The organism is Burkholderia sp. Bp9012 (genome assembly GCF_003853825.1).
Taxonomy (GTDB): Bacteria; Pseudomonadota; Gammaproteobacteria; order Burkholderiales; family Burkholderiaceae; genus Burkholderia; species Burkholderia diffusa.
Genome location: NZ_QTQA01000005.1, coordinates 285,227 through 341,686, shown reverse-complemented (window position 1 = coordinate 341,686; position 56,460 = coordinate 285,227). Strand labels below are relative to the sequence as shown.

The following is a 56,460-nucleotide window of genomic DNA, read 5'->3' as shown; positions in this document are numbered from 1 at the left end:
GACGAGCCAGATCTCGCGCTCGACATCGCATCGGGGCGCGGACGTCAACTCGACGAGCGCGGCGGCAGTCGACAGCGACGGATCGGCCGCAGCCGGCGTGCCCGCGTCCGCATCCGTCGCCGACGTGTCGACGAGAAAGCGCGGCAGCAACGCGACTCCTGCGCCGGCCACGCATGCACGATGCAGCGCGGCCAGATCGTTGGCGATGAACGCGAAACGGCGCCCGGCCGCGAAGCGTTCGAGCCATTGCTGCTGCGGCATTTGTGCGAGTGCGTCGTCGTAGCCGAGGAATGCCCAGGTGTCGGGCGGCGCGGCGGCCCAGTCGGGCGACGCGCACAGCGCGAAGCGCATCGTGCCGAGCCGGCGCGCGGCCAGCCCCGGCTCGCTCGGCCGCGACAGGCGCACCGCGAGGTCGGCTTCGCGCGCGTAGAGGTTGGCCGCGTGCATCTCGCCCATCAGGTCGATCCGCAGCGCGGGCCATGCGCGCTGCGCGCGGGCGAGCCGCGGCGCGAGGAAGTGGCTCGCGAATACCGGCGACGCCGACACGCGCACGACACCGTCGAGCGCCGCCGCCCCCTGCGCGGCGCGCGCGAACGCATGCACGTCGGCTTCGACGCGCGCGGCATGCTCGGCGAGGTGCAGGCCTTCGTCGGTCGGCGGCCAGCCGCGTGGCAGCCGGTCGAACAGCCGGATGCCGAGCGCGGACTCCAGCGCATCGATGCGCCGGGCGACCGTCGAGTGCTGGACCTGCAGCGTTCGCGCGGCGGCCGACAGGCTGCCGCCGCGCATCACCGCCAGGAAATAGCGGAGGTCGTCCCAGCTCATCGGCGGCGCGGACGCCGGCGTCGGATCGGTCGAATTTTGCACGGTAGATGGGCGTGAAACGGGAATTCCGATCGATTATGCACGATGAGATGATCGTGTCACATCATTCGATTGCGAGGAACGTCATGACCCAGACTGCCACTGCCACCAGGATCGGGATCGACCGCTACGGCGACGCCGGCGTGCTGCGACGGGTCGATGCGCCCGTCGCGTCGCCCGGTGCCGGCGAGGTGCGGATTCGCCAGACTGCCGTCGGCGTGAATTTCGTCGACATCTATTTCAGGACCGGCGCGCATCCGTTGCCGGCACTGCCGGACGCGCTGGGTGTCGAGGCGGCCGGCGTGGTCGATGCGGTCGGGCCCGGCGTGACGGGGCTGGTACCGGGCCAGCGCGTCGCGTATGCGGGGCTGCCGACCGGCAGCTACGCGAGCCTGCGCACGCTGCCTGCCGAGCGCGTGGTGCCCGTGCCCGACGGCGTGAGCGACGACGCGGTCGCGGCCGGGCTGCTGAAAGGCATTACCGTCTACATGCTGCTGCACCGCGTGCGCCACGTGGGGGCCGGCGACACCGTCCTCGTGCACGCGGCGGCCGGCGGCGTCGGGTTGCTGGCGACGCAGTGGGCGCGCGCGCTCGGCGCGCGGGTGATCGGCACGGTCGGCTCGGCCGCGAAGGCGGCACTGGTGCGCGCGCGAGGGGCGGAAGTGGTGGTCGACTACCGCGAGGAGGATTTCGTCGCGGCGGCCCGTGCGTTCGGCGGCGGCGCGGGCGTCGACTATGCGATCGACGGGATCGGCGGCGACGTGCTGACGCGCACGCTCGGCGCGGTCCGGCCGTTCGGGATGGTCGCGAGCATCGGGCAGGTTGCCGCGATCGGCGCCCGGCAGACGATCGACCTCGATGAACTGGGCCCGGCCCGCTCGATCGCGCTGGCGCGGCCGAGCGTGCTGGGCTTCATCGCGCGTGACGTGGCGGGGTATCGGGAGGCGGCGCGCGCGACGCTCGAACGGCTCTCGGGCGGGATGCACGTGGAGATCGGCGCGCGACTGCCGCTCGACCAGGCGGCCGACGCGCATCGTTTGCTGGAATCGCGACAGACGACGGGCGGGGTGGTGCTGGTGCCGTGACGGCGGACCGCGCGTCGTGAACGGTCGCCTCGCTGCGCCGCTCTGCGGACAGGCGGCGGAGCCACGGTGCCGCTGCGTGCCCGCCGATCAGTGATGCTTGCGCAGCGGCGCGCTTTCGACGAACCACGCGAGCACGAAAGCGATCGCGATCACGCCCGCGGCCGAGAGATACACCACGTGCAGCGACCCGGCGAACGCATGCAGGTACGCCTCGCGCACCGCATCCGGCAACTGGTGCACGACCGCCGGACCGAGCGCGGGCGGCAGCTCCGTGCCGGCCGGCAGCGCCTGCGTGATTCGCGACTGAAGCCCGTGCGAGAACAGCGCGCCGAACGCGGCGACGCCGAGCGAGCCGCCGATCGAGCGGAACAGCGTCGCGCCCGACGTCGCGACCCCCATGTGCCGGAACTCGACCGTGTTCTGCACGGCGAGTGTGAGCACCGGCATCACCATGCCGAGCCCGATCCCGAGCAGCGCCATGTATGCGTACATCGTGTGCAGCGGCGTGTCGAGCGTCAGCGTCGACAGCAGTGCCATCGCGATGCCGCCGATCAGCGTCCCCGCGATCGGAAACGGCCGATACGTGCCGAGCCGCGAGATCAGCCGGCCGCTCGCGACCGACATCGCGAGCATCCCGCCCATCATCGGCAGCAACTGCATCCCGGCCTGCGACGGCGTCGAGCCCTTCACCACCTGCAGATAGAGCGGAATGAACGTGACCGAACCGAACAGCGCGATGCCGACGACGAAGCCGATCAGGCTCATCAGCACGAAGGTGCGCTGGCGGAACAGTTCGAGCGGCATGATCGGCTCGGCCGCGAGCCGTTCCTCGTAGATGAAGCCGCCGATCGCGACCACGCCGAGCACCAGCGTCATCCACAGCTGCGCCGACGACCACGGCAGCAGCGAACCGCCTTCGCTCGTGAACAGGATCACGCAGGTAAGGGCCGTTGCGAGGAACGCGGCGCCCATATAGTCGATCCGGTGCTTCACGTGCGCGGTGTGCGGCCGGAACGCGACGCCGATCACCGCGAGTGCGACGAAGCCGAGCGGCAGGTTGATCGTGAAGATCCAGCGCCACGACAGATGTTCGACCAGGAAGCCGCCGAGCAGCGGCCCGACGATCGTCGCGAGGCCGTACACGCCGCCGAACATCCCCTGATAGCGCGCCCGGCGGTCGGGCGGCACGAGGTCGCCGATCGCGGCCATCGTGACGACCATCAGCCCGCCACCGCCGAGCCCTTGCAGCGCGCGCAGCACGATCAGCTGCGTCATGTCCTGCGCCATGCCGCACAGCGCGGAACCGGCGAGAAACAGCACGATCGCTGCCTGCAGCACGATCTTGCGGCCGTACAGGTCGCCGAGCTTGCCGTACAGCGGCAGTACGACCGTCGACGACAGCAAATACGCCGTGACCACCCACGACAGCTGATCGAGGCCGCCGAGCTCGCCGACGATGGTCGGCAGCGCGGTCGACACGATCGTCTGGTCGAGCGCGGACAGCAGCATGACGAGCAGCAGCGCGGCGACGATCAGCCCGGTCGGCGCGTCGCGACGGGCCGCTTCGGCGGCCGGTGGGGCAAGGAGGGTATCGGTTCTCATCGAGATATCTGCCATGGCAGGGAATTGGTCGAAATATAGAGTCAATTCATTGCCTGGTCAATTTCTGCCGTACCTGGATTTGTTGCATCGGTAACAGAAGATTGCGAGCCGGAAAATTGATCGCGATCAGCCCGGCAGCGGGCGGGGCTCAAGTTTTTTGCAGGCTAACCGTAATCCAGAGTGCCGCGGACCGATTGCCGCGGCACTCTTTCCCGCTCACGTCCCGTCATGAACCTGAACGCCCTGTTTTCCCGCTTCTCGATCCGTACGCGGATTTTTTCCACGCTCGGCCTCGTCGCCGCGCTGCTCGTTGTTTCAGGCCTGATCGGCCTGACCGGCATGCAGAGCTCGAACCGTGCGCTCGACGAGGCCTATACGCGCCAGCTGGCCGCGAAGACCGCGTTGTCCGCCGCGAGCCTGAACCTGACGATCGTGCGCACCACGCTCGACCGCGCGCTGCTGCATCCCGAAGCGCCGGAAGTGCCCGATCTCGTCAACAAGGCCGAGAACTATCTCGCGAAGGCCGACGCCGCGTGGCGCACCTACGCGACGATGCCGCACGACGGCGACGAAGGCCCGCTCGCGACGCGGCTCGACGCCGCGCGCCAGGCGCTGATCGGACAGGCGTTGAAGCCGTTGATCGACGCGATCCGCGCGGGACATCGCGACGATGCCGACCGGCTGCTGATGACGGTCGCGCCGCCGCTGTCGGTCGCGCTCACGCAGGCGACCGATGCGCTTGACGCGTACCAGGCCGCGCGCGGCAAGGACGTCTACGACACCGCGCAGACCTATTACGGCTGGATGCGCGCGGGCGCGATCGCCGGCATTGCGTTCGGTCTCGCCGCGTGCCTCGGCTGCGCGATCGGCCTGCATTTCGCGATCACGCAACCGGTGAACCGTCTGCTGTCGCATTTCCGCCGCCTGTCGGACGGCGACCTGACGTCGGAAGTGCGCTGGTCGTCGCGCGACGAGATGGCCGAGCTGGTCAAGGGCGTGACGGGCATGCAGCGCAGCCTCGCCGATACGGTGCGCCAGGTCAGCCAGGGCTCCGAAGCGATCTCGACCGCGACGCACCAGATCGCGGCCGGCAACACCGACCTGTCGCAGCGCACGGAGGAGCAGGCGTCCGCGCTGCAGGAGACGGCCGCGAGCATGGAGCAGCTGACGGCGACCGTGAAGCAGAACGCCGATCACGCGGTCGAGGCGCAGGCGTGCGCGGACAACGCGAGCGAGATCGCGACGCGCGGCGCGGCGGTCGTCGGCGAAGTGATCGGCACGATGAACGAGATCGACCAGAGCTCCCAGAAGGTGGCCGACATCATCGGCACGATCGAGGGCATCGCGTTCCAGACCAACATCCTTGCGCTGAATGCGGCGGTCGAAGCTGCGCGCGCGGGCGAGCAGGGCCGCGGCTTCGCCGTGGTCGCGGGCGAAGTGCGCACGCTCGCGCAGCGCTCGGCGTCGGCCGCGAAGGAGATCCGCACGCTGATCGGCGAGTCGGTCGAGCGTGTCGCGACGGGGTCGCGGCTGGTCGGCGTGGCCGGCGCGACGATGCAGGACATCCAGCAGGCGATCGGCCGCGTGACGGGCATCATGACCGAGATCGCGGCCGCGTCGAACGAGCAGCGCGACGGGATCGAGCAGGTGAACCGCGCGGTGTCGCAGATGGACCAGGTGTCGCAGCAGAACGCGGCGCTGGTCGAGCAGGCGGCGGCAGCCGCCGCTTCGCTCGAGGAGCAGGCCGACGGGCTGCGCCGGGCGGTGGGGGCGTTTCGCGTCGCGTGACGTGCGGCGGCGGGCGGGGCGGTCGGTCCCGCGCGCACCCGCCGCCCGCCGTGTCAGCCGCCCGTGAGTTGCGCGGCCGAGCGCGCCGACGCGACGAGCAGCAGCTTCATCGTCGCGCGCGTCGCGCCGACGAACAGCTTGCGGGCCGCGCGCGCATCGAGCGTGTCGAAGTCGATCTCGGTGAGGATCACGCACGGTGCGGATTGCCCCTTGAAGCGATAGATCGAATCGAGCAGTACGTCGCCTTCGCGATATTCAGGGTTGCCGAACAGGTCGTACTTGCCCGTGAAGCGCTTGACCCGATGCGGGCCGAGCTGGTCGAGCCGCGCGAGCACCGAGCTTTCGCGGCCGCGATACGACAGCACCGCGATGTCCTGCTTGCGGAAGCCGAGCGACAGCGCGTGCGTGATCGCGCGCTTGGTCGCGTCGATGCACGCGTCGGCGAGCGCGTCGCCCGCGCCGTCTTCCCCGTATGACGACACCGACGGATCGGAACCGTCGAACGGGCTGCCCGAGCGCAGTTCGGCCGCGAGCGGCTCGACGCGGCCGACGACGTCGCGCACGAATTCGAGCAGGTCGCGCGGGCTGCGGTAGTTCGTCAGCGCCTTCAGCGTGACCCAGCCGGGCAGCGCGACGGGCTCGCGCAGATAAAGGTTCTGCAGCGGATCTTCCAGCCACCACCATGCGCCGTCCGGTGCCAGCAGGCGCTCCAGTGCGGCCGCCCACGGCGCGTGGAAATCCTGACCTTCGTCGACGATCAGCACATCGAAGCGCCAGCGTTCCGGAACCGGCGCTTCCGCGAAGTGCGCCTCGAGCCGCTCGAACGCGCCGGGCGCGTCGAAGTCGGGCGTATAGCCGCCGTCGCGGGCCACCCAGTCGCACAGCTGATGGTAGTTCGCGATCTTCGCGCCGGGCGGCGCGATGCGCGCGATGTAGTCGGCGAGCGGCCGGTTGAAGCATACGTAAAGCACGCGCTTGCCGGCCGCGACCGCATCGCGCATCGCCTGCACCGCGAGCTGCGTCTTGCCCGAGCCGGCGGTGCCCGTCACGCGCAAGCGGAACGGCGTGAACTCGAGCTGGCGCGCCCACGCGGCAAGCCCGCCAGACAGCCGCGTGACGAGCGTGCCGGCCTGCCCGACGAGCGCGCTCGTGTCGGGCGTGAGCGCCAGCTCGTCCGCGAGGAAATGATGCAGCTTCGCTGCGTTCGGCAACGGTTCGTCGTGCTCGGGCAGGATCTGCAGGATCACCTGCGCGAGCTGCGCCTTGCGCGACGCGTCGACGATGCGGTCGGCCGCGACGCCTGCGATCGCCGTCTCGCAGATCGCGTAGTCGGGGCAGTACAGCAGCGCCTCGACGCCGTAGACGCCCGCGCCGAGCGCGGCGGTCAGCCGCCGGTGCAGCGTCTCCTGCGTGCGCGCGAGCTGGATCGGGACGTTGCGCTCCTTCTGCAGGTAGACCTTCACGAGCCCCTTCGGCGTTTCGCGCAGGAAGCCGGCCTTCTGCTCGATCAGCAGCACGCGGCCGGCCGGGCTCACGACGACGAACGCCGCTTCGCCGAACACCGAGAAGCCCTGGTCGGCACGCGTCCAGTGCACGCCGTGGTAGACGGTGTAGCTGTCCGGCAGCGCGTGTTCGAGGGCGGCAAGCGTCTCGCGCTCGCGTTCGGCCGCACCGGTGGCGGCGAGGTTTTTCCAGTCGTCGGGAATGAGGCGGGCCATGAAGTCGGGCGGCGCAGGCCGGTCGTGAACAGGGTCCGGCTATTGTACTGAGGAACCGGTTCACGGCCGCCGCGCCGCGCGGGCGCCGGCCATGCGAAAGAGGGGGCGTGCGTGCGGGAATTACCCGCGTGCGAGCCGCTTCGCGAGATCGGCGCTGAGGATCGCCATGCGTGCGGGCTTTTCGTAGCAGACGACGTCGAATGCGCGGATCACTTCGCTGATGTCCGCTTCGCTCGCGCGGCCCGTGAGCAGGTCGCCCGTCAGCACGAAGATGGGCGCGCCCGGATTGTCGGACGTGCGCACTGCCTTGATCGCGGTGGCGGCCGTGCCGTCGTCGAACAGCCATTCGGTGACGACCGCGTCGAACGCCTGGCCCTGCAGCGCGTCGACGAACGGCGCGAGCCCGTCGAATGCGGCCGTCGCGAAACCCTGCCGCTCGAGATAGCGACACAGCTCGGTCGCGCTGACGCGATCGGGATCGATCACCGCGACGACGAGCTTGTCGCTCTCCGCGCGGCGCGGATAGATCTCGATCTTGTGCACGTCGTACGCGTTCTGGTACAGCACGCCCGTGTGGCGCAGCACGCGCCAGCGGCCGTTCTGTTCGTACGCGACGAACTCGGGGCGCGCGCCGGCTTCGAGCGGCGCGCCGATCCAGGCGGTACACGGAATTTCGGCGACACCGGCGTACAGGACGGCTTCCTGCGAATAGGCGCCGACCATGCCGGGGTCGAGCGTCTGCGCGCCGAACAGTTGAGCGGCGGGCTCGCCGTACGCTTCGGCGACTTTCTTGATCTGCGCGAGCGTCCATGGGCTGCTGCCGCGCAGTTTGCGGTGACCCTGCGAAAAGCTCAGGTCGAGGATGCGGCACAGCTCGGTGGTTTGCTGGCGCTTGCCGATGCCGTTGCGAGTCATTAGCTCGCGCACGCGCTCGGCAACCGCGAGGGAATCCGTGGTGATTGCTTCAGTGGTCATGCTACGGGAACGGATCGTGACGTTCAGAACGACGCCTTGCGGCAGTCTCGGCGGACAGTCTTGACGACGTCCAGGGGCGAGCCGACCGGCCACGCGCGGAAAAGATAACTTTACCGCAAAACGACTGTCATTCAATGTCGCAAAAGGTGCGTTTCTGTGAAAGGTGTGTCACGACGTTACGCACGATCCGGCGGCGTGTGCCGCGCGCCGCTGCCCCGCTCGCAACCTTCAGGCACGGATCGCGAGGGGCCTGGACAGGATTCCTTGCCTGGCCGCGCGTAATTGCGCCGCACTGCCGAAGAAGTGCACCAAAGTAGGGCGAATTCATGGCCGGGAACCGCGGCATCATGTCACTCTGACAGCGACAAATTTTTACAGGACGTCGTGCGCCGGGCTCGACGGAGTCGCGTCTTATACGCGGATTGTTTGACGGTTTACTCTAAAAAACCGATGCTGCCCCGTTTCGGGAGCGGGCGTGAATGCGGCGGGGGCCCGTGCTACGATTTCGCGGTCTCAAAATAGTGTTGAAGCGATGCAGAAGAAATTTGTGATGCGCGGGTACGAGATGAACTGCGAACCGCGCGTGACGGAGGACGGCAAGTACGCCGCCCAGGTCGAGGTCACGAAGCTGGGTTTCAGCCGCGAGGCGGCATTCCGCAAGCTGGGCGAATTCGACACCGAAGCGGATGCCGTCGCCTATGCGAAGAAGTTCTCCGAAGAATGGCTGAGCCGCTACGCGTAGCGCGTCGTTCGCCCGTGCAGGACGGGCACGCTCATTCAACGCGAAAAACACGACGGACGTTCCGAATGCCCGGCGTGGATGGCATTGGCGAAGCACCGCAGGATCGCCGGTTACACGGCGATCCTCCAGTGTCCATCTCTTGAGAAGTGCGAACCGATGGATCGACGTGCCATCGCGGCCATCGATCGACGGCGGCCGAATGCGATCGACCTACGCCGGCATGTACGTGAACGGTTCGCCGTCCTCGCGCTCGACCGACAGCAACCGCTTGAGTTGATCGAGCGCGAACAGCTGCGTGCCTTCCGCCGCCGCTTCGGCTATCGCGGCATCGACGAGTTTCCTCGCGCGCGCGAGGATCACGGATCGCTGGCGCGCGATCTCGAGCACCATGCGTTGCTCGATGTTCTGCCGGCTCGATTGCTTGTCGCTCAGGTGACGCCAGCGATCGCGAAGCTCTGCCCAGGTGACGCGCTGAAATTCCGGAATCGCGTGCGGGAGCGTGCCGGCGTCGGCGGGCTCGGGCCGCGCACGCAATGCAGAGCGCAGCGCTTCGCGGGCGCGCCACTCATCCGAAAACGGCGCATACACGTCGCGCGTGCGGCCGATCGGATTCGCGCGTTCGATCTCCTTGTCGAGCAGGTAGCCGAGCCGCCGCAGCGCGGAGCCATGCGCGAGCATGGCCGGATCGAGCACGCGGATCCGGCGCGACGCATCCGCGACGTGCGCTTTCAGTTCCCACAGCGTCAGGCGGAGGTGCTGCACTTCGAGTATCAGGCGCTGTACGTCTGCGTAGGTGCACTTCGTCCACCATTCGGTGAGGTCGTTCAGCTTCGGGGGATCGAATGGGGGGAGGATCATTTTTACTGCAGCGATACTGTATGGATGTACAGTTTATCGCGCGGTAACATAGCGCCGTCAAGGCGAAAAAATGGGGACGGCCGATGAGCGGAAAACGACCGGCAGCGGGGCTGCGGCCGGTCCGTTCATCGCGCGTCCCGCACGTTCGCCAGCCCCGTCCGGAACCCGACCGCATGATCCGGTGCATGTCATCGCGAACGTCGATGGATGCGCCGGACGTATCAACGCCAACAGAGAACAATGACGACAACCTATCCGCTGCATGACACATTGACGTACGCCGACACGGCGTTTCCGGCCGAAGCCGACATCGTGATCGCCGGCGCCGGCATCATGGGCTGCGCGGCCGCCTATTACCTCGGCCTGCGCGGCCTGAAGGCCGTCGTGCTCGACAAGTCGCGCATCGCCGGCCAGCAATCGACGCGCGCTTGGGGCTTCGTGCGGCAGCAGGGCCGCGAGTCCGCCGAAGTGCCGCTGATGATGGCCGGCATGCGGATCTGGGAAGGGCTCGAGCAGGCGCTCGGCTTCGATCTCGAATGGCGGCAGGGCGGTTGCCTCTATATGGCGGACAACGAAGACGACTGGGCATCGTTCCAGGCGTGGCTCGCGGTTGCACGCGAACACGGGCTCGACACGCGCACGCTGACACGCGCGGAAATCGACGCGCGCGTGACCGGCCTGTCGGCGCAAGCGCGCACGCTCGGCGGGTTGTATACGGCGACCGACGGGCAGGCCGAGCCGCGCCGTGTGGCCGCCGCGTTCGCGGCGCGCGCGACCGAAGCCGGCGCGCGTTTCTTCGAAGGCTGCGGCGTGACGGCGATCGAGACGGCCGGCGGCGCGGTCGTCGGCGTCGTGACCGAGCGCGGCACGATCCGCACGCGACGCGTGATCTGCGCGGCCGGCGCGACCAGCTTCCGGCTGCTCGACGGCGTCGGCATCCGGCTGCCGCAGCAGGCCGTGCGCGGCACCTGCATGCGCACCAACGTGCTGCCCGACGTGTCCGCATCGACGATCTGGGGGCACGGCCTCGGCATTCGGCAACGCAGGAATGGTGCGATCAATCTCGCCGACGACATGCAGGTCGACGTCGACCTGACGCTCGGCCACCTGCGCGGCTTGAGCCTGTTCTGGCCGGAGTTCTGGTCGCAGCGCGAGAAGTTCCGGCTGCATCTGAATGCGGCGGCGTGGCGGGATGTCCGCGCGCGCATCGGCGGTGGCGGCGGCGCGATCGAGCCGCGCGATCCGCAGCCGCAGCCGAATCGCGCGCATGCGCCGCGCGCGCTCGCGAAGCTGAAGGCGATCTTTCCCGCGCTGAAGGACGCGCAGATCGTCGAGGCCTGGGCCGGCCTGATCGACGTGGTGCCCGACGGAATTCCGGTGATCGACGCGCCTGGCACGCCGTCCGGGCTCGCGATCGCGACCGGCTTCTGCGGGCACGGCTTCGCGATGGGGCCGATCGTCGGACGGCTGCTGGCCGAATGGGTCGATACGGGCGAGCCGTCGCTCGACCTGTCGGCGTTCCGTGCACGGCGTTTCGCCGACGGGACGATGGTCCGGCCGCGCAGCATGCTGTAGCGGACGTGCTCGCGTGTTCCCGTCGTAGAATCGAGCCCGCAATCTTCAGGAGATTCCCCGTTGGCAACGCCCTCCGACAAGCGCCGCTCGTTGCGCTCACGCCTGCGTCGTACCCGCGACCCATGGCGGGCGCCGCGTGCGCGCACGCTGTTCACGCGTCCGGCGACGTCGCCGCGGCGCACGCTGCTGTTCCGTCTCGGCGCGGTCGTGGTGCTGTGCGTGCTCGCGTTTCTCGTGCTGTACCTCGATCGCGACGGCCTGCGCGATTCGACCAAGAGCACGCCGATGAACGTCGCGGACCTCGTGTACTTCACGATGGTCACGGTCGCGACGGTCGGCTACGGCGACATCGTGCCGGTCACCGCGCGCGCGCGTCTGATCGATGCGTTCTTCATCGTGCCGATCCGCATCGGCATCTGGTTCATCTTCCTGGGCACGGCATATCAGTTCGTGATCCAGCGCGTCATCGAGGAATTCCGCATGAAACGCCTGCAGAAGCAGCTGTCCGATCACATCGTCGTATGTGGCTACGGCCTGTCGGGGTCGATCGCCGTGCGCGAGCTGCTCGAAAGCGGGGTCGATCCGTCGACGATCATCGTGATCGACGCGCAGCAGCAGGCGCTCGAGGCCGCGACGTCGCTCGGCGTGACCGGGCTGCTTGGCGATCCCGCGCACGAGGATCTGCTGCAGCAGGCGCAGGTGCGCGCGGCGAAGGCCGTGATCATCTCGGTGACCGACGACCCGACCGCGATCCTGCTGACGCTGTCGGTGCGCAGCATCGCGCCGGAGACGAAGATCGTCGTGCGGATCCAGGAGAACCTGTATCAGCGGCAACTGCGGCAGGCAGGCGCGGACGTGATCGTGTCGTCGACGAAGATCGGCGCGCTGCTGCTCGCGGACGCGGTGCATAGCCGCTATATCGTGCCGTTCGTGAACGACATGCTGTCGACGCGCGGGCGGGCGACGCTGCTGGAGCGCGAGGCGTTGCAGCACGAAATCGGCTGCATGACGAACGTCGTGCCAGGCGCGATCGTCGTCGGGCTCGATCGCTGCGGGAAGATCCATTCGTTCTACGAGGATCCGCCGTGCCGGATCGAGGCGGGCGATACGCTGGTCGTGATCCAGTCGGCGAGGATTCCGGACCCGGACATGTGAGGGCCGGTTGGGCAATAACCCGGCATGGCAGCCACTGCCGCGCCGTGACCTGTGCATCCCCGCTTGATAAGCCACCGCGCGTTATTTAGTATGACGTAATCGCGTCGTGCGCCGCGCACGAGCGTGATCATCGAGGAGACACATGCAATTCAGGTCGGCGGCGCCCCAGACGATCGTCGTGATCGGTGTCGTGATTGCCTGCGCGCTCATGGGTCTGTGCGTGCTGCAGTTGTTCCAGAGCCGCAACGACGCCCTCGAGCGGGCGAGCGAAACTTCCCGCAATCTGGGCCTGATCGCCGAGCGCGACATCGAACGCAATTTCGAACTCTACGACCTGTCGCTGCAGGCGGTCATCGCCGGGCTTCAACGTCACGACGTGATGGCTGCACCGGCGACCTTGCGGCGCGCGGTGCTGTTCGATAACGCGATGACGGCACAGTTTCTCGGTTCGATGCTGGTGCTCGACGCCGGCGGCAACATCGTCCTCGATTCCGCCAGCGACGTGCCGCGCCGCGGCAATTTCGCCGATCGCAAGTACTTCACCGTCCACCGCGACAATCCGGATGCAGGACTCTATGTCAGCGACCCGTTCCCGTCCCGCCTGCGCGGCGGCTCGCTCAGCATTGGGCTCACGCGGCGGATCTCGAACCCCGACGGCTCGTTTGCCGGCATCGTGCTCATCGCGGTCAACCTCGAGTATTTCCATCAGCTGTTTGCCGGCCTGTCGCTCGGACAACATGGATCGATCTCGCTGATCGGCAACGACGGCGTGATGGTGATGCGTCAGCCGTACGACGTCCACACCATCGGTCGCGACATCAGCCAGGCCGCGACGTTCAAGCGGTTCCAGGCCACGCGTGAGGGTGTGTTCTCCGAAACCGCGTCGCTCGACGGCGTGCGTCGCCTCTACTACTTCAGGCACCTGCCGAAGCTGCCGCTGATCGTCATGGTCGCGGAAGCGGAGCAGGATATCTATGCGGCATGGCGGCACCGCGCCGTGACGATCGGCGCGCTGGTGGCGACGTTCGGCGCCGCGTTCATCGCGGTGTCCTTCATGCTCGCCACGCAGCTCCGGCACCGGATGCGCGCCGAGTCGGAACTCGTGCTGCTCGCCCGCACCGATGGTCTCACCGGCCTGAACAATCGCCGCAGCTTCGCGGAAGTGCTGGAACGCGAATGGCGTCGCGCGCGGCGCGCACGATCGGTTTTCTCGTTGCTGTTCGTCGATGTCGATCGCTTCAAGGCCTATAACGATACCTACGGCCATCAGGCGGGCGACGACGCGCTGGCTGCGGTCGCGCGCTGCATCGGCGAGAACATCCGACGGCCGGCCGATACCGCGGCCCGCTATGGCGGAGAGGAATTCGTCGTGCTGCTGCCCGATACGTCCGAGCCGGGCGCCGCCCAGATTGCCGAACGGATTCGCGCGGCGATCGACGAGCTGCCGCTCGAGCACGCCGGCAGCGAATACGGACATGTCACGGCCAGTATCGGCCTGGCGAGCTGGACGCCCGAGCACGATGCCGAGGCCGACGCCGTGATCAAGGCAGCCGACGAGGCGTTGTACTACGCGAAGGCGACCGGCCGGAACAAGGTTGCCGCCTTTCAGCCGCCGGCGTGACGCGAGTCACGACATGCGGCCGCAAGACGTTATGACGTACACCGAATAATTTATCGATTTATATCGGTTGGGAATGCCGGATCGCGAGAACAGAATCATCGCTTCCGGAACCCGAATGCATGTGTGCCGGCGCTCCAGCATCCACTTGTCCTGTGATGGTGACCGCGTGTGCACGTGTCGGGTTCCTGTCTCCACGTAGACTTCGCCGGCCATGCGGCGAACAAGGGAATGCGATGAGTTCGATCGACCTGAACGCTGTCACGCCGGTTTCCGCGCCCATTCGCTCGGCGAGCGATGTGGCGCGCCTGATCAATTCGACGGACAGCTCCGTCGGCCATGCACGGATGATCGTGCTGCTCGCGCTCGGCGGCGTGTTTCTCGATGCGTACGATCTGACGACGCTGTCTTACGGCATCGACGACGTCTCGCGCGAATTCGGCCTGACGCCCGCGCTGACCGGGCTGGTCGGCTCGGCGATCATGATCGGCACGATCTTCGGCAGCCTGATCGGCGGATGGCTGACCGACAAGATCGGCCGCTACCAGGTGTTCATGGCCGACATGCTGTTCTTCGTGATCGCGGCGATCGCGGCCGGCCTCGCGCCGAACGTCTGGGTGCTGATCGGCGCGCGCTTCGTGATGGGGCTCGGGGTCGGCATCGACCTGCCCGTCGCGATGGCGTTTCTCGCGGAATTCTCGAAGTTCAGCGGCCGCGGCAACAAGGCGTCGCGGCTCGCCGCATGGTGCCCGATGTGGTACGTCGCGTCGTCGGTGTGTTTCCTGCTGATCTTCGGCATGTATTTCCTCCTGCCGGCCGAGCATGCGGGATGGCTGTGGCGCGCGTCGCTGATCTTCGGCGCGGTGCCCGCGCTCGTCATCATCCTGGTCCGGAATCGCTTCATGAACGAATCGCCGTTGTGGGCCGCGAACCAGGGCGATCTGGCCAATGCCGCGCGCATTCTTCGCGAGTCGTACGGCATTCACGCCCATGAAGCGGACGATGTGCCGCGTGCGCCGAGCCAGCCGCCCGTGCGGATTCGCGTGCTGTTCCAGCGTCCGTATCTCGGGCGAACGATCGTCGCCAGCGTGATGAACCTGTGCATTCCGTTTGAATACACGGCGATCGCGTTCTTCCTGCCGTCGATCCTGTCGCAGTTTCTCGGCGCGGGCGTGTTCGAGACGATCGCGGCGTCGCTTGCGCTGAACGTGCTGTTCGCGTTTACCGGCGGCTTGCTCGGCATGCGCCTTGCGTATCGATATCCGTCGCGCCACGTCGCGATCGCGGGTTTCGCGCTGCAGTTCGTCGCACTCGTCGCGCTCGCGCTGGCGGGGCATCCGCATGGCGCACTCGCGGTCGGCCTCGTGCTGCTGATGCTCGGCACCTGGCTGTTCGCCGAGGGCTTCGGGCCGGGTGCGCAGATGATGATCTATCCCACGCTGTCCTATCCGGCGGCGATCCGCGGCACGGGGGTCGGCTTCGGGCGCTCGCTGTGCGGGATCGGCCAGGCGCTCGCGCTGTTCGTGCTGCCGGTCCTGCAGGCCCGTCTCGGCACGGACATGTTCTGGGTCGTCGCAGTCAGCGCGGCCACGCCGATCGTGTTCCTGTTGATCGTGCGCCATGAACCGACGGCGCGCGATATCGACGACGAGGCGGCGGCGTGAAGGCGGGCCTTGCCGGGATCCGCAAAACAAGTTCGCCGCAACGCCGGCCTTCGCGCTACAGTTGGCGTCATCCGCCTTCCGCCGAAGGCCGACCCGAGGTCGAACCATGCAACTTCAAACCGGCAACCTGTTCAATGTCGAAGCAACGCGCGGCAACGACGAGCGGGTCGATGTGCTCGTCGCCGGCGCGCGCCTGAACGTCGAGCGGATCGTGTCACTGGGGCATACGAGCCCCGACGGGTTCTGGTATGACGATTCGCGCGCCGAATGGGTGGTGCTGCTGTCGGGCGCCGCGGTGCTCGAGTTCGAAGCGGACGCGACGCTGCACGACATGCGCCCAGGCGACTACGTGCTGATCGAACCGCATTGCCGGCATCGCGTCGCGTGGACGCATCCCGACGAGCCGAGCGTCTGGCTCGCGATCTATCACGATCGCTGAAACGCGCGGGGCGCCGCGTTACCCGCGCCCCACGAACGGCATCGTGGTCGCCATGATCGTCATGTTCAGGATGTTCGTATCCAGCGGAAGATTCGCCATCTGCACGACCGCGTTCGCGACGTGCGTGACGTCCATCCGCGCCTCGGGCGCCATGCGTCCATCGGCCTGCAGCACGCCTTCCGTCATGCGATCCGTCAGCGACGTCGCCGCGTTGCCGATGTCGATCTGACCGCACGCGATGTTGTACGCGCGGCCGTCGAGCGCGAGCGACTTGGTGATGCCGGCCACCGCGTGCTTGGTGGCCGTATACGCGATCGTGTTCGGGCGCGGCGTATAGGCGGAGATCGAGCCGTTGTTGATGATCCGGCCACCCTGCGGCGTTTGCGCCTTCATCACGCGCCACGCGGCCCGCGCGCACAGAAAGACGCCCGTCAGGTTCGTCGCGACGACGTCGTTCCATACGTCGAACGCGTATTCGTCGAGCGGAACGGCCGGCGCGTTGCGGCCGGCATTGTTGAAGAGGACGTCCAGCCGCCCGAACTGCCGCGCGATCTGCGCGAACGCGTGTTCGACCGATGCTTCGTCGGTGACGTCGGCCGGAAACGCGTGTGCGTCGCCGTGGGCGGCGACGATGGCCTCTTTCGTCTCACGCAGCGATGCTTCCTTGCGTCCGATCAGCGCGACGGTATATCCGGCGTTCGCGAGTGCGATTGCCGCCGCGCGACCGATGCCGGATCCGGCGCCCGTGACGACGGCGATCTTCTTCGAGACAGACATGGCTTGATTCCCTGCGGGTTGGGTGAGGAAAGCGGCGGCGGCCGCGCGATGCACTCGCCGTGCGCCGGTCGAAGCGACATGCTACCGCGCACGCCGAATTTCGCGACGCGCGCGACTATTTCCTGCGCGCCGGCGGGGCCTTCCGTGCGCGCGTTCCGGTTTCCGCGAACAGGCTGACCACGACCTCCCGCAACCAGCGGTTGCCTTCGTCCTGATTCACGCGCGCATGCCACAGCATGTGAATCGGCGCACCTGGCAGCGTGACCGGCAACGCGCGCCAGCCCAGCGAAAACGGCGCCGCGAGCTGCAGCGCAAGATGTTCCGGCACGGTCGCGATCAGGTCGGTGCGCTGCAGGATGTAGCCGACGCTCATGAAATGCGGCACCGTCAGCCGCACGCGGCGTTTCACGCGGCGCCGCTTCAGCCATTCGTCCACCTGCCCGTGACCGGTGCCTGCCGACACCACGACCAGATGCTCGGCGTCGCGCCACGCGTCGACGGTCAGCGGCGCGTCTTCGAGCGGATGCCCGCGCCGGAACAGGCACACGTAGCGCTGATCGAACAGCCGGCGCTGATAGAACCCGCCCTGAAGCTGCGGCAACAGCCCGATCGCGAGATCGACGCGGCCGTCGGCCATCTCGTCGCGGAGGTTGACGCTCGTGTTGCGCACCGTATTGAGCGCGATGCCCGGCGCTGCGCGCGACAGGTGTTCGAGCAGCGCGGGCAGAAACACGACTTCGCCGATATCGGTCATCCCGATCGTCATCGTACGCGACGCGCGCAGCGGATCGAACCCGGTCTCGGGGTTGAGCGCGGCATGCAGCGTCGACAGCGCGTGCGCAACCGGTTCGGCCAGGCGCTGCGCGAACGGCGTCGGGACCACGCCGCCCGGGCCGCGCACGAACAGCGGATCGCCGAGCCGGCGGCGCAGCTTCGCGAGCGCGTTGCTGACGCCCGGCTGGCTCATGTTCATCTGCTCGGCGACGCTCGACACGCGCCGTTCCTGCATCAGCCGCTGAAACAGCAGCAACAGATTGAGGTCGATCTCGCTCAGTTCCATGGTTCGGCGTGGCCTCCGGTCATTCCGTTCAGTGATGAAGCGGATTCCCGGCATTTTATTGTGGGATGACGAGACGCTGCTGAAAATACCGACACGGCGCAAGCATTCGACAGGCGCGCCGGGCAGGTCACGCGCGCCGCGCGCCTCGACCACGCATTACTTGAATATCGGAGACACGTTCATCATGCAGACGAAACTGAGGATCGCGATCGTCGGTGCCGGCATCGGCGGCCTGACGCTGGCGCTTGCATTGCGCGAACAGGGCATCGACGCGCAGTTGTACGAGCAAACCGACGTGCTGCGCGAGGTGGGGGCGGCCGTCGCGCTGTCGGCCAACGCGACGCGTTTCTATGAACGGATGGGATTGCGCCCGGCTTTCGACGCGGTGTGCGCGGAGATCCCGGGCCTCGTCTATCGCGACGGACGCAGCGGCGCGGTGATCGGCCATCATCGCGGGGAGCCCGACTACCGCCGGCAGTTCGGCGGCTCGTACTGGGGCGTGCACCGAGCTGACCTGCAGGCGATTCTGTCGAAGGCGGTCGGGGTCGAGCAGATTCATCTCGGCCATCGGCTCGTCGATCTCGCGCAGCATCCGGAACGCGTCACGCTGACCTTCGCCAACGGCGAACGTGTCGACGCCGATCTCGTGATCGGTGCGGACGGCGCGCGTTCGATCACGCGGCGTTGGATGCTCGGCTACGACGACGTGCTGTATTCGGGTTGCTCGGGTTTTCGCGGCGTGGTGCCGGCCGAGCGGATGGACCTGCTGCCCGATCCCGCGACCATTCAGTTCTGGGTCGGGCCGCACGGTCATCTGCTGCACTATCCGATCGGCGACAACGGCGACCAGAACTTCCTGCTGGTCGAGCGTCATCCGTCGCCGTGGCCGTCGCGCGACTGGGTCATGCCGGCGGAGGAGGGCGAGCAACTGCGCCTGTTCGGGGACTGGCATCCGGCGGTGGTGCAGATGATCACCGCGGTGCCGATCAGCCAGCGCTGGGGGCTGTTCCACCGGCCGCCGCTCGGCCGCTGGAGCCGCGGGCGCGTGACGCTGATCGGCGATGCCGCGCATGCGCTGGTGCCGCATCACGGGCAGGGCGCGAATCAGTCGATCGAGGACGCGATGGTGCTGGCCGCGCAACTGGCGAAGGCGGGGCCGGGCAACTGGCGCGAGGCGCAGGAGGCTTACGAGCGGCTGCGGCGCGGCCGCACGCGCAAGGTGCAGTACGCGTCGATTTCCGCGGCCGACGTGCTGCATCTGCCCGACGGGCCGGCCGCGCAGGCGCGCAATGCGCGGCTCGGCGAGCGCGACAGCGTGCTGCATCACCTGGACTGGATTCACGATTTCGACGCACTCGCCGACGAGCCGAACGAGCGGCAAGGCGGGACGTGGCTTTGACCTGACAGGCGCGGCGCAAGCCGCGGCAGTGCGCCGGGCGACCGGTGCGGCGGTTACGCGGTCGTCCGTCGGGAATGCGGTCCGGCCGCGCAGCCGTCACGCGTAGTCGGCCACCTGTTCCGCATCGCGCTTGACCTGTTCGATGTCGCGAAACCGCGCGGCCGGATGCGCGTCCGGCAGCCGCGCCGACCCGCCGAACAGCTTCTCGCGCAGCGTGCCCGGTGCGTATTCGGTCGGATAGACACCGCGCCGCTGCAACTCCGGCACCAGGTAGCGCACGATGTCCTCGAAGGTTTCGTGCGCAACGGCATACGCAAGATTGAAGCCGTCGACGTCGGTCGCGGCGACCCATTCCTGCAGGATGTCGGCGACGGTCCGCGCGGAACCGACGAATACGGGCCCCATCCCGCCGATGCCGCCCCAGGCCGCCAGTTCCTCGATCGTCCATGCGGTATCGCCGCCGGCCAGATGCTCGACGGCCGACACGATCGCATTCGTCTCGACGCGCCGGACGGGATCGGTCGGTGCGTACTGGCCGAAATCGATGCCGGTCCAGCCGGACATGAACACGAGCGAACCGTCGTACGAAACATAGCGGCGGTACTCGTCGAATTTCGCCTGTGCCTTCTCGTCGGTCTCGTCGACGATCACGGTGACGAGGTTGTAGATCAGCACGTCATGCGGGTCGCGACCCGCGGCCGCGGCTTGCGCACGCACGTCGGCGACATAGCGCGCGAGTTGAGGGCGCGTCGGCGCGGCGACGAACACGCATTCGGCGTGTCGAGCGGCGAACGCCTTGCCGGGGCCGGACGCGCCGGCCTGGAACAGCACCGGCGTGCGCTGCGGCGACGGTTCGCACAGGTGATAGCCGGGCACGTCGAAGAAGCGCCCCTTGTGGCCAATCTCGTGCACCTTCTCCGGATGCGTGAACACGCGGCCGTCGCGATCGCGCACGACCGCGCCGTCTTCCCAGCTGCCTTCGAACAGCTTGTACAGCACCTCGACGTATTCGGCCGCGACCGCATAGCGGTCGTCGTGCGTGCGCAGCCCGTTGTCGCCGACGTTCTTCGCGCCGCTTTCCAGATAAGACGTGACGATATTCCACGCGAGCCGGCCCTTCGTGTGATGGTCGGCGGTCGACAGCCGGCGCGCGAACGTGTACGGATGCTCGAACGTCGTCGACGCGGTGATGCCGATGCCGAGATGCTCGGTCGCCATCGCGATCGGCGCGGCGAGCTGCAGCGGATCGTTGACCGGAATCTGCGCGGCCTGATGCAGCGCGTGGTAGTTGCTGCCCTGGTAGACGTCGTAATAGCCGATCACGTCCGCGATGAAGATCGCGTCGAAGATCCCGCGCTCGAGCACGCGCGCGAGATCGGTCCAGTAGTCGAGATCCTTGTACTGCCACGAACGATCGCGCGGATGCGCCCACAGGCCGGGAGACTGATGGCCGACGCAATTCATCTCGAACGCGTTGAAGCGAATGGTCTTGCTCATCGTGCGGCTCCCGATTCCGTGCCGGCGCCTGCACTTGCACCATTGCCGACGCGCCAGACGAACGGCGGCGTGCGTCCGTTGATGACCCAGTCGCCGACGATCCGCGCCTTGTAGACGAGCGGATTGTGCGACGACACCGTGCGCGCGTTGCGCCAGTGACGATCGAGCGCGGTCGTACTGCGCGTCGCGGAGGCGCCGAGCGCGTCGAACAGGCGTGTCGCCGCGCGCAGCACGAGTTCCGACACGACGAGCTGGCTTTGCGCGGATTCGATTTCGGCCGCGACGTTCGCGGCACGTTCAGCCTCATCGTCGCCACCGAAGCGTGCGACGTACGCCTGCTGCAGCGGCTGTGCGGCGCGCAGCGCAAGCGCATCGGCCGCATAGGCCCACGACGCGATTTCGCCGATCACCTGCTGAAGTTGCGCATCGTCGCCGGCGCGCGCTGCGTTGCCGTGGCTGTATACGCGCGAGCGGTTGCGCACGAGTTCGCCCGCGTCGCGCACGATCGCATGGCCGATGCCGGCCAGCGTGGCGACATGGAACAGCTGGTAGAACGCGGTCTGGTATTTGAAGCGGCGTGCGAAATCGATCACGTTGTCGGCGTCGACCGCCGCATTCTCGAAGCGTGTCGTGCCGCTGCCGGTCGTCGTCTGGCCGAAGCCGTCCCAGTCGTCGTCGCGGATCACGCCGGGCTGCGCGGTGGCGACCGCGACGATCACGTCGCTGCCGTCGTGCGCGCGCTGCGCGAATACGTCGATCCAGTCCGCGAACAAACTGCCGGTGCTGTAGAACTTGCGGCCGTTCAGCACGAACCGGCCGTTCTGCTCCGACACCTTGGTGATCGTCTGGCCAAGCGGGACGTCGCCGGCTTCCGACCATGCGTTGCCGACGAGCTGGCCGCTCGCGAAGCGGTCGAACCACGTCGTGCGCAGCGGCCCGGGCGGCGCGTTCAGCCAGTCCTCGACGAACGCGAAGTGTCCGCGCAATGCCTGCGGCAGATTGGAATCGGCGGCGGCGAGTTCGGTCAGCAGCCGGAACAGCTGCGGCAGCGATGCGCCGGCACCGCCGTCGCGCACCGGCAGCCGTATCGCGCCGAAGCCGGCGGCCTTGAGCCAGCCGATCGCTTCGTGCGGCAGTTCGCGGCGGCGTTCGCGCTCGGCGGTGCCGGCGGCGATGCGCTCGAAGAGGGGGCGAAACCGGCTCGCGAGTGCGTCGTAGTCGGTGCCGGTGGAAAGATCGGTATCTGCGTGCGACGAAGTCATGCGGTGTTCCTCGAAGGGCGGGGCCGTTTGCATCGGGATGCCAGTATAGGAAGCACGCCGTGCGCATTCCAATAACGGATTCGCAGATCGTTATCGTCGCTGCGCATTACGCGGATCAACGATGGGAGGCGTCGACGCTCGGGCATCGATTGCGATGCCGAAGCGCGGAGGCGGGCGCCGTTCTGTGCAATGCAGTTTGTTATCCGAAGGAATATCGATACGAGAATCGCTCGGTTTGCCGGCTTGCGGGACGCTGCTAGATTGAGTGCTTTCGTCATTCGACAGGAGAGCTCGATGTCAGATACGAGTGCGACGATTCAGGCGCGCCCGGCCGACGCAGGACCGCAGGTTGCCCGCGTAATCGCCGACGACGCGCAGGCGATCGCGGTCGCGCATGCACTTGCGCAGCGGCTGGCCGAAGGGGCAGCCGAACGCGATCGCGAGCGCCGGTTGCCGCGCGACGAGATCGAATGGTTCTCGCAGTCGGGGCTGTGGGCGATCACGGTGCCGAAGGCGTACGGCGGCGCGGGTGTATCGCACGTGACGCTCACCGAGGTGATCAAGATCGTTTCTGCGGCCGATGCGTCGCTCGGGCAGTTGCCGCAGAACCACTTCGGGCTGGTCGACGTGATCGCGCTGACCGGCACCGACGCGCAGAAGCGCCATTTCTTCGCCGAAATCCTCAGCGGCAAGCGTTTCGGCAACGGTTTCTCGGAGAAGGGCACGAAGCATGTGCTCGACCTGAAGACGCGCGTGCGGCGCGACGGCGACGACTATCTCGTCGACGGCACGAAGTTCTACTCGACCGGCGCACTGTTCGCGCACTACGTGCCGGTGCTCGGCCTCGACGATGCGCGGCAGGCGTGGCTCGCGTACGTCCCGCAGCCGACGCCCGGGCTGACCGTGATCGACGACTGGTCGGGCTTCGGGCAGCGCACGACCGCAAGCGGCACGGTGGTGCTCGACGGCGTGCGCGTGCCGGCTTCGCATGTGCTGAACGCGCAGCGCGTATCGGACGAACCGACGCTCAACGGCCCGCTGTCGCAGATCATCCAGGCGGCGATCGATGCCGGCATCGCGAGGGCCGCGATCGCCGATACCGAGACGTTCGTGCGCACGCGCACGCGGCCCTGGGTCGACAGCGGCGTCGAGCGCGCGGTCGACGATCCGTTGATCGTCCGCGAGATCGGCCGTCTGCATATCCAGCTGCATGCTGCGGAAGCGCTGCTCGAACGCGCGGCGCGCACGCTCGACGAGATCGGCGCGCGCGGCACCGTGACCGACGACGATGTCGCGCGTGCGTCGGTCGCGGTCGGCGAGGCGAAGGTGCTCACGACCGAGATCGCGCTGCTCGCGGGCGAGAAGCTGTTCGAGCTGGCCGGCACGCAGTCGACGCTCGCCGAGCACAATCTCGACCGGCACTGGCGCAATGCGCGCACGCACACGCTGCACGATCCGGTGCGGTGGAAGTATCACCTCGTCGGCAACTACTACCTGAACGGGGTGCGGCCGGCGCGTCACGCGTGGAATTGATCCGACGCTTTCGCGAGCCGAAATGTCGCGCGCGCCAGCCATGCTGCGCAGCATGTGCCGTCTCCCGGGCGAACTTTCCGTCGCATCGCTGAGCCGCATGCCGCCCGGACTTTGTCCTGCGCGGCATGCGAGCCGTTCTTTCGTCCCGCTGCGCTGAAATCGGTGCCGGCCCACCCGGCACGTCGATCGGCGCGGCCGCGCCCACGCGGCATTCGACCGTCTTCCGGAATCCCGCGACGCTGATCCGGCATCCGCCGATTATTACGCGAATGTTGATTCTGTATCGATTTAGTGTATCGATACAGAAGATGATATAGTGCGGCCAAACCACGCGAGCGATTTCTCCGGAAGATAGAGGGCCGTATCGCGAGGCTCCCCGAAACCGCTTTGCTCACCGGATTTCTCACGGACGATTTCCATGCGTTTACCCGGCTTTTCCGCGCTTGTCGCGCTTTTCCTCATTGCGACGGACCCCGCATCGGCGGCCGTGCAGGCCGCGGATCGCGTCGCCGCGGGCAAGGCGCTGGCCGTCGCGGCCGACTGCGTCGCGTGCCATACGGTGCAGGGAGGGCAGCCGTTCGCGGGCGGCCTCGCGATGCCGTTGCCGATGGGCGACATCTACTCGACCAACATCACGCCGGACAAGCAAACGGGGATCGGCAACTACTCGGAGCAGGAATTCGCGAACGTGCTGCGCAAGGGGCTTCGGCGCGACGGCGGCAACCTGTATCCGGCAATGCCGTATCCGTCGTACACGAAGTTCAGCGACGACGACATCGCGAACCTGTACGCGTATTTCATGCACGGCGTCGCGCCGGTGCACCAGCCGAACCGCCAGCCGGATTTCCCGTGGCCGCTGACCATGCGCTGGCCGCTGAAGATCTGGAACGCGCTGTATCTGCGCGAAGGCGCGTATGTGCCGAAGCACGGGCGGGACGCCGAGTGGAATCGCGGCGCCTACCTGGTGCAGGGCGCCGCGCACTGCGGCACCTGTCATACGCCGCGCGGCATCGGGATGCAGGAGCTGGCCTACGACGAAACCGGCGCCGGCTATCTCGGCGGCGCGCCGCTCGCGGGCTGGCAGGCGTTCAACATCACGCGCGACCGCGACGCGGGCATCGGCACGTGGACGACCGCGCAGATCGTCCAGTACCTGCGCACCGGCAACGTGCCGGGCAAGGCACAGGCGGCCGGCCCGATGGCGGAAGCGGTCGAACACAGCTTCAGCCGCATGAGCGACCGCGATCTGAATGCGATCGCCGCCTATTTGTCGACCGTGCCGGCGGCGAAGGGCGCCGATATCGCACCGCGTTCCGCGCAGGGGCGCAAGACCGACGATTACGTCGCGGTACGCGCCGCGGCCGTGATGGGCAGCCCGGCGCCGGCCGGCGCGTCGCTCTACCTCGATCATTGCGCGAGCTGTCACGGGATGACGGGCGCCGGCACGGCGGACGGATTCTTCCCGTCGCTGTTCGCCAACAGCGCGGTCGGCACCGCCACCGCGTCGAACCTGCTGCAGGTGGTCATGCATGGCGCGAGCGTGAACAACGGCGCCGCGCACTATTTCATGCCGGCGTTCCAGACCGAACTCAAGGATGACGAAGTGGCGACCTTGGTGAACTACTTGAGCGACCGGTTCGGCAATGGCAAGACTCGCGTGAGCGCGGCGGATGTCGCGAAGATTCGCACGGCCCCCGCCCACTGACAGGAGATGCACGCGATGAAGGATTTCGACGTGACCGACGACGCGAACGCGCAGCGTCGCCGCTTCGTGAAGCTGGCGGCCGGCGCGGCGCTTGCCGCCGCACTGCCTGCCGGCATGCTGATCGCACGTGCAGCGGCTGCGCCAGAGGCCGTGCCGCTGCGGGATTTTGCCGGCGTGGCCGTCTACCTGACGCGCCGCTCGACGCTTCCGTCTCGCTATGTGCAATCCGTCTACGACGGTCTCGTCGCGCAGGACCGCGAATTTCCCGCGCGGCTGCGCGCGCTCGCCGTCGCGATCGACATGGGCACGCAGCCGCTCGACGCTCTCGTGCGCACGCTCGGCGTCGCGGCCCCCGAGTTGCGCACCGCCGCGCTGGCCATCATCGAGGCCTTCTACACGGGCAGCGTCGGCCATGGCGGGCAGGCGCGCATGGTCGGCTACGAAACCGCGCTGATGTTCGAGCCGACCGCCGACGTCACGGTCATTCCGACCTACATCCGCGCGCGCCCCGAGTACTGGACGGCGCGCCCGACCGCCGACGCCGGCTGACCGGCCTATCGAACGAGGATCGAAATCATGAGCAGTACCTATGACGCGGACGTCATCGTAATCGGCGCGGGCATCCTGGGCGGCGCCGTTGCGCAGTCGCTGACGCAGGAACGCAAGTCCGTCATCGTGCTCGAGGCGGGGCCGGAGGTGAAGCGTGCCGAGCTCGTGCGCGCGTTCCGCGACTACGGCAACAAGTCGGACTACAACGGCCCGTATCCGGACCTGCCGTGGGCGCCGAAATCGTCCACGGGGCGCTATTCCGATCGCTACATCGACAGCGTCGGCCCGGTGCTGCAGAAGCCGTCGTTCCTGCGCCTCGTCGGCGGCACCACGTGGCACTGGGGAGGGGCGACGTGGCGCATGCTGCCGAACGATTTCCGGCTGCGCAGCCTCTACGGCCAGGGGCGCGACTGGCCGATCGGTTATGACGAACTCGAGCCGTGGTACCAGCTCGCCGAAGAGCAGATCGGCGTATCGGGCTCGGATACCGACGACCAGAGCGGCCAGGGCGGCGGGCCGTTCCCGCCGCGCTCGAAGCCGTATCCGATGCGGCAGCAACCGTGGTCGTACCTGACGCAGCAGGTCGCGGACAAGGTCGCGACGATCGGTCATCGTTTCGTCGACGAACCCAACGCGCGCGCGACGCGGCCCTACGAGGGCCGACCGACCTGCGCCGGCAACAACAACTGCGCGCCGATCTGCCCGATCGGTGCGCAATTTTCAGGCGATCGCCCGGTGCTGCGCGCCGTCGCGCAGGGCGCGCGGCTGCTGACGAACGCGGTCGTCTACAAGATCGAGCGCGGCGAGAATCGCAAGATCGCCGCGATCCATTACATGACGCCGGACGGCAAGAGCACGCGCCTGACCGCGCGGACCTTCGTGCTCGCGGCGCATGGCGTCGAGATTCCGAAGCTGCTGCTGATGTCGGGTGTCGCGAATTCGTCGGACCAGGTCGGCCGCAACATGATGGGACACACCGGCCGCGCGATCGCGATGCTCGCGCGCGAGCCGGTGTGGGCCGGGCGCGGCCCGACGCAGCAGGGCAGCATCAACACGCGGCGCGACGGCGCGTTTCGCCGCGAACACGGCGCGATCCGGCATTTCCTCGACAACACGGTGCCCAACGAGGTCGTCACGCGGCGGCTGATCGCGCAAGGTGTCGTCGGCGACGCGCTCGATACGCGGATCCGTCACGACGCGGCGCGCTATCTGAAGATCGCCAGCTACGTCGAGATCCTGCCCGACCCGCGCAACCGCGTGACGCTGAGCGATCGCAAGGATGCGCTCGGGCTGCCGACGCCGCGCACCGACTACGACGTGTACGACTACGCGTTGCGCGCGGCATCGCAAGTGCTCGACGACTACCGCGATTTCCAGCGGGTGTTCGGTGCGACCGAGATCGTGAACGACATCCATGCGTGGGTGCCGAGTTCGCACATCATGGGCACGACGATCATGGGCAGCGATCCGGCCGATTCGGTCGTCGACCGCGATTGCCGTACGCACGATCACCCGAACCTGTTCATCGCGAGCACGGCCGTGCATCCGAGTTCGTCAGTGGTCAATCCGACGCTGACCGGGTATGCGCTGGCGCTGCGGATGGCAAGGACGATCGCTGCGGAAGTCTGACGCAAGCAAGGCGGCCGGCGGCGCACGCATACCGCCCGCCACGGCGGGGCCGCGCTCGGGCCCGCATCATTTCACGCATTCCAGTGCGTACTTCAACCCCTGTCCGAGCAGCCCGCGCCACACTTCCCACGTGTGCCCGCCGTCGACGATGCGCAGTTCCGCCGGGTTTTGCGCGCGGCGCAGGTGCGTGTACAGCACGCTCGATTCGGCCTGGATCGTCAGGTCGTCGTCGCCCGCCGCGATGAACATCGGCACGCGCCAGTTGCGCGCGAAATAACCGCGCATCAGCGCCGGGTAGTTCAGCTCGTGCCACACGCGCGGGTCGAACTGCCGGTCGCCGAACACGCCGACATAACGTGCGGCGGAATTGAGCGGCGGCTCGTTCGCGTAGATCGCGGGGCTCAGCAGCATCGCGCCGCAGAACAGGCCCGGCTCGAGCAGCGAGAAGCGCAGCGCGCCGAAGCCGCCCATCGACACGCCGCCGATCGCGCGGCCCGCGCGCTGGTTCGACACCGCGAAGTGCGCTTCGACTTCCGGCAGCAGGTCGTTGAGGAACGCGCTCTGCATCTTCTCCTTGCGGTCGACGTACCAGTCGGTGCCGCCTTGCGGCATCACGATCACGACGGGCGGGATCTCGCGGCGCTCGATCAGCGTGTCGGCGGTGGCCTGCAGCCGGCCCTGCGTGATCCAGTCGTTTGCGTTGCCGGCGTTGCCGTGCAGCAGGTACAGCACCGGATAGCGCGCGCCTTCCGGGTTGTAGCCGGGCGGCAGGTAGACCGTGTAAGACCAGTCGCGCTTCAGCGACGCCGACCGGAACGCGCGCAGCACGACGCTGCTGCCCGGATTGACCGAGGGTTCCTGGGCGGTCGGCGCGATCGTTGCGGGCGGGACGGTCGCGGCCGCGGGCGCGGACGACGCCGGCGAAACCGCGGGCCCGCCCGGCGTGGCGTGGGCGGTGGCGATGGCACCGGCGATCAGGGCGGCGGCGAACGGAAGGGCGAGTCGGCGCATGGTGAACCGTTTCAGGAGAGGCGCCCGCTATCGTAGCAGCGGCGCGTGACGGCGCGGCGCATCATCACCGCGGACGGAACGGGAACGGCAGCCGCGACACGAGCGGCGCATAGAGCTTCGCGACGAGATACAGCAGGCCCATCGCGACGACGTCGGCGGTCAGGCCGAGCGGCACGTTCAGATAGCCTTCGGTCGCCTGGTACAGCAGCGAGTCGACCGCGAGCGAGATGCCGGTGCCGGCGACGAAGCACAGCAGCCCCTGGCGGCCGATCGTGCCGATCCACGGCATTGCATGCGCGACCTTCTTCATCCACCCGAGGTGCACGAGCTTGGCCGCGAGCCACGCGATCGCGAGGAAGTTCGCGAGCCGCAGCGCGCCGAGATTCTGCTTGATCGACGGGTCGGTCGGGAACGGCTCGATGCGCAGCCGGTAGTACGCGCCGGCCGCGACGATCGCGAGCGACACGGCCGTCAGCAGCCAGCCCTGCGGTTTCGGTGCGAGCGTCTGGTAGACGGGCTGGCAGCGTGCGATCACGCCGAGCACGAACAGGAACTGCCACGCGAACGGATTGAAGTCCCACGGCGCGCCTTCGACGGTCGGCAAGAAGCGCGCGATGTGCGGCGCCGCGTACCAGAGCGAGCCGCTGAACGCGAGCATCAACCACGGCTGCGTGCGCGCGAGCGGCAGCGCGAGCGGGACGAGCAGCGCGAAGAACGCATACATCGGCAGCACCGACGCGAGATACGGCTGGCGGCGGAACAGCAGGATGTCGCGCAGCGCGGCGAGCGGCTTGTGGAGCAGGCCGTCGAGATCGTTGGTCGGCATGTTGGGGCCGTCGATCGAGAATGCGTTCAGCACGGCGGTGATGAGCAGCATCAGGCCGGCCGTCACGAGGAAAGCACGGTAGATCTCGAAGGCACGGCGGATGAAACGCTGGCGCGCGGCAGCCTCGTCGTGGCGCTCGGCGAGCGAGTTGTACGCGATGGCGGTCGCGAAACCGCCGAGGAACACGAACACCTCGGCCGCATCGCACAGCGCGTACGCATGCAGCGTCACGCGCGACAGGATGCTGCCGCCGATGTGGTCGACGACGATCACCAGCAGCACGAGGCCGCGGAAGAAGTCGAGCTCGGCGTAGCGGCCGGCCCGGGCGGCGGCGGTCATCGGGCCGCCTCCCGGCGCGCGCCGCGTGCGCGGCCGGCACCCGCCGCGCATGAATCGGGGTGAAGCATGACTTCGTGAAGAAATGACGAACGGATGCGCATTGTGCCACCGATGTGACGCCGTCCGGGTTTACGCGGATGGTGGGCCGGCCAGCCGCTACCGACAAGCCTGGTCAGGCCATGACGAGGACAGGGCAGTTGGACGAGCGCAACGCTTTGCGTGCCGGCCCCACGCCCATATGGACGGGCGGTTTGCGACGTGACACCATTTTGTCCTCGCGGCCGCACACCGCGCAGTCCGCCCTGCGGGCCACCTCTATAAAACAGACCAAACAATCGCCGGGCGCATGGCCTGCCCGGCACCCGGCTCCGGAGATTCGTCATGAAGAAGCACGTCATTTTTGCCGCCGCGCTGGCCGCTTTTGCCGCGCCGGCCTTCGCGCAGGACAGCGTGACGCTGTACGGCCTGATCGACGAGGGCTTCAACTATACGAACAACGTGAACGTAGGCGGGGTCGGAAAAACGAATTACCAGCTCGCGAGCGGCTACGCGCAGGGCAGCCGCTGGGGCCTGAAGGGCAGCGAGGACCTGGGCGGCGGGCTGAAGGCGATCTTCACGCTGGAAAACGGCTTCGACGTGAACAACGGCCGGTTCAATCAGGGCGGCCGGATGTTCGGCCGCCAGGCGTTCGTCGGGCTGAGCGCGTCGCGCTTCGGCACGCTGACCTTCGGCCGCCAGTACGATTCAGTCGTCGACTATCTCGCGCCGCTGACCGCGAACGGCAACTGGGGCGGCACGCTGTTCTCGCACCCCTTCGACAACGACAACACGGACAACTCGTTCCGCGTCAACAACACGGTCAAGTATGCGAGCCCCGACTGGAACGGGCTGTCGTTCGGCGGCACCTACAGCTTCAGCAACAGCACGGGCTTCTCGACCAACCGCCAGTACAGCATCGGCGCGCAGTATTCGCTGGCCGGGCTGCAGGTCGCGGCTGCCTACCTGCAGGCGAACAGCCCGGGCGTCGGCAACGCGGGCGCGATCGCGGCCGACGATGCGAACTTCGTCGCCGACCGCCTGCGCATCTTCGGCGGCGGCATCAACTACACGTTCGGCCAGGCGACGGTCGGCTTCGTCTATACGAAGACCGACGTGAAGAACCCGGTGTCGACCGTCTACCTGCCGGCGTCGACGTTCTCGGGCCTCGGGCTGACCGCGACCAAGTTCCAGAACTTCGAGATCAACGGCAAGTATCAGCTCACGTCCGATTTCTATCTCGGTGCGCAGTACGTGTACACGGACGGCAAGTTCGACGCCGCGGCCGGTTCGTTCAAACCGAAGTACCACACCGTCGGGCTGATGGCCGACTACAGCCTGTCCAAGCGCACCGACGTCTACCTGCAGGGCGCATGGCAGAAGGTCGCCGGTGACAAGACCGGCACCGCCGCCGATGGCGGCTACGTGGTCGGGACGGACGGCCCGTCGTCGTCGGCGAACCAGTTCGCGGTGCGCGCCGCGATCCGCCACAAGTTCTGACGCTGACCTGCCGGCGCCCGGGGGCGGATTGCCCCGGTGCCGGCTTTCGTCATGCTGGCCGGTGGGCGTCGTCGAGCGTTTGCGCGAGCCAGTCGACGAAGATCCGCACGCGCGGCGCCAGATGCCGGCCGTTCGGAAACATGACCGACACCGGCAGCGGCGCGGCATGCCATTCCGGCAGCACCTCGACCAGCGAGCCGTCCTCGAGCAGCGGCGCGAGCCCGTCGCGCGGCACCTGGATCAGACCCAGGCCTGCGATGCAGCACGCGAGATACGCCTGCGAGCTGTTTACCGCGACCACGCTGCGCATCTTCACCGTCTGCAGCGCGCCCGAATCCATGTCCGCATATTCCCAGTCCAGCTCACGGCCCGTGCGGCTCGAGAAATAGCCGACCGCGACATGGTCGGGCAAATCGTCCGGCGAGCGCGGCGTGCCGTATCGCGCGAGATACGCGGGCGACGCGCAGTTGATCTGCGCCATCTCGCCGACGCGTCGCGCGACCAGCGACGTGTCGGACAGCACGCCGACCCGCACCGCGCAGTCGATGCCGTCTGAGATGAGATCGACGAAGCGGTCGGTCGTGCTCAGCACGACGCGCAGGTCGGGATAGCGCGCGTGGAAATCCGGCAGCGCCGGAATCACCTTGTTCAGGGCGAAGCGTTCGGGCAGGTCGACGCGGATCACGCCGCGCGGCGCGGCGCCGGCGTCGTCGAACAGCGTCTCGGCATCGTCCAGATCGGCCAGCAGCCGCGTGCAGCGCTCGTAATAGGTGGCGCCCTCGGCGGTCAGCGCGACGCGCCGGGTGGTTCGCTGCAGCAGGCGCACCCGCAGGTGTTTTTCCAGATACTGGACGGCATTGCTGACCGTCGGGCGCGGCAATTGCAACTGCTCGGCCGCTTTCGTGAAGCTGCCGAGGTGGGCGACGCGCGCAAAGATGCGCATTGCATGCAGATGGTCCATGCGGAGCGAAAGCCTGGGCGAATTGGGACAGGCTCCATTGTTAATCAGCGTCGAATGATTTGGTTGGACGTTTCGCGTTTATCGCGCGCCGCGATGCGTCCAGAATCCGGTTCATTCACTCACCACCGCAAGGAAACGGACATGGACAAGCGTCAACTGGGCCGCACGGGCCCGCAGGTGTCGGCGATCGGGCTCGGCTGCATGGGGATGTCGGATCTCTACGGGCCGGCGGATCGCGACGAAAGCATCGCGACGCTGCATGCGGCGCTCGACAACGGGATCACGCTGCTCGATACGGGCGACTTCTACGGGATGGGCGACAACGAGATGCTGATCCGCGACGCGCTGCGCGGCCGCACGCGCGACCAGGTGCTGATCAGCGTGAAATTCGGCGCGTTGCGCGATCCGGCCGGCGCGTTCGTCGGCTACGACGCGCGGCCGCAGGCGATCCGCAATTTCGTCGCGTATTCGCTGAAGCGGCTCGGCACCGACCACATCGATATCTACCGGCCGGCGCGCGTCGATCCGGCGGTGCCGATCGAGGAGACGGTCGGCGCGATCGCCGATCTCGTGAAGGCCGGTCATGTGCGCCATATCGGCCTGTCGGAGGTGGGTGCCGACACGATCCGCCGTGCGGCGGCCGTCGCGCCGATCGCCGACCTGCAAATCGAGTACTCGCTGCTGTCGCGCGGGATCGAGGCGGACATCCTGCCGGTGTGTCGCGAACTCGGGATCGGCGTGACGGCCTACGGCGTGCTGTCGCGCGGGCTGCTCGGCGGCGGCTGGAGCGCGGCGCGGCAGGGTGAGCGCGACTTCCGCGCGGCCAGCCCGCGCTTTCAGGGCGAGAACCTCGCGCACAATCTCGCGCTGGTCGACGCACTGCGCGCGATTGCCGACGAAAAGGGCAGCAACCCGGCGCAGATCGCGATCGCGTGGGCGCTGTCGCGCGGCGACGACATCGTGCCGCTGGTCGGCGCGCGCAAGCGCACGCAACTCCAGGACGCGTTGCAAGCATCCAAGTTGCAACTAACGGTCGATGATCTGGCTCGCATCGAAACGGCGGTTCCCGCCGGGGCGGCTGCCGGCGAGCGTTATCCGGCCCCCCAGATGGCGCACCTCGACAGCGAGCATGGCCGGGGGCCGACGCACGCAGCCTGAACGGCGGGCATGGCGGGATGATGAGGCGACGAGGCCCGCCGGGTGGGCCCGAGCCAGCCTCAGGCAAAGCCAGATGGCCGGCGGCGTGACGGTGGTTCATCATCGGCGCCGTCTTCAACCGGACGGAACGCCCTCCATGCAAACCCATACGCTGACGATCATCGTGCTGGTCTTTCTGCTGGCCGGTGCGGTCAAGGGCATGATCGGCCTCGGGCTGCCGACGATCGCGATGGGCCTGCTGACGCTCGCGATGCCGCCGTCGGCCGCCGCGAGCCTGCTGCTCGTGCCGTCGTTCATCACCAATGTGTGGCAGCTGTGGCTCGGCCCGTCGTTCGGGCCGTTGCTGCGGCGTCTGTGGCCGCTGCTCGCCGGGCTGACGATCGGCACGCTGACGGGCGGGCTGCCCGCGCTCGCGGGCGGCAGTGCGTGGACCCACGCGGCGCTCGGCGTCGTGCTGGTCGCTTACGGCGGCTGGGGGCTCGCCGCCGCGCGATTGCCCGCGCCGGGCCGACACGAAAAGTGGCTGTCGGCCGCGATCGGCTATCTGACGGGCGTCGTGACGGCCGCCACCGGCGTGTTCGTCGTGCCGGCTGTGCCGTACCTGCAGGCGCTGCGGCTGTCGAAGGATGACCTGATCCAGGCGCTCGGGCTCTCGTTTACCGCGTCGACGATCGCGCTCGGGCTGCAGTTGCGCGTGACGGGCGCGCTGCAGACGGTCGATCTCGGCGTATCGGCGCTGGCGCTCGTGCCGGCACTCGCGGGGATGATCGGCGGGCAATATGCGCGGCGCGTGATGAGCGAGAAGACTTTCAAGCGCTGCTTCTTCGTCGGGATGACCGCGCTCGGCGCCTGCATGGCCGCTTCGGCGTGGCAGTGAGCGGGCATCGCCGACACGCGCCATGCGCGCCGCGCGTGAATGCCCCGAAGCCGGTTTCGAGCGCCGGCTTCGAGGACGCTCACGGAGCGGCGGCCAGGCCGCTCAGGCCGGGTCGGCGTACTTCAGCGTCCACCCGAACGTGCGGGTGACGCCCGCACCGAGCGCGAACGGCGCGGTCTTGCACGCGAAGTTCGAATGCAGCTGGCCGATCGGCGTCGTCGACAGCGGGTTCGTCGCGCCGTTGACCGTGTCGAAGGCGGACAGCGCGCAGGCGTCGAACCCGGACGCCGCATAGCCGGTCGCGGCGCTGTTCGCGTACGTCACCGATGTGCCGTCGCCGTTTGCTTGCGTGGACGCGAAGTCCGCGAACGACGCGAAGTCCGTCTCGACCGACAGGTTGCCGGCGAGCGAGCCCGAAGCAAGCGTGTCGCTGCGCGAGATCGTGCCGTGCGCGAACGTCAGCACGGTATGCACCTGGAGGTCGAGATCCGTCGTGTACGCCGCGTTCTTCGACGCGAGACGAAACTTCGCCGTGTCGAACGACACGACGACCTGGCCGTTGGCCTGCTGCACGTTGAGGTTCTTGTAGTACGTGACGGGCACGTAGGTCTTCCCGTTGTACGACACCTGCGGCACCAGCAGTGCATAGCCCAGATCGGTCGTCCCGTAGATCAGCTTGTCGGAGAACGGCACCGGGTAGTACGGCGTGAACGAGTTGTAGTCGGGCGCCTGGCTGAGATTCAGGTTGATCACGCGGCGGCCGTCGCGCACGGTGAGCAGCGCCGCGTCGTACGGATGCGCGGTATCGCCGGGCTGGTTGTACCGGGTGAGCGTGTAGCGCGGCAGCGCGTCGAGCCACGCATCGTAGGCCGCATCGTCCATCGGCGCCTTGCCGCCGAAGCCGAGCTTGTTCCACCACGCGTTCACGTAAAGGTACTGGTGCAGCAGGCTGAAATTCTCGCCCATCACGCGCGGCTTGCCGCGATAGGCGTCCGTGCCGCGACCCTTGACCCACATGTTCACCGACGGCGTCGGCAGCGACGGGTCGTACCAGTACGTGTCGAAGCGACGCGCGGCCCGGTAGATGAACGCGTACGCAATCTGCTTTTCCTGATCGGTCAACACGCCCGCATTGGCCGCTGCCGTCAGGATCTCCATGAACGCGGAATCGCCGTACGGGCCGATCGAACGGCCGTAGTCGAAGCCCTGGCCGTCGGCGTTCAGCTGCGGCAGGATCAGGTCGACCGACTTGCGCAGATAGCCCTTCAGTTCCGGCGTGAGGTTCGCCTCGTTGCCCATCTCGAACGTGCGCTCGGTCACTTCGCCGATCAGCAGCGTGCTGTAGCGGTCGTAGCGCGCCTGGTCGTAATAGGTCGTGTGCGTGTTCGACGCTTCGTCGGAGAACCCGCCCGACGAATCCTTGCGGATGTGGTTCGTCAACGTATAGAGCAGCGCATCGCGCGCGCCCATCGTCGCGACGGCCGGATCGGTCGCCGACGAGAACGACGGATTGCTCCAGCCGAGTTTTTGCCGCAGACCGGCAATTCCGTAGGACACCGCATAGTAATTCTGCGCGGTGTTGAGCGACGCAATGTCGATCGGCGTGCCGGCGGCCGGGCAGGTGCTGGTCTTGCCGCTTGCATCGGGGCCGAACATGTCGCAGAAGGTGAGCCGTTGCTGCAGCGTCGCGAGCATCGCGTCGCTGAAGACCTCGTTGAGCATGCCGTGCGCCTTCAGGTTGTTCAGCGCGACGAGGTAGTAGTACTCGCCCCATGACGTATTTGCATACGCATAGTCGCTGCCCGACTGCGCCATCATCGCGGTCGTGATCGTCTGGTACGTCGCCAGATAGCTTGCGTATTGCGGGTCGCCCTTCGACTTCATGTCGATCAGGATGTACGACAGGCCGAGCGCGAGCTTGCCGGGAAGGAATTTGTCGCCGGTGTTCGTGTCGAGCACGTGAACCGGCGAACCGTCGCCGAGATCCATCACGACCTGCGTGAAGTCGGGCGACTTCCGGATCAGGTCGAACAGCGCGCGCATCTGGCCCATCATCGTGACCGGAATGCTCGTGCCCGCCGGCACGCTGGTGTCGGGTGCGCCGTAGACGAGCGCCTGCAACGAGTTCGGCGCGAGCGCCGGTGTCGACGGCGGGGGCGACGAGGGTGGCGGGGCGGTCACGTCGTTGCCGCCGCATGCGCTGACGAACAGGACGGAAAGGGCGCTGAGCGCGGCGCCGAGCGCGAATCTGCTGCGCATATGCATTGTGTCTCCGGGTTTTCGAATAGTGATGAAGGCTTGAATCGCAACTCGGGCAGGCAAGCGTTCTCCCTGCGCGGGCCACGAAGGCGTCGCGCTGAAGGCGAAGGAAAACGTTTTCCAAATTTAGGCATCGATTGCTTCGATGTCAATGCGCTTTCACGCCGGAGACGCCGGTGAAAACCCGGATGGCTGAAATGGCAGCTGTCGTGAAGATGGGGTGTTGATGCCGGAATTACCGCGATTTATTATTATTTTCGCTGCGATGCAGCGTGACATCTCGGCAGCGACGGAAGCGTTGGAAAGGTGCTCGGGCGGCGCGCTTCCAGCGAGATGCAAGAGAAAACGTTACCCCTGAAAATCGAATCAAGCCGGATCTCGGCTGTCGATTCCGTCCGGCGGCGGCCCCGCGGCGATGCTAGAGCTGCGCTTCGATCGCCGCCTTGTCGATCACCGACCAGACCTGCCGGATCTTGCCGTCGTGAAATTCGTAGATGACGTTCTCGGCGAACGTGACGCGCGTGCCGTCGACGGCGAGCCCCATGAACGTCCCTTTCGGCGCACACGCGAAGCGAAGCCGGCACGCGATGCGCGGCGGTTCGCACACCAGCAGCCGGATCGCGAAATGGAGATCCGGAATGTCGCGGAAATCCTGCTCGAGCATCGCGCGGTAGCCGGCCAGGCCGAGCGGCCGGTCGTTGTGGATCACGTTGTCGGCGACGTACTGGCCGAGCGCCGGCCAGTCCTGGCGGTTCAGGCAGTCGATGTAGGCGCGGTAGTGCGTGGCGAGATCGGGTTTCGTCATGACGGGGTGCCTCCTCCTGTATCGCCCGGCTGTTGCGGGTGGCGCGGGCGTTCAGCGCGATGACGTTTCGCCCGACAGATACGACACGAACGCCTGCGTATATTTGGGCAGCGCATCGAACGATCGTGCGCAGAGCGTCAGCTTGCGGTGGCTCCACGCGTCGGACAGCTCGACGAGCCGCACGTCCATCGTCTGCATCGCGCGCTCGGCCGCGTGGCGCGACACGATGCCGATCCCCACGCCGCTTTCGATCACGCGGCAGATCGCATCGAAACTCTTCAACTGCACACGGTAGCGGATCCGCTTGCCGAGCGCACGCGCCTGGTCCGCGAGATGGACCTGCAGCGCGCTGCCGTCGGTCAGCCCGATGAAATCCGCGTCGGCGATCTCGTCGAACGCGACCTTGTCGCGCGCGGCGAGCGGATGCCCGGCCGGCACGACCGCGATCAGCCAATCCTCGCGGAATGGCTTCTGCTCGAGCCCGCCGAGCCCGACCGAATCGGCGACGATGCCGACCTCGGCCGTCTTGTTGCGGATCGCGTGCACGATTTCCTGGCTCGAGCGCTCCTCGACGCTGATCGACAGTTTCGGATGATGCGGCAGGTACGCGGCGAGCGCGTCGGGCAGGTATTCGCTCAGCGAGGCCGTGTTGCAGAGCAGGCGGATATGCCCGCGCAGCCCCTGGCCGTATTGCTGCAGTTCGCCGCGCATGTGGTCGATCTGCTGCAGCACCGTGCGCGCGTGATGCTCGAGCGCGCGGCCGGCGTCGGTCACCTGCGCGCCGGACTTGCTCCGGTGCAGCAGCGGCACGCCGAGTTCGTCCTCCATCCCGCGAATGCGCTCGCTTGCTGCCTGCAGCGTGATGTGCGTGCGCTCGGCGCCGCCCGTGATCGTGCCGGCCTCGCAGATGTTCAGGAAGAGCCGCAGGTCGGTCAGGTCGAATCGCATGGCGGGGTGGGGACGCGTAAGGATTGGTATGGCCGATAAGTTAGCAGGAACCGCCGCACCGGTCTCAGGCTGGGCCTGAGACCCCGTTCGCCGGTTCCGCATTTTCGGGGCGGGATCGATGCCGGATCATGGCCGCATATCAACCGGGGGAGACTGTCATGCGGGTCGATTCGTCGTGGGGTGTGTCGTTCAAGATCGCGTTGCACCTGCTGTTCCTGTGCATCGGGCTCGGGTGGGCCTGCGCGGAACTGGTCGACTGGCTGCGCTGAGCGGGCGCCCATCGCAGCCGCATCGGCTGTCCGATGCGGCTATATCGAAATTGAAAGCCATTCGAAATTTCGGACCATCGCGAAATTTCTTCCGCATCGCGCGGCAGAAACCGTCAAGTTTTCCCGAAATTGACCGTATTACCGGTAACGAGTGTCCGCCGGCGCCCGGTTCGTGATCGTTTGTCATGATTGTTTGCATCCGGTTACACGTCGGCCGTTCCGTTTTTGAGATGCTTGAAAGATTGTCAAATCGGAGTCGATCGTCCATGAAACAGCGCGAGATTTGCCGCAAGTCGGCGTGGCTGTCCGGCCTCGCCGCGGTGCTCGTCATGGCCGGTTGTGCCAGCACGCAGTCCGTCCCGCCGAGCGACACGCTGGCGGGATCGCCGTCGGGGCAGCCCGCCGCCGCACCGGCGGCCACGCCCGCGACGCCGCCGCCCGCACCCATTCTCGTCGCGCAGAAGTACGTGGTGAAACGCGGCGACACGCTGTCGGGCATCGCGTCCGCGAACGACTGCAGCGTCGCCGACCTGCGCACCTGGAACAAGCTCGATGGGCGCGGCAGGCTGCGCATGGGGCAGGTGCTCCGCATCGTTCGCCAGCAGCCGTTGCAGGCATCGGGCGCGAGTGGCAGCGCGCCGGCCGCGGCGCCGGCCGCCGCGCAGGCGAGCGCGTCGACGGCGAGCGACCGGCAGGTCGTGAAGGAAACCAGGCGGCACACGGGTGCGGTGGCGCTCACGTGGCCCGCGCGCGGCAAGATCGTCGACGCGTTCCGGCCGGGGCAGAACCGCGGCATCCAGATCGCCGGTCGGCCGGGCGACCCGGTTCGCGCGGCGGCCGACGGCCGCGTGATGTACGCGGGTAGCGGCCTGAACGATTACGGCACCCTGATCATTGTCCAGCACAACGCGGATTTCCTCACGGCCTATGCGCACAATCGCAAGCTGCTCGTGAAGACCGGCGACATCGTGCGCCGGGGCGACGAGATCGCCGAGATGGGCGACCTCGACAACTCGCGTGTCGCGCTGCTGTTCGAAGTGCGGCGCGACGGCAAGCCCGTCAATCCGATGCCGTACCTGCCTTCGTCGCAAGGGTGATGCAGGCCGCGCCGCTGGAACGCAGCGGCGCTCGCTGCTACGCTAGGGCCTGTTCATGTGCGTCCCGCCGCATGCGGGGCCGACGGACGTCTTCGGGGATGCGCGGCGTATGCCGTCGCGAGCCGGCCGTCGGCGTGAATGCGTGTGCATCGTCGATGCGCACGTATGTTGCTTCGTGCCACCGTTTCCGACAGAACACCCTTCATCCATGGAACACTCTCCGACACGCCGCTCGCTGTTGCTCGCCGCCGTCGCCGCGCCGTTCGTCGCCGCGTGCTCGTCGGCACCCGTCGCCGACCAGGGCCGCGCACATGCCGCCCAGGCCGAACTCGCCGCGCTCGAAAAAGCGTCGAACGGCCGGCTCGGCGTCGCCGCACTCGATACGTCGAGCGGCACGCGCATCGCGCATCACGCGCGCGAGCGCTTCCCGCTGTGCGGCACCTATGCGGTCGTCGCCGCCGCCGCGATACTCGCGCGCGGCTCGCTCGACGCGTCGCTGCTGCCGCGCCGCATCCTGTATCGCCGCTATGAAGTCGTGGCCGGCTCGCCGGTGACGGAAAGCCACGTCGACACGGGGATGACGATCGCGCAGCTCTGCACGGCGATGCTGCAGTCGGGCGACAAGGGCGCGGGGAACCTGCTGATGGGCGTGCTCGGCGGTCCGCAGGCCGTCACATCGTTCGCGCACGAAAGCGGCGACACCGCATTCCGGCTGGACCGCTGGGAACCCGAACTGAACCAGGCGGCGCCGCGCGACGAGCGCGATACGTCGACACCGGTCGAGATGGTCGACACGCTGCAGCGGCTGCTGCTGGGCGATACGCTGCGCGAACCGCAGCGTGCGCAGCTCACGGAATGGATGTCCGGCGGCGCGCGCGGCGCGACCGGAATCGCGGCCGGCGTGCCGCCGGGCTGGCGCATCGCGGACAAGACCGGCACCGGCGGTTACGGCACGACGACCGACGTCGCGGTGCTGTGGCCGCCGTCGCGCGCGCCGATCGTGCTGGCCGTGTCGTTCACGCAGCCGCGTGCCGACGCGGCGGCACGTGCGGACGTCGTCGCGTCGGCGGCGCGCATCGCGACGGGCGCGCTCGCCGCCACGGCCTGAGCGTCCGGTGCACCTCGCGTAAAGCCCGCGTTTGGCTTATCGTGTCGATCAGCGCGCGCCGGTGTCGGCGCGCGGTCTTGCCGCGCCTTCGTTGGGTGCGATCGATCCGTCTACCCCTTCGTCATGCGCCGACTTCCACCCCTGCACGCGCTGCAGATCTTCTCGACGGTGGCCCGCCACCGCAGCTTCACGCGCGCGGCCGAGCAGCTGTGCCTCACGCAGGGCGCGGTAAGCCGGCAGATCCAGACACTCGAGGCGCATTACGGCTTTCCGCTGTTCAAGCGGCACGCGAAGGGCCTCACGCTGACGGCGGAGGGCGAGCAATTGCTGCCGGTGGTCAACGAGAGCTTCGCGCGGATCGAGGACATCTCGATGAAGCTCACGCGGCAGCGCACCGATCTCGCGCTGAAGGTGCCGACTTGCGTGATGCGCTGGATGCTGCCGCGCATCATGCGCTTCCAGGGCGAGCATCCCGAGCTCCACGTGCAGATCACGACCGCGTGGCAGCACATCGTCGATTTCTCGACCGAGCCGTTCGATGCGGCGGTCGTCTACGGTACGTCGCCGGGCGCCGGCGTGTTCGCGCTGCCGCTGTTCGACGAGCGCTTGACGCCGGTGTGCGCGCCCGAGCTGCGGCAGGCCGTGCCGCTCGATGCGGTCGGCGATCTCGCGCACCATACGCTGCTGCATCCGACGCGCGACCACCGCGACTGGCGCGCGTGGCTCGATCACGCGGGCGAACGCGCCGTCGACGCGGAGCGCGGGCCGACCTTCGACACGCTCGATCTCGCGACGAATGCGGCGATGCAGGGCTTCGGCGTCGCGATCGGCGATGTGACGCTCGTCGACGACGACGTCGCCGCGCGCCGGCTCGAACGGCCGTTCGACATCGTGCTCGAGACCGGCGCCCGCTATTTCTTCGTCTATCCGGAGAGCATCGGCAGCCAGCAGAAGATCCGCGCGTTCAGCGACTGGATCGCCTGCCATCGCGACTGACGCGCGACGTCTCCTGCAGCAGGCGCTACTGGTACGTCACGACGGCGATCATCGGCGCATGCGCGTTGCCCGCACGGTCAGGTAAAACGATTGCGCGCGAGGCCTGCGTAAAGGTCGTGGTCTTGATCGTGCGCAGGCTGGCCGCGTCGATGAACGCGACTTGCCCGCTCGCCGGGCGCGGGCAGTCGGGGCGCACGTGCGCGTGCGCGGCGTCGGCCGTGTCGAGTGCGAACGAACACGGCGGCTCGACGATCATGCCGGTGAAGTGGACGACGCCGGACGCGCCGGCGGCAAAAGACGAGGACGACGCCAGAAGCGAGGCAGCCAGGGCAAACGAGGCGGCAAACAGGCGATGCTTCATGACAGGCTCCAGAGAGGAAGCGCGTCGCAGCGGGGCCGCTCGAATGGCAGTCCGTCAACGCTGCGATGCTGTATGCGTAAACGGCAATTCCATTGGACCTCTTGAATGAAAGAACGGGAAATGACGGCAACGAGCAAATGACGCCGTATTCCTCCAATCAATTTATCTCAAATTTGTGCGGCCGCAAGTCAGGGTATTGCCGATGGCGTAAGCTCGCGGCAATCCGGCCAACGGACAGGGGTTTTGCAGGTGAATCGTTGAGAACTCAACGATTCGACGAGGGTGCGAATTGCGGGGTGCAGAAAGAAAAACGGCCGCTCGTGTGACGAGCGGCCGTTTCCGTATCGACGCGGGCGATGCGGCGGTCAGCCCGCGCGCTTGCGCACCGCGCCGACGATCACGAGCAGCACGATCGCACCGATGATCGACGCGATCCAGCCGGCGCCCTGGCCCGGCGCATACCAGCCGGCAGCGCGGCCGACGTAGCCCGCGACGAGCGAGCCGACGACGCCGAGCACGACGGTCATCAGGATGCCCATTTTGTCGTCGCCGGGCTTGAGCGCACGGGCGAGGAGGCCGACGATGAGCCCGACCACCAGGGTTTCGATGAATTGCAGCATGAACGTCTCCCTATAGCTGTTGAGCTGTTGACGAAAGGAAATGGACCCGCGCGGCGCGCGAGGGTTCCATTCGGCGTGCGTGCCGGTGCACTGGCGCACCGACGCACGGGGTGCCGAGTATCGCACGCCCGCGCGTCGCACTCATGTCAGGCGACCGGATCGAGGCGGCGGTAGCCTTCGGTCGCGCGCAGCAGCGTGCGCGTATAGTCGCGTGCGACCTGTCCGGCGCGCACGTCCTCGATCCGCAGCTGTTCGACGATCTCGCCATGCTGCATCACCGCGACGCGCTGGCACAGGAAGCCGATCACCGCGAGGTTGTGGCTCACGAGGATCATCGTCAGTTTGCGTTCGCGATGCAGGCGGCGCAGCAGGTTCAGGATTTCGGCCTGCACCGACACGTCGAGCGCGGACGTCGGCTCGTCGAGCAGCAACACGCGCGGCTCGACAATCAGCGCGCGCGCGATCGCGACACGCTGGCGCTGACCGCCCGACAGCTGGTGCGGATAGCGGAAGCGGAACGACGGGCCGAGCCCGACTTCGGACAGTGCGCGGGCGATGCGCGCGTCGGCGTCGTCGATCGCGTGGATCGACAGCGGCTCGCGCAGCGTCTGGTCCACCGTGAAGCGCGGATGCAGCGACCCGTACGGATCCTGGAACACCATCTGCACGTGGCGGCGAAATGCGCGATCGGGCGTGCCGCCGACGGGCCGCCCGTCGATCGACAGGCTGCCGCCCGCGAGCGGCACGAGGCCGGTCAGCGCGCGCAGCAGCGTCGACTTGCCGGAGCCCGATTCGCCGACGAGCCCGAACACCTCGCCGTCGCGTACCGCGAAGCTGGCATCGCGCACGGCGTCGACGTGACCCGTGCGGGTCGGGAAACGGATCGATGCGTGATCGACGTCGATCATCGTGCGGCCTCCTGCGGTATGTGAGCGGTCGGCGCGGGCGCAGCGGCGTCGAGCCACGCCGGATCGCGCCGCAGCACGGGCAGTTCGTCGGGCGGGTTGACGAGCGGCGGGTTCGCCGCGAGCAGCCCGCGCGTGTAGGGATGCGTCGCATCGCGCAGGTCGCGCGCGGCGCAGGTTTCGACCACGCGCCCCGCATACATCACCGCGACGCGATCGCAGAACGACATCACGAGCGGCAGGTCGTGGCTGACGAACATCAGGCCCGTGTTGTGCCGCGCGATCATCGCGTCGAGCACCGCGAGCACCTGCATCGACACCGCGACGTCGAGCGCGGAGGTCGGCTCGTCGGCGATCAGCAGGCGCGGGCCCGTCGACACCATCATCGCGATCATCACGCGCTGGCCCATGCCGCCCGACAGCTCGTGCGGATACGCATCGGCGACGCGCGCCGGGTCGCGGATCTGCACGGCCGCGAGCGCGTCGACGATCCGCTCGCGCAGTGCGTGGCCGCGCAAGCGCGGCTCGTGCCGCCGGAACGCTTCGCCCATCTGCTTCGCGACGGTCATCACCGGGTTCAGCGAATACTTCGGATCCTGCAGGATCATCCCCATCTGGCTGCCGCACAGGCGCCGGCGTTCGCTCGCGGACATCGCGAGCAGGTCCTGGCCCGCGAAGCGCATCGTGCGGGCCGACCAGCGCGCGGCTTCGGGCAGCAGGCCGAGCAGCGCGCGGCCCGTCAGCGACTTGCCGGAGCCCGATTCGCCGACGATGCCGAGCCGTTCGCCGGGCGCGAGCGTCAGCGACAGGTCGCGCACCGCGTCGGTGACGACGCCGTCGTGTCCGCGAAAGCCGATTTTCAGGCCGTCGATCTCGCAGAGCGACGCGGGCGCGGTGGTGGAATTCATCGGCATGTCATGCTCCATGGCGGGGATCGAAGACGTCGCGCAGCCCGTCGCCGAGCAGGTTGAATGCGAGGCTCACGAGCAGGATGGCGATGCCGGGCAGCGTCGCGACCCACCACGCGTCGAGCAGCACGTTGCGGCCCGACGCGACCATGAAGCCCCACTCGGGGCTCGGCGGCTGCGCGCCGAGGCCGAGAAAGCCGAGGCCCGCGACGGTGAGGATGATGCCGGCCATGTCGAGCGTCGCGCGCACGATCACCGACGACATGCACAGCGGCATGATGTAGCGCAGCAGGATCCGCGGGCCCGACGCGCCTTGCAGCCGCGCGGCGTGGATGTAGTCGGCCTGCGCGATGCGGATCGTCTCCGCGCGCGCGAGCCGCGCATACGCGGGCCACGCGGTGATCGAGATCGCAACGACCGCGTTGATCACGCCGGGCCCGAGCGCGGCCGCGAATGCGAGCGCGAGCACGATCTTCGGGAACGCGAGCGCGATGTCGGTGATGCGCATCAGCACGCTGTCGACGAAGCCGCCGCAATAGCCGGCCGTCGTGCCGATCGCGAGGCCGATCGGCACGACGATCACGACGACGAGCATCGCAATGCCGAGCGTGAGGCGAGAGCCCGCGATCATCCGTGAAAGGATGTCGCGGCCGAGCTGGTCGGTGCCGAGCCAGTGCGATGCGGAGCCGGGCGGCAGCAGCCGGTCCGACAGCACTTGGCGCAGCGGATCGTGCGGCATGATCAGCGGGCCGACGATTGCGACCACGATCAGCGTCACCAGGATCGCGAGCCCGAACAGGTTGAGCGGATTGCCCGCGAAACGGCGCCAGCGGCGGTAGGCGAGGCCGAACGCGGCCTGCGAGCGCGACGCGGGCGCATCGGAAAGCAGCCACGCGCGCAGCGTGAGAGGTTCGGCATTCATGGACGGGTGGCCTTCGGCATGGTCGGTGAAGGAAGCGGGATGGAAACGGTCATGTCGAAGCGGCCCTCAGCGCGCACGCGGATCGAACACACGGTACAGCGCGTCGGTCAGCAGGTTGACGGTGATGAACATCACGCCGATCACGAGCGTCGCGCCGAGCACGGCATTCATGTCGGCGTTCAGGAGCGCGCCGGTCAGGTACGAGCCGAGCCCCGGCCACGCGAACACGATCTCGGTCAGCACCGAGCCTTCGAGCAGGTTGCTGTACGTGAGCGCGATCACGGTGAGCAGCGGCACCGCGATGTTGCCGAACGCATGCCGCCAGATGACGCGCCGCTCGGACAAGCCCTTCGCGCGCGCGGTGACGATGTATTCCTGGCTCAGCTGGTCGAGCATGAACGAGCGCGTCATCCGGCTCAGGTACGCGACCGAGTAGTAGCCGAGGATCGCGGCCGGCAGCGCGATGTGCGACACCGCGTTGCGGAACACGTCCCACTCGCCCGCGAGCGCCGAGTCGATCAGCAGGCTGCCCGTGCGCGGGTCGACCATCCCGTCGTACACCGGATCGAGCCGGCCGGGGCCGCCGACCCAGTGCAGCCGCGCATAGAACAGCAGCAGCCCCATCAGCCCGAGCCAGAATACCGGCACCGAATTGCCGATCAGGCCGACGAAGCGTGCGATGTGGTCGATCGGCCGGTTGTGCTTCACCGCGGCCGCGACGCCGAGCGGCACGCCGATCGCGATGCCGATCACCGTCGCGATCGTCGCGAGTTCGAGCGTGGCGGGGAACACGCGCCTGATGTCGTCGAGCACCGGGTTCGACGTCAGCAGCGACATGCCGAGATTGCCGTGCAGCACGTCGCGCGCGTAGATCAGGAACTGCGTGACGAGCGGCTTGTCGAGGCCGAGCGCGATGCGCTCGGCCGCGTAGGCCTCGGCCGACGCGCGATCGCCGAGGATCGCGAGCACGGGATCGATCGGCACCTTGCGGCCGATCACGAACGTCAGCGCGAGCAGCCCTGTGAACGTGACGGCGAGCGTGAGCGCCCAGCGCAGCACGCGTAGCACCCAGCGCACGGCCGGGCGCCGCGCGGGCAGCGTGCGCAGTGCTTCGAGGGAGGAGGCGGGAGTCGACATGCGGCGAACCTTATTGCTTCTTCAGGTTACGGTACGACACGAGGTCGTTGATCGGCCCGACTTCGAGCCCGCTCACGCCGGGTCGCGTCGCGACCTGCGCGACCTTCTCGAACATGATCACGAACGGCGAGCGCGCGAGCATTTCCTTCTGCATCGCCTGGTACCGCTGCGCGCGTTGCGCGGCGGTCGGCTCGGCGAGCGCGGCGTCGGTTTCCTTCGTCAGTTGCGGAATGTCCCAGCTGTTGCGCCAGGCCAGCATCTTGTAGCTCGACTTGTCGGAGTTGTCGGGGTTCCATGCGAAACCCTGCGCGTTGCTGTGCGGGTCGATGTAGTCGGCCGACCATTCGCCGATGTAGATGTCGTGCTGGCGCGCGCGGTATTTCGCGAGCGTCTGCTTGTTGTCGCCGGGGATCAGCTGCACCTTGACGCCCGCCTGCGCGAAGTTCGCCTGCACGGCCTGCGCGATCTCCGTGTACGGATAGTCGTTGCGCACGTCCATCGTCACCGAGAAGCCGTTCGGCACGCCGGCCTTCGCGAGCAGCGCCTTCGCCTTCGCGACGTCGAGCTTGTACGGGTTCGCATTCAGCGTGCCGAGGAAGCCTTCGGGCAGGAAGGTCTGGTGCACCTTGTAGGTCGTCTTCACGACATTGGCCTGGAGGCCCGCATAGTCGACCAGCCACTTCAGCGCTTCCTGCACGTCGGGCTTCGCGAGCGTCGGGTTCTTCGTGTTCAGGCCGAGATACAGCAGCGTCGCCTGCGGCGAGGCCGTGACTTTCGCCTTGCCCGATTTCACGACCGACGCGAGATCGTCCGGGCTCAGGTCGCGCGCCGCGTCGACGTCGCCGTTTTCCAGCAGCAGTCGCTGGCTCGCCGCTTCGGGCACGTGGCGCAGCACGATGCGCTTCATCGCGAGCGGCAGACGGTAGCCGTCGAAGCGTTGCAGCACGATGCTGTCGCTGGGCGACCACTTGACGAGCTTGTACGCGCCGGAGCCGGCCTCGTTGGTCTTCAACCACGCGTTGCCGAAGTCGTTGCCCTGCTGGTGCGACAGCAGCAATTTCTTGTCGAGCACCGACGCGGGCCACGAGCCGAGCACGTTGAGCACGAAGGTCGGCGCGTATTTGTGATCGGTCGTGATCGACACCGTCTGGTCGTCCAGCTTCTTCACGTTCGCCACGACGTTGGCCTTCGTGAGCCCGATGCCGGTCAGCACCGCAGCCGGTCCCTTGTCGAGCAGCACCGCGCGCTGGATCGACCATGCGACGTCGTCGGCCGTCAGCGGGTTGCCCGAGTGGAACTTGAGGCCCGAGCGCAGCTTGAACGTATAGGTCAGGCCGTCGGCGCTCACCGTCCACGACTGCGCGACGTCGCCGTTGAATTTCGACGGATCGCGCAGGTCCACGCGCACGAGCCGGTCGTATGTGTTCGCGACGTACTCCTCGGGCACCAGCTCGTAGATTTCGCCCGGATCGAGCGTCGTGAATTCGTCGAGCAGCGTGGCCATCACGAACATGTCCTTCGGCGTTTCCGCATGGGCGGTGGAAAGCGGAACGGCGGCGAACAGGGACGCGGCGGCCAGCGCCGCGACGAGCCGGGAGGTCGGGAATTTCATGGGCGCTTCTCCATCTGTCGTTTGAGTCGTTGAACGTGAACCTGCATGAAAAAGGGGGCGTGCAGCATCGTTACATCAGGCGCCACGGGCCGCTCGCCGCGTTGTCGATCTGCGGCAGCGCATGCGAACCGGGCAGCTCGTAGTGCCACCACTCGCTGTCGATATGCGCGAAGCCGGCCGCATGCATGACGCCGAGCAGCAGCAGCCGGTTGCGTTGCACGTGCTCGGGCAACCCCGCGTGAAAGTGGCCCGACGCGGCCACCATCTCGTCGAAGCCGGTGCCCATGTCGAGCGGCTCGCCGTTCGCGCCGACGAGCGTCAGGTCCAGCGCGGTGCCGCGGCTGTGGTTCGACCCGCGGCCGAGATCGGCGACGAAGTTCGGATCCGGCAGGAAATCCCACAGCACCTGCTGCGCCTCCGGCGGCCGGTACGCGTCGTAGATGCGCAGCGTGAAGCCGGCCTGCGCGGCGACGTCGACCGCGCGGCGCAGCGCGGCTTCGGCCGGCTCGAGCAGCAGACAGTGCGCGTTGCGGTAGATCGGCTTGCCGGTCAGGTTGTGCTCGGTCGCGTAGACGAGATCGATCTCGATGCGATGCGTGGCGGGCGTGATTTCGACGAGACGGTGATGGTTCATCGGCGGTCCGGTTGACTCAGGATTCGAATTGGTCGAACGTGCGCTGCAGTTCGCGATTGCGCGCGACGCGCCGGTCGACCGCGGGACCGAGGCGGTCGACCACGGCGGTGATCAGCAGGTTGAACAGGCAGGTGAGCGGCGCGAGCGAATCCCAGAACTGGCCGACGTCGGTCTTCACCTGCAGCAGGTCGGCCGGCCATTCGCGCGCCCACGGGCAATACAGATCGGTGACGAGCGCGAACGGCTGGCCGCGTTCGGCGGCGGCCTGGCAATAGCGGCGCGCGCTGCGCGAATACGCGCGCGTGTCGGTGACGATGCAGTACGGCCGTTCGAACTCGGAATTCAGCGAATCGACGTACGAGCCCGACTGGCCGTCGGAATAGAACACGCGTGGGCGCAGGTATTCGAGATAGCTGCTGAACGCATTGCTGATGCCGCGAGTCGACTGGATGCCGAGGATGAATACGGCATCGGCATGCGCGATCCGGTCCGCGACCTGCGCGAACACCGGTTCTTCGGCGAGCCGGTACACGTGGCGGATCGCGTCGAGCTCGCGGTCGAGCGACGACGCGAGCGTGCCGCTGCTGCGATCGCTGTCGCCTTCGCCGGCGGTCGTTTGCGTGGCGGCGGCGCGGCGGTACTCGTCGAGGCGGTCGGTGATCATCCATGGGCGATCGCCGTCGCCACGCAGTTCGCGTTTCAGGTCGTCGAGATTCCGGTAACCGACGCTGCGCAGGAACCGCCCGACCGAAATGCCGCTGGTGCCGGTCTGCTGCGCGATCTGGTCGGCGGTTTCGAGGCCGAGCCGATCGAGGTTCGCGAGCATGTAGCTCGCGATACGCTTCGCGGTCGGCGTCAGATCGGCAAAGCGGGATTCGACGGTATGGGCGAATGCACAGGTCATCGGTCTGTTAGATCGTTGTCATTGGATGATTCTTTGACATCTATCTAACAAAGCCAAAATCATTGGCGCCAGCGAATAAAAACTATCGTTTGACAGGAGGTGATAGGGGTGGACGTGCGTGTCCAACGACAGGATCGCGATGGGCAACGGAGAAATTGTTCCAGTCACGCATATTTCGCGTTCATGCCTGACAGAGATAATTTGCCGGGGCGCTTCGCCGCGCGGCGCCTCGACGACATGCCGCGCGCTCGAAGCCGGGCACGCGAGCGTTCGACGCGTTGCCCATCGATTACTGCTGCATGTCCGACGTCTCGCGCAGCCGCCAGATCGCATTGCACTGCTGGCCGCCGAGGCTCGTCGAGCGCAGCGTGATGACGGTGCCGGCCGCGATCTGATACCAGAAATGCGTCATCAGTTCGGTGCCCTTGCGCTGCGCCTGTCCATCGATCAGCACCTCGCATCGCAGCGGCGACGGCGTGCCGGACGGATGCGTGACGTACACGTTCAGTCGCGCGATGTCGCGGGTCGCGGTCAACACGATCTCGTGGTTCGCGCTGCCGACGAGCATCGTGCCGCCCGGTTCGTCGATCGCCTGCAGGTACGCGCCCGCGCTGCGCTCGACCGCGGCGGAAGTGACGGTCAGCCCGGCAGAACGCACGAATCCGGTCGCGGCGATGCTGGCGGCGGCCGTGTCGGATGGCGACGGCGTGCCGTCCGACAGCGCGAACGGCACGCCGTCGCGCAATGCGGCGTCGACGTGGTTCGCGTAGTAGCGCCAGCGGTCGAGGAAGCGGATGTCGCCGGTCATGTGCAGCGCGCGGATCGGTTCGCCCTGATAGCGCAGCGTCGTGGTGCCGTTGCGCGCGTCGAACGATTCGTGAATGCCGTTCTTGCTGACGAAGTTCTGGACCGGGTCGAGCAACGCGGTTTCGCCGCGTGCGCCCCACAGGTGCAGGAACGTCGTGTCGATCCCGAAGCATTCCTGGAAGTCGGTGCCGATGCGGGCGACGCAGTCGCGCAGGTGCGCCGCGAAGCGCGCCCACGCGGTGGCCGTGCCGGCGACGAGCCCGGCCTGCAGCGCACCGCCGTGACGCGTCCGCACCTCGTCGACGACGAGGCGCCAATGCTCGTCGCGCCGCTCACCGATCAGCGGCGTGACCACGAACGTGCAGAACAGCGGGTCGGGGCACGCATACAGGCGATCGTCGGCGATCCGGGAGAACAGGTCGAAGGAGGGCGCGCAGAACCAGATGTCCGCGTCGTACAGCGCGAGTTTCGTGATGTGCGGATTGCGCGCGCAATAGCCGGCGGCCTTGATGAAGCGGCCGACCGGGAGCGCATGCGCGCTCGACGCTTCGATCACGTCGACCGACTGGCTTTCCAGGATGCGCCGCTTGTGCTCGGACAGCCCGTAGCCGATGACGGCCACCAGTCCGTCGTAACCCGTGTGCCGCAGCGACAGCAGGAACGGCACGAGCATCTCGTACCTCGCGCGGTTGTTGTCGTTGATCGCCACGCAGACCGCGTGCCCGTTCGAATGCATGGTGCCTCCCGTCGCGCGTGCGCGGCTCAATAGCCGACGTGACGCTCGCAGACGACCGCGCCGCAGCCGCGGCTGTCGTGATACGTGATGTGAAACTGCTTGTTGTCCCACAGCCATTGGAATACGGCCTGGTAGACGCCCGACGTGTTCATGTCGTGCAGCACGATCTTCTTGCGCGCGAGCGGGCCGAACCGGTTCAGTTCGGCGAGCGTCTGCTCGTACGTGTGCGTGGTGTCGATGAACAGCAGGTCGGATGCAAGCGGCTCCATCGCGAGATCGTCGGCGATCCTGAATTCGAAGTCGATCGCCAGTTCATTCGCCGCGTGCTTCAGCTCATCCTGGATGTGGAAATACTGATCGGTGATGTCGACCGACACCAGCCGCTTCGGCTGCGCGAGCATGAAGGCCGTCGTGGTCAGGCCGGTGAATACGCCCAGCTCGACGACGCTGTCGCATCCTTCCGCAGTGCGGGTGTAGAAGTCGAAGCGCGACGGGCTGTCGCCGAGCCAGCCGATCGGTTCGATCTTGTACTGGAGAAATTCCAGGCGCAGTTCTTGTAATGAGCGCATTGCGTGGTCCCCGAGCGAAGCATATTGGATGATGGATGCACCCGCGCGCCGGCGTCGCCGGCCGCGCGGGCAGCCGGCCTTATTTTGCCAGCGTCCGGTACGACACGAGGTCGTTGATCGGCCCGATCTCCGGCCCGGTCGTGCCGGGGCGCGTCGCGACCTGCACGACCTTCTCGAACATGATGACGAACGGCGAGTTCGCGAGCACGGCCTTCTGCAGCGCCTCGTAACGCTGCGCGCGCTTCGCGGGCGACGGCTCGACGAGCGCGGCCTCGGTGTCCTTCGTCAGTTGCGGGATGTCCCAGCTGTTGCGCCATGCGAGCATCTTCGTCTTCGACTGGTCGGAATTGTCAGGATTCCAGGCGAAGCCGCGCGCGTTGCTGTTCGGGTCCATGTAGTCCGGCGACCATTCGCCGATGAAGATGTCGTGCTGGCGCGCGCGGTACTTGCCGATCGCCTGCTTCGCATCGCCCGGAATCAGCTTCACGCGGATGCCGCCCTGCGCGAAGTTCGCCTGCAGTGCCTGTGCGATCTCGAGGTACGGATAATCGTTCGGCATGTCCATCGTCACGTCGAATCCGTTCGGCAAGCCGGCTTTCGCGAGCAGCGCCTTCGCCTTTGCGACGTTGAGCTTGTAGGGGTTCGAATTCAGCGTGCCGAGGAAGCCTTCGGGCAGGAAGGTCTCGTGCACTTTGTATGTCGTGCTGACGATGTTGCGCTGGATGCCGTCGTAGTCGACCAGCCACTTCATCGCCTGTTGCACGTCGGGTTTCGCGAGATTCGGGTTCTTCGTATTCAGGCTCAGGTACAGCAGCGCGGACACCGGCCACGACGCGACCTTGATCTTGCCGGCCTTGGTCAGCGAGGCGAGGCTGTCGGGGCTCAGGTTGCGCGCGGCGTCGACGTCGCCGTTTTCCAGCAGCAACCGCTGCGCGGATGCCTCGGGCACGTGGCGCAGCACGACGCGTTTCATCGGGTACGGCGCGCGGTACTTGTCGAAACGCTGCAGCACGATGCTTTCGTTCGGCGTCCACTTGACGAGCTGGTACGGGCCCGAGCCCGCGTCGTTGGTCTTCAGCCAGGCGCTGCCGAAATCGCTGCCCTGCTGGTGCGACATCAGCAGCTTCTTGTCGAGCACCGACGCCGGACACGCGCTCAGCACGTTGAGCACGAAGCTCGGCGCGTACTTGTGGTCCGTTTCGAGCACGAAGGTCTGCGGGTCGACCGCGCGCACCTTCTGCATCACGTTCGCCTTCGTGAGGCCGAGATCGGCGAGCACGCCGGCCGGGCCCTTGTCGAGCAGGATGGTGCGCTGCAGCGACCACGCGACGTCGTCGGCGGTGACCGGGTTGCCGGAGTGGAACGTGAGACCGGGGCGCAGCTTGAACGTGTAAGTGACGCCGTCGGCGCCGACCGACCAGGATTGCGCGATCTGTCCGTCGAAGCGCGTCGGGTCCTTCAGGTCGACCCGCACGAGCCGTTCGTAGGTGTTCGCGACGTACTCGGACGGCACGAGCTCGTAGATTTCGCTCGGATCGAGGGTCGTGAATTCGCCGAGCTGGGTGGCGACGACGAAGATGCCGGGCGGCGTAGCGGCCTGCGCCGGCAGCGCCGGAACAAGCGCGGCGAGCGCGGCGCTGACGAACAGCCGGGACAGCAGGTGCTTCATGCGGGCTCCGTGGAAAGGGAATCGTGGTGCGATTCTCTCATCGACGGCGGCCCGGATGAAAAAATTCGACGGACGCGCATGACGGCGCCCGGGTGACGTGGCTTGCGGGCCGGGCGGAGCGCCCGGCGCCGGTGGCGGTCAGATCACGCAGCGCGCGATCGCGAAGCGCATCGCTTCCTCGGCCGGCTCGCTGCCCGAGCCGCGCACGACCTTGACGACGGACCCGTTGCCCGACGGCGTGAGCGTGACGAAATACGAGCGCGACCCGACGGTGATGTCGGTCACGCCGTTGTGCTGCGATTGCGCAGTGTCGGACAGGCGGCTGTCGAGGCAGTTGGCGATCGCGTGGGCCGGGCGCGCGGACGACACGTAGATCATCGGTGCCGAGCCGGACGCGGCCGAATCGGACGAGGGCGCCGAGCCGCAGGCGGCGAGCAGGGCGGCGGGAAGGAGCAGCAGGAATCGTTTCATGATCGGGATCGTCGTGTGTCTCGTGTCGAGGCTGGGGCGCGGGGTACGCGAAACGCGGAGCTTCGCGACGAAACCGCCGGAATCGTGCCGTTGTTGACGGTCGATGCGGGTGGCGGCTGACGTCGAAGTATACCTGCGGCACTTGACGCGAACGGCCTGCTGAAACGATTCGATACAACAACAAGCACCCGCTGCCGCACGGCGGCAGCGGGCGTTTCAAGCGATGGCGAATCGACGCTTGCCGGCGTTACTGGCCGATCTTGTGGCTGACCGCGTTTTCCTGCTGGTTCAGCACGTGCTTTTCGCTCTGCGTAATGTGACCGCGATCCTGCGCGGCCATGTCCCGCTCTTCCTGGCGGATTTTTCGGTCGTCACGGTGCAGGCGCGCGGCCTGGGCGTGCGACATCTCGCCTTCCTTCACTTCGTGACGGATCCGGCGATTCTGGTTGGCGAGGCGCTGGTTGACCTCCTCGCGGCGCGGATGCGCTTGCTGCCACGGCGTTTCGGCGAACGCGGTGCCGGTCAGTACCGACATCAGGGTGGCGGCGATCGTGAGATGGCGGGTAAGGGCTCGCATGACGTTTTCTCCTGTCGTTGCGCGTCACGAAACGTGCGCGCTTGTGGAAAAAACGCTGTGCGCCCCCCGGCTGTTGACGTTTCCGGCTGTATCGATTGCAAGTCTTCATTACAGCGGCCAGGCCGGCCGAGCGTGCGTCGCGCGTCGGCAGCGTCGGCCCGTCAGGTGAGCCGATACGCGGGGCTCGGCGTCACTTCGGCCGGCAGCGGTTCGCGGTTCAGTTCGAGCAGCGTTCGCTCGATCGTTCGCGTCATTGCATCGAGCGCGAGCTGGTTCGGTCCGTCGCCGAACGGCTCGGCGATCGCATGCGCGATCGCGTCGAGCGCGATCAGCGTATAGGCGACGAACACGGTGACGAACGGTGTCGCCGCGCCGATCGAATCGACGAGACCGAACGGCAGCAGCACGCAGTACGCGTAGATGGTCCGGTGCAGCAGCACGTCGTACGAGAACGGGATCGGCGTCGAGGCGATGCGCTCGCAGCCGCTCACCATCGACACGAGATCGTCGAGGCGCACGTCGAGCATCCACAGCCGGGTATCGGCGAGATGGCCCGCGTCGGCGCGCGCGGCGAATGCTTCGCGCAGTTCATGGACGATCGCGATCGGTGCAAACCGGGCGGCGACGATGCGCGTATAGGTCGCGCCGTCGAGCAGCGTGCGCAGGTCCGCCGCCGGATCGGTGCCGCGCAGCTGATGCTTCAACGCATGGACGAACGCGACGACCTTGCGCACGAACGCCTGCCGCGCAGCGTCGTCGCCGTCGATCGCGCCGTAGCAGAGCGCCTGCGACACCAGCGTGCGCGTGGCGGTCAGCACGCCGCCCCACAGCTGCCGCCCCTCGCGATAGCGTTCGTAGCTCGCGTTGTTGCGAAACCCCGCGAAGATCGCGAGCGTGAGGCCGATCAGCGTGAACGGCGTCGGATTCAGCGGCACCTTCTCGCCGAGCAGGCGGCCGCCGCCCCATACCGCGACCAAGCTGATCGCGAGCGTCAGCGCGAGCTGCGGCAGGATGGTCGGCAGTACCGATCCGTTCCAGACGAGCAGCATCCGCAGCCAGTGCTCGCGCGGCCGAACGATCATCGCGGCGCTCCGTCAGGCAGCGGCCGACGCCGGCGCGGCCGCGCGATGCAGCAGCACGGGCACCGACTTCGACGTCGGCGTGTTGCACACGTCGCCGACGCTGTCGAGCGGCACCAGCGGGTTCGTTTCGGGGTAATACGCACCGATGCAGCCGCGCGGGATGTCGTATTCGACGAGCAGGAAACCGTCCGCGCGCCGCTCGATGCCGTCGTGCCACACGGTTTCCATGTCGACCCATTCGCCGGCCTTCAGGCCGAGCATCGCGAGGTCGTCGCGGTTGACGAACACCACGCGGCGCTGGCCGAATACGCCGCGATAGCGGTCGTCGAGCCCGTAGACGGTCGTGTTGTACTGGTCGTGCGAACGCGTCGTCATCAGCGTCATCAGGCGCTCGCCGTGCAGTGCGCGGGCGCGCTGGATCGGCGTGTCGGTCGGCAGCGCATGTGCGATGAAGTTCGCCTTGCCCGTGGGCGTCAGCCATTCGCGGTCGCGCGACGCGACGCGCAGGTGGAAGCCACCCGGCCGCGCGATGCGCGCGTTGTAGTCGTAAAAGCCGTCGACGGTCGCCTCGATCGCGTCGCGGATCTTCGCGTAGTCGTCCTTGTACGCGAGCCAGTCGATCTTGCCGCTGCCGAACAGCGCATGGCCGATGTGCGCGACGATCGCGGGCTCCGACATCAGGTTCGGCGACGCCGGCTTGTTCATCCCGTACGACACGTGGACCATGCTCATCGAATCCTCGACCGTCACGCCCTGCGCGACGTTGTCCTGCAGGTCGATCTCGGTACGGCCGAGCGTCGGCAGGATCAGCGCGTCGCGGCCATGAATCAGGTGGCTGCGGTTCAGCTTCGTCGTGATGTGG

The 56,460-nt window shown here is 67.5% G+C and carries 50 protein-coding genes (2 of these 50 only partly in view); 19 read left to right on the top strand and 31 right to left on the bottom strand.

The window, feature by feature from the left end; translation table 11 throughout:
* Nucleotides 1-825, bottom strand: the 5' portion of a protein-coding gene (locus DIE11_RS09555) for a LysR family transcriptional regulator (RefSeq protein WP_059684878.1). The gene continues 90 nt to the left of window position 1, outside the view; the window shows 825 of its 915 coding nt (coding positions 1-825); its start codon is at nt 823-825; the stop codon falls past the left edge of the window.
* Between the two features lie 125 nt (nt 826-950).
* Between DIE11_RS09555 and DIE11_RS09550 the strand changes: the two genes are divergently transcribed.
* On the top strand, nt 951-1,949 hold the full coding sequence (locus DIE11_RS09550) for a quinone oxidoreductase (RefSeq protein WP_124623144.1): 999 nt from the start codon (nt 951-953) through the stop codon (nt 1,947-1,949).
* A gap of 87 nt (nt 1,950-2,036) precedes the next feature.
* On the opposite strand, the gene DIE11_RS09545 is transcribed toward DIE11_RS09550, so the two are convergent.
* Nucleotides 2,037-3,551, bottom strand: a complete 1,515-nt coding sequence (locus tag DIE11_RS09545; protein WP_124623142.1) for an MDR family MFS transporter — start codon at nt 3,549-3,551, stop codon at nt 2,037-2,039.
* A 228-nt stretch (nt 3,552-3,779) separates the two neighbouring features.
* Here DIE11_RS09545 and DIE11_RS09540 point away from each other — a divergent pair, with 228 nt between their 5' ends.
* Nucleotides 3,780-5,339 (top strand): methyl-accepting chemotaxis protein, encoded by a 1,560-nt coding sequence (locus DIE11_RS09540; RefSeq protein ID WP_124623140.1) that lies wholly within the window; start codon nt 3,780-3,782, stop codon nt 5,337-5,339.
* A 53-nt stretch (nt 5,340-5,392) separates the two neighbouring features.
* On the opposite strand, the gene DIE11_RS09535 is transcribed toward DIE11_RS09540, so the two are convergent.
* Both DIE11_RS09535 and DIE11_RS09530 read right to left on the bottom strand, forming a co-directional pair.
* Nucleotides 5,393-7,057: an ATP-dependent helicase gene (locus DIE11_RS09535; protein WP_124623138.1), complete on the bottom strand. Its 1,665-nt coding sequence runs from the start codon at nt 7,055-7,057 to the stop codon at nt 5,393-5,395.
* Nucleotides 7,058-7,177: 120 nt separating this feature from the next.
* Nucleotides 7,178-8,032 carry a helix-turn-helix domain-containing protein gene (locus tag DIE11_RS09530; RefSeq protein WP_059607120.1) on the bottom strand — a complete coding sequence of 285 codons (855 nt, stop codon included), beginning with the start codon at nt 8,030-8,032 and terminating at the stop codon, nt 7,178-7,180.
* 532 nt (nt 8,033-8,564) lie between these two features.
* On the opposite strand from DIE11_RS09530, the gene DIE11_RS09525 reads away from it, so the two are divergent.
* Nucleotides 8,565-8,774, top strand: a complete 210-nt coding sequence (locus DIE11_RS09525; RefSeq protein WP_059464641.1) for a hypothetical protein — start codon at nt 8,565-8,567, stop codon at nt 8,772-8,774.
* Between the two features lie 210 nt (nt 8,775-8,984).
* On the opposite strand, the gene DIE11_RS09520 is transcribed toward DIE11_RS09525, so the two are convergent.
* Nucleotides 8,985-9,632 (bottom strand): hypothetical protein, encoded by a 648-nt coding sequence (locus tag DIE11_RS09520; protein WP_124623136.1) that lies wholly within the window; start codon nt 9,630-9,632, stop codon nt 8,985-8,987.
* A gap of 240 nt (nt 9,633-9,872) precedes the next feature.
* On the opposite strand from DIE11_RS09520, the gene DIE11_RS09515 reads away from it, so the two are divergent.
* The 5 genes from DIE11_RS09515 (at nt 9,873) to DIE11_RS09495 (ending at nt 16,083) form a co-directional block, all read left to right on the top strand.
* Nucleotides 9,873-11,207: an FAD-binding oxidoreductase gene (locus tag DIE11_RS09515; RefSeq protein WP_124623134.1), complete on the top strand. Its 1,335-nt coding sequence runs from the start codon at nt 9,873-9,875 to the stop codon at nt 11,205-11,207.
* A 60-nt stretch (nt 11,208-11,267) separates the two neighbouring features.
* Nucleotides 11,268-12,362: a TrkA family potassium uptake protein gene (locus tag DIE11_RS09510; protein ID WP_124623132.1), complete on the top strand. Its 1,095-nt coding sequence runs from the start codon at nt 11,268-11,270 to the stop codon at nt 12,360-12,362.
* A 142-nt stretch (nt 12,363-12,504) separates the two neighbouring features.
* Complete coding sequence (locus DIE11_RS09505) at nt 12,505-13,983, top strand: sensor domain-containing diguanylate cyclase (RefSeq protein WP_124623130.1); 1,479 nt, start codon at nt 12,505-12,507, stop codon at nt 13,981-13,983.
* A gap of 233 nt (nt 13,984-14,216) precedes the next feature.
* Complete coding sequence (locus tag DIE11_RS09500) at nt 14,217-15,644, top strand: MFS transporter (RefSeq protein WP_124623126.1); 1,428 nt, start codon at nt 14,217-14,219, stop codon at nt 15,642-15,644.
* 106 nt (nt 15,645-15,750) lie between these two features.
* Nucleotides 15,751-16,083 (top strand): cupin domain-containing protein, encoded by a 333-nt coding sequence (locus DIE11_RS09495; protein ID WP_124623124.1) that lies wholly within the window; start codon nt 15,751-15,753, stop codon nt 16,081-16,083.
* An 18-nt stretch (nt 16,084-16,101) separates the two neighbouring features.
* Here DIE11_RS09495 and DIE11_RS09490 read toward each other — a convergent pair whose 3' ends face one another.
* Entirely contained in the window at nt 16,102-16,860 is a 759-nt protein-coding gene (locus DIE11_RS09490) for an SDR family oxidoreductase (protein WP_059607135.1), read from the bottom strand.
* 115 nt (nt 16,861-16,975) lie between these two features.
* Entirely contained in the window at nt 16,976-17,920 is a 945-nt protein-coding gene (locus tag DIE11_RS09485) for a LysR family transcriptional regulator (protein WP_124623122.1), read from the bottom strand.
* 184 nt (nt 17,921-18,104) lie between these two features.
* Here DIE11_RS09485 and DIE11_RS09480 point away from each other — a divergent pair, with 184 nt between their 5' ends.
* A complete protein-coding gene (locus DIE11_RS09480) occupies nt 18,105-19,319 on the top strand; it encodes an FAD-dependent monooxygenase (protein ID WP_124623120.1) in 1,215 nt (404 codons plus the stop codon).
* A gap of 96 nt (nt 19,320-19,415) precedes the next feature.
* On the opposite strand, the gene DIE11_RS09475 is transcribed toward DIE11_RS09480, so the two are convergent.
* Both DIE11_RS09475 and DIE11_RS09470 read right to left on the bottom strand, forming a co-directional pair.
* Nucleotides 19,416-20,816 (bottom strand): LLM class flavin-dependent oxidoreductase, encoded by a 1,401-nt coding sequence (locus DIE11_RS09475; RefSeq protein ID WP_124623118.1) that lies wholly within the window; start codon nt 20,814-20,816, stop codon nt 19,416-19,418.
* Nucleotides 20,813-22,078, bottom strand: coding sequence for an acyl-CoA dehydrogenase family protein (locus DIE11_RS09470; protein WP_124623115.1), 1,266 nt, complete (start codon nt 22,076-22,078; stop codon nt 20,813-20,815). Before DIE11_RS09470 ends, DIE11_RS09475 begins: the two co-directional genes overlap by 4 nt.
* A gap of 294 nt (nt 22,079-22,372) precedes the next feature.
* Here DIE11_RS09470 and DIE11_RS09465 point away from each other — a divergent pair, with 294 nt between their 5' ends.
* From DIE11_RS09465 to DIE11_RS09450, 4 genes are all read left to right on the top strand, one after another.
* Nucleotides 22,373-23,611, top strand: coding sequence for an SfnB family sulfur acquisition oxidoreductase (locus DIE11_RS09465; protein WP_124623113.1), 1,239 nt, complete (start codon nt 22,373-22,375; stop codon nt 23,609-23,611).
* Between the two features lie 418 nt (nt 23,612-24,029).
* Entirely contained in the window at nt 24,030-25,316 is a 1,287-nt protein-coding gene (locus DIE11_RS09460) for a cytochrome c (protein WP_124623111.1), read from the top strand.
* Between the two features lie 15 nt (nt 25,317-25,331).
* Complete coding sequence (locus tag DIE11_RS09455) at nt 25,332-25,865, top strand: sugar dehydrogenase complex small subunit (protein ID WP_124623109.1); 534 nt, start codon at nt 25,332-25,334, stop codon at nt 25,863-25,865.
* A gap of 27 nt (nt 25,866-25,892) precedes the next feature.
* Nucleotides 25,893-27,494, top strand: coding sequence for a GMC family oxidoreductase (locus tag DIE11_RS09450; RefSeq protein WP_124623107.1), 1,602 nt, complete (start codon nt 25,893-25,895; stop codon nt 27,492-27,494).
* A 66-nt stretch (nt 27,495-27,560) separates the two neighbouring features.
* Here the strand turns inward: DIE11_RS09450 and DIE11_RS09445 are convergent, their stop codons facing one another.
* Both DIE11_RS09445 and DIE11_RS09440 read right to left on the bottom strand, forming a co-directional pair.
* Nucleotides 27,561-28,505, bottom strand: coding sequence for an esterase family protein (locus DIE11_RS09445; protein ID WP_124623105.1), 945 nt, complete (start codon nt 28,503-28,505; stop codon nt 27,561-27,563).
* Nucleotides 28,506-28,569: 64 nt separating this feature from the next.
* The gene (locus DIE11_RS09440; protein WP_124623103.1) at nt 28,570-29,670 is read right to left on the bottom strand and encodes an OpgC domain-containing protein; all 1,101 of its coding nucleotides are present in this window, start codon (nt 29,668-29,670) and stop codon (nt 28,570-28,572) included.
* Between the two features lie 381 nt (nt 29,671-30,051).
* On the opposite strand from DIE11_RS09440, the gene DIE11_RS09430 reads away from it, so the two are divergent.
* A complete protein-coding gene (locus DIE11_RS09430; RefSeq protein ID WP_124623101.1) occupies nt 30,052-31,206 on the top strand; it encodes a porin in 1,155 nt (384 codons plus the stop codon).
* A 49-nt stretch (nt 31,207-31,255) separates the two neighbouring features.
* Here DIE11_RS09430 and DIE11_RS09425 read toward each other — a convergent pair whose 3' ends face one another.
* Nucleotides 31,256-32,167 (bottom strand): LysR family transcriptional regulator, encoded by a 912-nt coding sequence (locus tag DIE11_RS09425; protein WP_059607152.1) that lies wholly within the window; start codon nt 32,165-32,167, stop codon nt 31,256-31,258.
* Between the two features lie 141 nt (nt 32,168-32,308).
* On the opposite strand from DIE11_RS09425, the gene DIE11_RS09420 reads away from it, so the two are divergent.
* Both DIE11_RS09420 and DIE11_RS09415 read left to right on the top strand, forming a co-directional pair.
* Entirely contained in the window at nt 32,309-33,325 is a 1,017-nt protein-coding gene (locus DIE11_RS09420; RefSeq protein ID WP_124623099.1) for an aldo/keto reductase, read from the top strand.
* A 136-nt stretch (nt 33,326-33,461) separates the two neighbouring features.
* A complete protein-coding gene (locus DIE11_RS09415) occupies nt 33,462-34,202 on the top strand; it encodes a sulfite exporter TauE/SafE family protein (protein ID WP_124623097.1) in 741 nt (246 codons plus the stop codon).
* A 102-nt stretch (nt 34,203-34,304) separates the two neighbouring features.
* On the opposite strand, the gene DIE11_RS09410 is transcribed toward DIE11_RS09415, so the two are convergent.
* From DIE11_RS09410 to DIE11_RS09400, 3 genes are all read right to left on the bottom strand, one after another.
* Complete coding sequence (locus tag DIE11_RS09410; protein WP_124623095.1) at nt 34,305-36,467, bottom strand: hypothetical protein; 2,163 nt, start codon at nt 36,465-36,467, stop codon at nt 34,305-34,307.
* A gap of 412 nt (nt 36,468-36,879) precedes the next feature.
* A complete protein-coding gene (locus tag DIE11_RS09405; protein ID WP_124623093.1) occupies nt 36,880-37,266 on the bottom strand; it encodes an ester cyclase in 387 nt (128 codons plus the stop codon).
* Between the two features lie 51 nt (nt 37,267-37,317).
* Nucleotides 37,318-38,214, bottom strand: coding sequence for a LysR substrate-binding domain-containing protein (locus DIE11_RS09400; protein WP_124623091.1), 897 nt, complete (start codon nt 38,212-38,214; stop codon nt 37,318-37,320).
* Nucleotides 38,215-38,749: 535 nt separating this feature from the next.
* Between DIE11_RS09400 and DIE11_RS09395 the strand changes: the two genes are divergently transcribed.
* The 3 genes from DIE11_RS09395 (at nt 38,750) to DIE11_RS09385 (ending at nt 41,684) form a co-directional block, all read left to right on the top strand.
* The gene (locus DIE11_RS09395; RefSeq protein WP_124623089.1) at nt 38,750-39,580 is read left to right on the top strand and encodes a peptidoglycan DD-metalloendopeptidase family protein; all 831 of its coding nucleotides are present in this window, start codon (nt 38,750-38,752) and stop codon (nt 39,578-39,580) included.
* A gap of 208 nt (nt 39,581-39,788) precedes the next feature.
* Nucleotides 39,789-40,688, top strand: coding sequence for a class A beta-lactamase (gene bla / locus DIE11_RS09390; protein WP_124623087.1), 900 nt, complete (start codon nt 39,789-39,791; stop codon nt 40,686-40,688).
* 123 nt (nt 40,689-40,811) lie between these two features.
* Nucleotides 40,812-41,684, top strand: a complete 873-nt coding sequence (locus tag DIE11_RS09385; RefSeq protein WP_059607168.1) for a LysR substrate-binding domain-containing protein — start codon at nt 40,812-40,814, stop codon at nt 41,682-41,684.
* Nucleotides 41,685-41,709: 25 nt separating this feature from the next.
* On the opposite strand, the gene DIE11_RS09380 is transcribed toward DIE11_RS09385, so the two are convergent.
* The 16 genes from DIE11_RS09380 to DIE11_RS09300 form a co-directional block, all read right to left on the bottom strand.
* Entirely contained in the window at nt 41,710-42,045 is a 336-nt protein-coding gene (locus tag DIE11_RS09380) for a type 1 fimbrial protein (protein WP_124623085.1), read from the bottom strand.
* 365 nt (nt 42,046-42,410) lie between these two features.
* On the bottom strand, nt 42,411-42,665 hold the full coding sequence (locus DIE11_RS09375; RefSeq protein ID WP_057924918.1) for a GlsB/YeaQ/YmgE family stress response membrane protein: 255 nt from the start codon (nt 42,663-42,665) through the stop codon (nt 42,411-42,413).
* A gap of 146 nt (nt 42,666-42,811) precedes the next feature.
* Entirely contained in the window at nt 42,812-43,573 is a 762-nt protein-coding gene (locus DIE11_RS09370) for an ABC transporter ATP-binding protein (RefSeq protein ID WP_124623083.1), read from the bottom strand.
* Nucleotides 43,570-44,484: an ABC transporter ATP-binding protein gene (locus DIE11_RS09365; protein WP_124623081.1), complete on the bottom strand. Its 915-nt coding sequence runs from the start codon at nt 44,482-44,484 to the stop codon at nt 43,570-43,572. Before DIE11_RS09365 ends, DIE11_RS09370 begins: the two co-directional genes overlap by 4 nt.
* Nucleotide 44,485: 1 nt before the next feature.
* The gene (nikC, locus tag DIE11_RS09360; protein WP_059607176.1) at nt 44,486-45,400 is read right to left on the bottom strand and encodes a nickel transporter permease; all 915 of its coding nucleotides are present in this window, start codon (nt 45,398-45,400) and stop codon (nt 44,486-44,488) included.
* Nucleotides 45,401-45,466: 66 nt separating this feature from the next.
* Complete coding sequence (locus DIE11_RS09355; protein ID WP_124623079.1) at nt 45,467-46,537, bottom strand: ABC transporter permease; 1,071 nt, start codon at nt 46,535-46,537, stop codon at nt 45,467-45,469.
* A 10-nt stretch (nt 46,538-46,547) separates the two neighbouring features.
* Nucleotides 46,548-48,149: an ABC transporter substrate-binding protein gene (locus tag DIE11_RS09350; RefSeq protein WP_059607180.1), complete on the bottom strand. Its 1,602-nt coding sequence runs from the start codon at nt 48,147-48,149 to the stop codon at nt 46,548-46,550.
* 70 nt (nt 48,150-48,219) lie between these two features.
* Nucleotides 48,220-48,783, bottom strand: a complete 564-nt coding sequence (gene ddpX, locus DIE11_RS09345) for a D-alanyl-D-alanine dipeptidase (protein WP_059607182.1) — start codon at nt 48,781-48,783, stop codon at nt 48,220-48,222.
* Between the two features lie 16 nt (nt 48,784-48,799).
* Complete coding sequence (gene sapR / locus DIE11_RS09340) at nt 48,800-49,687, bottom strand: sap1 transcriptional regulator SapR (RefSeq protein WP_124623077.1); 888 nt, start codon at nt 49,685-49,687, stop codon at nt 48,800-48,802.
* A gap of 289 nt (nt 49,688-49,976) precedes the next feature.
* Nucleotides 49,977-51,230, bottom strand: coding sequence for a hypothetical protein (locus DIE11_RS09335; protein ID WP_124623076.1), 1,254 nt, complete (start codon nt 51,228-51,230; stop codon nt 49,977-49,979).
* A 26-nt stretch (nt 51,231-51,256) separates the two neighbouring features.
* Nucleotides 51,257-51,799, bottom strand: coding sequence for a class I SAM-dependent methyltransferase (locus DIE11_RS09330; RefSeq protein WP_124623074.1), 543 nt, complete (start codon nt 51,797-51,799; stop codon nt 51,257-51,259).
* Between the two features lie 79 nt (nt 51,800-51,878).
* The gene (locus DIE11_RS09325; protein WP_124623072.1) at nt 51,879-53,468 is read right to left on the bottom strand and encodes an ABC transporter substrate-binding protein; all 1,590 of its coding nucleotides are present in this window, start codon (nt 53,466-53,468) and stop codon (nt 51,879-51,881) included.
* A 138-nt stretch (nt 53,469-53,606) separates the two neighbouring features.
* The gene (locus DIE11_RS09320) at nt 53,607-53,939 is read right to left on the bottom strand and encodes a sugar ABC transporter ATPase (protein ID WP_124623176.1); all 333 of its coding nucleotides are present in this window, start codon (nt 53,937-53,939) and stop codon (nt 53,607-53,609) included.
* Nucleotides 53,940-54,186: 247 nt separating this feature from the next.
* Entirely contained in the window at nt 54,187-54,516 is a 330-nt protein-coding gene (locus tag DIE11_RS09310; protein ID WP_059607190.1) for a hypothetical protein, read from the bottom strand.
* 161 nt (nt 54,517-54,677) lie between these two features.
* Nucleotides 54,678-55,598 carry a bestrophin family protein gene (locus DIE11_RS09305; RefSeq protein ID WP_124623071.1) on the bottom strand — a complete coding sequence of 307 codons (921 nt, stop codon included), beginning with the start codon at nt 55,596-55,598 and terminating at the stop codon, nt 54,678-54,680.
* A gap of 12 nt (nt 55,599-55,610) precedes the next feature.
* Nucleotides 55,611-56,460, bottom strand: partial view of an FdhF/YdeP family oxidoreductase gene (locus tag DIE11_RS09300; RefSeq protein ID WP_124623068.1) — the end only. The gene runs 1,475 nt beyond the window's last position; only the last 850 of its 2,325 coding nucleotides appear in the window; the start codon falls outside the window, past its right edge; it ends in the stop codon at nt 55,611-55,613.

What these genes read in the sequence shown, in the direction of transcription:
- DIE11_RS09550 (WP_124623144.1), top strand. Translation starts at nt 951, where the DNA reads ATGACCCAGACTGCCACTGCCACCAGGATCGGGATCGACCGCTACGGC.
- DIE11_RS09545 (WP_124623142.1), bottom strand. Translation starts at nt 3,551, where the DNA reads ATGAGAACCGATACCCTCCTTGCCCCACCGGCCGCCGAAGCGGCCCGT.
- DIE11_RS09540 (WP_124623140.1), top strand. Translation starts at nt 3,780, where the DNA reads ATGAACCTGAACGCCCTGTTTTCCCGCTTCTCGATCCGTACGCGGATT.
- DIE11_RS09535 (WP_124623138.1), bottom strand. Translation starts at nt 7,057, where the DNA reads ATGGCCCGCCTCATTCCCGACGACTGGAAAAACCTCGCCGCCACCGGT.
- DIE11_RS09530 (WP_059607120.1), bottom strand. Translation starts at nt 8,032, where the DNA reads ATGACCACTGAAGCAATCACCACGGATTCCCTCGCGGTTGCCGAGCGC.
- DIE11_RS09525 (WP_059464641.1), top strand. Translation starts at nt 8,565, where the DNA reads ATGCAGAAGAAATTTGTGATGCGCGGGTACGAGATGAACTGCGAACCG.
- DIE11_RS09520 (WP_124623136.1), bottom strand. Translation starts at nt 9,632, where the DNA reads ATGATCCTCCCCCCATTCGATCCCCCGAAGCTGAACGACCTCACCGAA.
- DIE11_RS09515 (WP_124623134.1), top strand. Translation starts at nt 9,873, where the DNA reads ATGACGACAACCTATCCGCTGCATGACACATTGACGTACGCCGACACG.
- DIE11_RS09505 (WP_124623130.1), top strand. Translation starts at nt 12,505, where the DNA reads ATGCAATTCAGGTCGGCGGCGCCCCAGACGATCGTCGTGATCGGTGTC.
- DIE11_RS09500 (WP_124623126.1), top strand. Translation starts at nt 14,217, where the DNA reads ATGAGTTCGATCGACCTGAACGCTGTCACGCCGGTTTCCGCGCCCATT.
- DIE11_RS09495 (WP_124623124.1), top strand. Translation starts at nt 15,751, where the DNA reads ATGCAACTTCAAACCGGCAACCTGTTCAATGTCGAAGCAACGCGCGGC.
- DIE11_RS09490 (WP_059607135.1), bottom strand. Translation starts at nt 16,860, where the DNA reads ATGTCTGTCTCGAAGAAGATCGCCGTCGTCACGGGCGCCGGATCCGGC.
- DIE11_RS09485 (WP_124623122.1), bottom strand. Translation starts at nt 17,920, where the DNA reads ATGGAACTGAGCGAGATCGACCTCAATCTGTTGCTGCTGTTTCAGCGG.
- DIE11_RS09480 (WP_124623120.1), top strand. Translation starts at nt 18,105, where the DNA reads ATGCAGACGAAACTGAGGATCGCGATCGTCGGTGCCGGCATCGGCGGC.
- DIE11_RS09475 (WP_124623118.1), bottom strand. Translation starts at nt 20,816, where the DNA reads ATGAGCAAGACCATTCGCTTCAACGCGTTCGAGATGAATTGCGTCGGC.
- DIE11_RS09470 (WP_124623115.1), bottom strand. Translation starts at nt 22,078, where the DNA reads ATGACTTCGTCGCACGCAGATACCGATCTTTCCACCGGCACCGACTAC.
- DIE11_RS09465 (WP_124623113.1), top strand. Translation starts at nt 22,373, where the DNA reads ATGTCAGATACGAGTGCGACGATTCAGGCGCGCCCGGCCGACGCAGGA.
- DIE11_RS09460 (WP_124623111.1), top strand. Translation starts at nt 24,030, where the DNA reads ATGCGTTTACCCGGCTTTTCCGCGCTTGTCGCGCTTTTCCTCATTGCG.
- DIE11_RS09455 (WP_124623109.1), top strand. Translation starts at nt 25,332, where the DNA reads ATGAAGGATTTCGACGTGACCGACGACGCGAACGCGCAGCGTCGCCGC.
- DIE11_RS09450 (WP_124623107.1), top strand. Translation starts at nt 25,893, where the DNA reads ATGAGCAGTACCTATGACGCGGACGTCATCGTAATCGGCGCGGGCATC.
- DIE11_RS09445 (WP_124623105.1), bottom strand. Translation starts at nt 28,505, where the DNA reads ATGCGCCGACTCGCCCTTCCGTTCGCCGCCGCCCTGATCGCCGGTGCC.
- DIE11_RS09440 (WP_124623103.1), bottom strand. Translation starts at nt 29,670, where the DNA reads ATGACCGCCGCCGCCCGGGCCGGCCGCTACGCCGAGCTCGACTTCTTC.
- DIE11_RS09430 (WP_124623101.1), top strand. Translation starts at nt 30,052, where the DNA reads ATGAAGAAGCACGTCATTTTTGCCGCCGCGCTGGCCGCTTTTGCCGCG.
- DIE11_RS09425 (WP_059607152.1), bottom strand. Translation starts at nt 32,167, where the DNA reads ATGGACCATCTGCATGCAATGCGCATCTTTGCGCGCGTCGCCCACCTC.
- DIE11_RS09420 (WP_124623099.1), top strand. Translation starts at nt 32,309, where the DNA reads ATGGACAAGCGTCAACTGGGCCGCACGGGCCCGCAGGTGTCGGCGATC.
- DIE11_RS09415 (WP_124623097.1), top strand. Translation starts at nt 33,462, where the DNA reads ATGCAAACCCATACGCTGACGATCATCGTGCTGGTCTTTCTGCTGGCC.
- DIE11_RS09410 (WP_124623095.1), bottom strand. Translation starts at nt 36,467, where the DNA reads ATGCATATGCGCAGCAGATTCGCGCTCGGCGCCGCGCTCAGCGCCCTT.
- DIE11_RS09405 (WP_124623093.1), bottom strand. Translation starts at nt 37,266, where the DNA reads ATGACGAAACCCGATCTCGCCACGCACTACCGCGCCTACATCGACTGC.
- DIE11_RS09400 (WP_124623091.1), bottom strand. Translation starts at nt 38,214, where the DNA reads ATGCGATTCGACCTGACCGACCTGCGGCTCTTCCTGAACATCTGCGAG.
- DIE11_RS09395 (WP_124623089.1), top strand. Translation starts at nt 38,750, where the DNA reads ATGAAACAGCGCGAGATTTGCCGCAAGTCGGCGTGGCTGTCCGGCCTC.
- bla (WP_124623087.1), top strand. Translation starts at nt 39,789, where the DNA reads ATGGAACACTCTCCGACACGCCGCTCGCTGTTGCTCGCCGCCGTCGCC.
- DIE11_RS09385 (WP_059607168.1), top strand. Translation starts at nt 40,812, where the DNA reads ATGCGCCGACTTCCACCCCTGCACGCGCTGCAGATCTTCTCGACGGTG.
- DIE11_RS09380 (WP_124623085.1), bottom strand. Translation starts at nt 42,045, where the DNA reads ATGAAGCATCGCCTGTTTGCCGCCTCGTTTGCCCTGGCTGCCTCGCTT.
- DIE11_RS09375 (WP_057924918.1), bottom strand. Translation starts at nt 42,665, where the DNA reads ATGCTGCAATTCATCGAAACCCTGGTGGTCGGGCTCATCGTCGGCCTC.
- DIE11_RS09370 (WP_124623083.1), bottom strand. Translation starts at nt 43,573, where the DNA reads ATGATCGACGTCGATCACGCATCGATCCGTTTCCCGACCCGCACGGGT.
- DIE11_RS09365 (WP_124623081.1), bottom strand. Translation starts at nt 44,484, where the DNA reads ATGCCGATGAATTCCACCACCGCGCCCGCGTCGCTCTGCGAGATCGAC.
- nikC (WP_059607176.1), bottom strand. Translation starts at nt 45,400, where the DNA reads ATGAATGCCGAACCTCTCACGCTGCGCGCGTGGCTGCTTTCCGATGCG.
- DIE11_RS09355 (WP_124623079.1), bottom strand. Translation starts at nt 46,537, where the DNA reads ATGTCGACTCCCGCCTCCTCCCTCGAAGCACTGCGCACGCTGCCCGCG.
- DIE11_RS09350 (WP_059607180.1), bottom strand. Translation starts at nt 48,149, where the DNA reads ATGAAATTCCCGACCTCCCGGCTCGTCGCGGCGCTGGCCGCCGCGTCC.
- ddpX (WP_059607182.1), bottom strand. Translation starts at nt 48,783, where the DNA reads ATGAACCATCACCGTCTCGTCGAAATCACGCCCGCCACGCATCGCATC.
- sapR (WP_124623077.1), bottom strand. Translation starts at nt 49,687, where the DNA reads ATGACCTGTGCATTCGCCCATACCGTCGAATCCCGCTTTGCCGATCTG.
- DIE11_RS09335 (WP_124623076.1), bottom strand. Translation starts at nt 51,230, where the DNA reads ATGCATTCGAACGGGCACGCGGTCTGCGTGGCGATCAACGACAACAAC.
- DIE11_RS09330 (WP_124623074.1), bottom strand. Translation starts at nt 51,799, where the DNA reads ATGCGCTCATTACAAGAACTGCGCCTGGAATTTCTCCAGTACAAGATC.
- DIE11_RS09325 (WP_124623072.1), bottom strand. Translation starts at nt 53,468, where the DNA reads ATGAAGCACCTGCTGTCCCGGCTGTTCGTCAGCGCCGCGCTCGCCGCG.
- DIE11_RS09320 (WP_124623176.1), bottom strand. Translation starts at nt 53,939, where the DNA reads ATGAAACGATTCCTGCTGCTCCTTCCCGCCGCCCTGCTCGCCGCCTGC.
- DIE11_RS09310 (WP_059607190.1), bottom strand. Translation starts at nt 54,516, where the DNA reads ATGCGAGCCCTTACCCGCCATCTCACGATCGCCGCCACCCTGATGTCG.
- DIE11_RS09305 (WP_124623071.1), bottom strand. Translation starts at nt 55,598, where the DNA reads ATGATCGTTCGGCCGCGCGAGCACTGGCTGCGGATGCTGCTCGTCTGG.